Genomic DNA, 41,965 nt, shown 5'->3' on the forward strand with positions numbered 1-41,965 from the left:
CGTGGTGGGGGGTGTTGGCAGGGGGGCGTGGGGCTCTGCCTGGGCTGTCGTTGGCTTTGTGTCGTGTTGGGGGAGGCCGGTGGTGCCGTCTCTGCGGGTGACGGCGTCCCAGCCGGGGCCGGCGGGCGGCTGCTGCGGGGGTTCCTCGCTGGTGCCCGCCCAGCTCAGGACGGCGCCGCACGCGTCGCAGAAGGACTGGCCCGGTTCCGCGACCGTGCCGCACTCCGTGCAGTTCGGGTTGGTCGTCATCGCTGCGGGGTCCTTTCGGCGGACGCGGTCACCTGGACCGTGTAGGGCATGTGAGCGGGGCGGGCGGCGGCCACGAGGTGTTCCAGGCGGACCTCGTCGGCCGGGGTGGGGGACGGGAGCGTGAGGTGGACGTGGAGACCGGGGCGGGGAGCGCCGGGGAAGGCCCCCAGCGGGCGGGCGCTCCAGTCGGCGCCGCCGCTCTCCGTGATCTCCGGTGCCACGCCGAAGGCCAGCCGGACCGTCTCGGACAGGCCCCAGCGGGTGCCCCGGATGCGGTGCAGGTAGGCGGCCGCGGCCACGGCCGCACGGAGCAGGGGCGCCGATTCCGTGCCGTCGGTCTCGGCGCCGACCCAGGTGCCGAGCCACTCCGCGAAGTCCAGCGGGGCCAGCGCCGGGTCGAAGTAACTGGGCAGGCAGTCCAGGACGTTCGGGATCGGGGCGATCACGTCGTCCAGGCCGGCGACGAAGCGCAGCGCCAGGTCGTCGTCGGCGAAGACCGCGGGGAGCATCGCGCCGATCGGGACGGAGGAGCCGAGGCCGTCGATGGACCCTCTCAACGGACGCCTCCGGCCGCGTTCTTGCCGGTCATTCGCCGATCACCCTCACCCGGTGGTCGTAGGAGAAGACCAGGGACGGGGCGTCCAGGTCAATGCGGTCGGTCGGGTCGCCGCGCTTGCCGGTGAGCGGGTCGGCGGGGTGCAGGACGACCTCGTCGACGAGTTCGATGCCGGGGACGCGCTGCAGCACCGCGAAGATCTCACCGGACTGCACCGGGCGCCCGAACGGCCAGCCCTTGCCATCCGCGCCGCCGGTCAGCGGGTCCAGGTGGCGGTAGAGGGCGTCGTGGGCCTGGCGGCGGACCCGGTCGACGTCCACGCCCCGGAAGGCGTGCACGGTGGCGACGACCGTGACGCCCTGGTAGAAGGGCGGGCCGACCGCGAGCCGGGTGCCGATCAGCCGGCGTTCGTCCAGGTAGCGGGTGATGCGGTCCAGCAGCGCGTCACCGGGCACGAGTTGCTCGAAGCGGAGCCGGCCGCCCGGGTCGGAGACCGCCTGGGGCACCACCAGGACCCGTACCGCGTACGAGCCGTGCTCGCTCTCCTCGCCCTCCAGGCAGGTGATCCGGGCCGTCTCGGGCGCGGCGCGGCGGGCCAGTTCCTCGTAGTCGCGCAGGGTCACCGCCCGCTCCTGGGCGCGCAGCGTGATCGGCGCGCGGACCTTCGCCTCGGCGACCGTCTCGCCGTCCACTCCGCCGCGCGCGGCCTCGCGGTTGACGACCTCCGCGACGTACGGGATGGAGGAGCGCAGGATCTGTACGGCGCCCCGGGCCACGTTGCCCTCCCGGCCGCCGCCGGTGCGGTAGCGGCGGGCCCGGATGACCGCGCCCTTCGGGGCCACCGCGCCGTACTGGCGCAGCGAGCCGTCGGGTTCGCGGACCGCGGGGCCGAAGGCGACCTCGCCGGTCGTCGCGTCGAGGGTGATGTGCCGGTCGTCCGGTCCCGAGGCCGCGAAGTGCGGGACGACCTGCCAGTCCACCCAGCCGCCCTCGCCGTCGTGCTCGGCGGTCTGCAGGAGGAGCGGCGGGCTGTCCCCGACGACGGGGGCGTGGGCGAGCCGGAGGCGCTGGCCGGGCAGGCCCGTGGACTCGCCGAGCGCCTCGTCCTCGACGGTCTCCGCGTGCACGGCGGCCGTGGTGCCGCCCACGGTGCAGGCCTCGACGAACCGGACCGTCGGTGAGGTGGTGTAGAACGGCTGGTCGGAGTGGGGTTCGGTGACCCGGCAGCGCAGCCAGCTGGCCTCCAGGCCGCCGTTGCGGGACAGGACGTGGCCGCCGGGGACGTGCAGGACGACCTCGCCGGGGCGGTTCAGGCCGCCGGTGCCGTCCCGGTCGACCTCGCACTCCTTCCAGCCGTCCTCCGTCCACGCCTCCCACACCAGCGGGGGCTGCCGCGGGTCCACGCCGACGCCGTCGACCCGGCTGTCCAGGTCCAGGGCGACCGCGCAGTGCGGGACGGCGGCGGACAGGCCGAGCAGCATGCAGTCACCGGGGTTCGGCGACTCGTTGAAGCACAGCAGGTCCTTGCCCTCGGCGAGTTCGTGGGTAAGGTCGACGACCGCCGAGCCCTCCTGCTGGCGCAGCAGATGCCGCAACTCGCTGGGCACGATGGTCAGTTCGCGCTCGGTCGCGAAGACCACCGCCTCCTGCGTCTCGGTACGGCGGGTCGCCACCTCGGTGCCGACCGGCACCAGAACCGCCTCCTCCTGGGCGGCCGACAGCCACAGCGTCACGTCCGTGCGGGCGGCGGAGGGCGGGAACAGCGTGATGCCGACCAGGTCCAGGAAGGCGAGGTGGTTCTTCTCGGGGACCCGGTTGAGGCGGTACACGATCTGGTCGGCCATGTGCGCGACCGTCTCCACCAGCGTGATGCCGGGGTCGGAGACGTTGTGGTCGGTCCACTCCGGGGCGCGCTGCTGGATATAGCGCTTGGCGTCGTCGACGAACTGCTGGAAGCGGCGGTCGTCGAGGTTCGGGGAGGGCAGGGCCATCGGGATCAGCGGTCGCTTTCGGAGGAGTCCGGGGAGGCGGGCAGGTCCGGCTCGTCGTGGGAGGGGATGACGTAGAAGGGGAAGACCAGGCTGCGCGGGTTGTTGGTGCCGCGGATCGAGTAGCGGACGTCGATCATCAGCACGCTGGGGTCGGCGCCGGTGGTGACCTCGACGTCCTCGACCTCGATGCGCGGCTCCCAGCGGTCGAGGCTGACGTGCACCTCGTGCTGGATGCGGCCGGCGGTCTGCTCGTTGACGGGGGCGAAGACGAGGTCGTGGATGGCGCAGCCGAACTCCGGCCGCATCGGGCGTTCGCCCGGGGCCGTGGAGAGGATGAGCCGGATGGCCTCCTCCACCTCCTTCTCGCCGCTGACCAGCGCGATGCCGCCGGTGGGCCCGATCCGCAACGGGAACGACCAGCCGGAGCCGACGAACTGCTCTGCCATCAGCCCCGCACCCGCCCCTCCGGGAAGACCCGCCGGCCGCTCGTGCCGCGATCACCGTGCCCGCTCCTGCCGGGAGCACCGTCCCCGCTCATGCCGGGATCACCATCACCGTCAGGCCGCCCATCATCAGGTTGCCCAGGACCGGCACCTCGGGGGCCTGGATCCCCACCGTGGTGAAGGAGCTGATGGCGACGGCCGCGTTGCCGCGCAGCGACAGGGCCGCGTTCGCCATCACGTTCACGGCGGCGGCGTTCACGGAGACCGCGCCCGCCGGGGACTTGATGTCGACGAGTTCCCCGCTCTGCAGGGACAGCGGCCCCCCGCTCCTGATGCTGAGCGCGCCCGCCGCCTTCAGGGACAGGTTGGCGCCCGCCTCGACCGACACCGACCTGCTGCCCTTGATGGAGACGCTGCCCTTGCTGTCCACGGTGATCTCGGTCTTCTGCCGGTCCAGGAAGACGGTGAGCTTGTCGTCGCCGCTGGCCAGCCGCACGCCCTGTTTGCGGCCCCGCTGGTCGAGCAGGTCCATGCGGTTGCCGACCCGGTCGGAGACGGTGTGCCGGGTGGCCCGGCCGCGCATGCCGTCGTGCAGCGGCACGTCCTTGACCCGGGTCGGCTTGTCCTTGCCGTTGTAGAGGCCGCCGATGACGTACGCGTGGTCGAGGGCGCCCCGGTCGAAGGCGACCAGCACCTCGTCGCCGACGTCCATCGGGAAGACCCCGCCGCCGCGCACCCCGCCCCACTGCATGGTCCGGGTCCAGTCGCTGACGTAGGTGTCGTCGAGCCACGGGAACTTGAGCTTCACCCTGCCCTGCTGGAGCGGGTCCTGCACGTCGGTGACGAGGGCCTGGGCCACGCTGAGCTGCCGGTCGCCGCCGGCGTCCCCGCCACCGCCGGAGGCGACGCCGTAGAGCGAGCGCCACTGGCGGCCGCTGACGGTGATCCAGGTCTCGTAGTGCTTGGCGTCGCCGAAGACGTGCCGTACCGAGGTGACCGTGTACTTCCCCTCGAAGGGGTCCCCGACGTCGGCGAGCGCCACCGGCACCCCCGGCCGCAGCTTCGGGTTGCCCCGCACGACCACCTCGACCTCGGCGAACGTCGACGTGACGTCGTCGGAGAGGGCGTCGGCCGCGTACTTCACCTCGGTCTGCTTGTCGTACGGCGTACGCGTCTCGACCAGCTTCGACGTCTTGAACTCGCCCGCGGCCGCGCCCGGCGTGGTGCCGATGCTGTAGCCGGTGTTGGAGGCGGGGGTCGCGGTCGCCGTGAGCGTCTTCTTCGTCCGTACGTCCCAGCCGCGCGACTCGACCTTGTTCACCTGGTCGGAGGCGGTGACCGCGGTGCGCAGCCGCAGGATGTCGTGCCGGGCCTCCAGCACGAACGGGCTCTTGTCGCCGTCGGTCTGCGGCGAGGGCGCCCCGGAGGCGCTCTTCTGCTTCACGAACTGGAACTTGCCGTCGGCGTCCACCGACATGACCATCTCGTTCTCGTCGGCGAGCCGGGCCAGGAAGTCCCAGTCGGTGACGTTCGACTGGCTGATGAACTCGTAGACGGTCTTGGTGGCCTGGATCCGCCCGATCGGCACGCCGTCCTGGGCGGCCAGCTTGCGGGCGATGTCGGAGGCGGTCTGGTTCCGGTAGGCGACGACGCGGCGCTGCCGCATCAGCCGGAACCCGTAGTCGTAGCCCCGGACCACCGCGTAGCTGCCGGTGCCGTCGTACTCGGCCTCCATCGCCGTGACCTCGCCGGTGAGCAGCGGGTCGCCGGTGCCCTGCCCGTCGGAGACCGGCGTGATCACCACCGGGGTGCCGAACTGCACGCCCAGCTTGCCCAGCAGCTTGCGGGCCGGGTCGCGGAAGGTCAGCTGGAAGGCGGCCGGCACCCCGACGCCCTGGTCGACGTGGGCGTCGACCAGGTACCGCCCGTACTCCGAGGTCGCGGTCAGCTCCTTGCCGCCGATGACGACCTTGATGACGTTCGAGAAGGCATGCTTCACCATCAGGACCGCACCTCCTCGGCGGCCGGCAGCACCAGTTCCGTCCCCGTGGGCAGCCACCCCGGGTCGTCGATGTCGTTCGCCTCCGCGATCGCCCGCCAGGCGCCCGCGTTGCCGTACTCCCGCCAGGCCAGCGACTGCAGCGAGTCCCCGGCGACGACCCGGTGCACGCGCTGCGCGGTGAGCGCGCCGGACGTCGGGTTCTGTCCGGCGGTCTTGCTCGGGATCTCGTGCAGCTGGAGCCGGCAGCTGGCCCGGATCGGCATCCCGCTCGTCCCGAAGAGGGAGTAGGAGACGTCGGCGGAGGCGACGTACGCGGTGAAGTTCGCCGTCGAGAACGAACCCCACTGGAAGACCACCCAGGGCGGCGACGGCTGCTTGGCGGCGATGCTCTTGCTGGTGACCTCGCAGCAGGCCAGCAGCGACTCCACCTTCTTCATCACGTCGTTGCTGTCCGGGTCGTCGGACCGGTCCAGGAAGATCTCCACGCTCATCTCGCGCGGGTGGGTGCCGAGGAACTCCGGCAGCGCGCCGTCCCGTTCGATCGGCGCCGCCGACGACTTCCAGTCCGCCCGGCGGGCGATCGACAGCTGCGCCGGGTTGAACTCGAACCCGAACGTCTTGATGATGCCGCCCGGACTGGTGCTGGTGCCCACGGGCGGCTCGTGAATCGCGAGGGTGGCCCGCACGAGGCTCTTGCCGGCGCCCCGGCTGCTCCTGGCCATGATCTGGTCTGCCTCTCAGTCCGTGAATCCGTGGTGGGCGATCTCCAGGACCTCCGTGGCCACGGACGGGCTGCCCGCGTCCAGGGAGGGCCCCTGCCAGCTCACCGGCAGCACGTCGAGCAGCCCCCACCGGGCCACCTCCGAGCCGTCCGCGCGCAGCGCCGTGATCTGCCCGGTGGGCCGCTCGATCCCCGTCTGCACGGACGAGATCCACTTCGCGACCTTCGTGGTGTCCGGGGTGAGCGGGCGGGTCAGCCGGATGTGGGAGAAGGTGACCCGGGTCGGCAGCTGCCACACGAACCCGTTGTTCCCGCCCTCCTGCCGCTGCTCGATCTCCACCTGTGACGACAGCCCCTCGCACCCGTTGAAGTAACCGAGGTCCTCACCGTCGATGGAGAGGCTGAACCAGACTGTGGTTCCCGGGTCCTGGCGATCCATCGGCAGGCCTTTCTGTGGGTGGTGCGCGGTCGTCGTGATCAGGGGCGGTCAGGGGCCGGTCAGAGCTGTCAGGGGCTTCAGGGGCGGAAGTCGCGGAGTTTCCCGACCCGTTCGCGGTCGCGGCGGAGTTCGGTGCGGACGTGCCGGGTGATCCGGTCGATGATCCGGTGCACGAGGGCGTCCACCTGGAACTCGGTGAGGGCCCGCGGATCGAATCCGCCGGCCTCGACGGCCGTGTAGCCGGGCGGTGGATCGTCGGCGGCCGAGGCCGAGGCGGAGTACCCGGGCGGCGGCGGGTCGTCGGGGGGCGGGGGCTGCCGGGACGTCTGGGTCCGGGGAGCCACGGCACGGGTGCTGGTGCTGTGGGTGGCCGGCTCCTTCTTCAGGGAGCCCGTGGAGTGGTGGCCGCCGACGGGCCCGGTCGTGAGAGCGTCCCGCTGGACGGTGACGCGGCCGAGGGGGGCGACGGGGAGGGGGGCGGTCGCGGAGATCGGGGCGGTCGGGCGCAGCGGTACGGGCTGGACCGACGTGAGGGTGGGGGCGGCCGGCTTGACCGGCGGGGCGGCAGGCAGGGCAGCGTGCGGAGTCGCGGCCCGCTGCACGAAGAGCGGCACGGCGGCCGGGGTGGTGGTCCCGGGATACGGCGACCGCACCTGACGCTGCACGGCCGGGCGGCTGCTTCCGGGGCCGGGAGGGACGGGGGCGGTGGTGTGCTGGACGAAGGGAGGCCAGGGGGAAGGCGGTGCGGCCGGCGCAGCAGGGGCCGCCGGGGCGGTGCCGGGAAGAGACGGGGGCGGCGGCGTCGCGGGACCGGCGGCGGCCGGCGGGAGCGACTGAGCCGGCCGGGGTCCCTCGGCCGTCGTCGTGGGCAGGCCCGGTACCGCAGCGCGCTGTACCGGGCGGGGCGCTCCGGGCACCGGCGGGGAGAAGGCGGCCGGCCGGTCACCCGACGGAGGGCTCGACGTGCCGGCCACCGGACCGCTCGACGGACCGCTCGGCGCACCAGCCACCGGACCGCTCGACGGACCGCTCGGCGAACCAGCCACCGGACCGCTCGACGCCGCGCTCGGCGAACCAGCCACCGGACCGCTCGCCGGACCGCTCGGCGCCGGTTTCCGCTGCACGGACGGCACGGCCGCCCGGCGGCCTGTGGTCCTCGCGGCAGCCGCACCACTGGCGACGGGGCCCGCAACAGGGGCGCCGAGGCCGAGACGGGGCGCGCGGGAGGTGGACGTACCGGCGCGCGGTACGGAGGCGGAAGCGGGAGCCGGCTCCGTCGCGGGCGCCGGGCCGCCGGACGACGGGGCGGGTCCCGGCTCGCGCGGGCTCGGCGGGATCTGGGCGTCCGGCACGGCGGCGGAGGAGGGCTGCGGACCCTCCGTCGTCCGCCGCTGTACCGACACCTCACGGACACCGCTCCCGGCGGCGGGCGACAGCGGGGCGCCGAGGCCGGGGCGAGGGGCGTCCGGAGTCGTCGCGGCGCGCTGCGCGGAGCCCGCCGCGGAGGCGGGCGGGGCCGCCGACGTTGTCGTCGTGGAGGTGCCGGACGCGGCGTCGCGGCCGGACTCGCCCGGTGGCAGCGGCGCGCCGGCCGGTGAGCTTCGCGCCGGACGGGGCGTTTCCGGTACGGCGTCGGTTGCGCCCGCGCTCTTGCTCGTCGCTCGCTGCACGGACGTCCCGCGGCCACCGCTCGCGGCCGCGTGTGTCGAGGATTGCGCGCGCTGCGGGGCGGCCGAGGCGCGGGGGGCGGGGGGCGTGGCTCCGGCGCTGGGCGGGGCGGCCGTGGCGGATTCGGTGCCGGTGGCGCCGACGGCCGCCGTACCGGTCAGGGGCGTCGGTGCCGCGCCGGCCCCCGTACGACCGCTGTCCGGCGACGGAGGTGTGGCCCGGGCGGCCGGGTCCGTGACGGTGCCGCGCTGGACCGAGGTCGCCTCGGGACTGCCCAGCGACCGCTCCGGGAGCGGGGCAGGCGTGCCGGGCACGGTCGGCGGGACCGGGGTGCGGCCGCCGCTCACCGCCTGCCGTTGCACAGGGGTCCGCGCCCCGGCGCCGGACCTGCCGGAAGGCCCGCCGTTGCCGGTGGGCGCTGCCGGTGTCGAGGGGGGCGCGGCAGCCGTAGCGGGGACAGCGGGGGGTGTCGGTGCGGGCGGCACGGGGGCGGTACGAGCCGTGGCCCCGGGCGGCACGGGTGCCGGGGCCGTACCGCCGCCACCGCCGCCACCGCCGGAGGACGCCCCGGTCTGACGCGGGCCGGGGGCCGTCGTGCCCGGCCGGGCGGTCACCGGTCCGGCACCGGACGCGGACCGCTGGACGACGGCAGGGGCCGGCGCCCGTCCGGGGGCGGCGGCGCGCGGGGCGTCGCCGGAGGGGGAACGGCCGTCACCGCGCGGACGCGGCCAGCCCCCGGTCACCCGCACCGGATCCCCGCCGCCGCCCTCGACCGCCCGCTGTACCGCCGCCGTCTCGCCGCCCGCTCGGTCGCCCTCGCCGGACGCGGGGGCCGCGCTTTCGGCGGCCGTCACCCGCGGTGCCGACGGCAACGTACGCCGCTGGACAGCCGTCACCGACGTGCTCGCCGGTGCCGTGGTCAGCGCGCTGCGGCGCGGCGGGACGGGAGGTGCGGGCGCGACCCGCGGACCGGTGGCCGGAGCTGGTGCGACCGGAGCCGGCTGCGGCGCCCACGCCACCGGCACCGCGCTCGAAGCGGCGGGGGAAGCGGAGGCCGGGGCGGCGGCAGCCGACGTCGCCGACCGCTGGACAGCAGGCACGGCCCGCCGCCCGGCCCCGGGCGCGGTGGGCGCGGATCCCTCGTCCTGGACGGTCGACGGGGCCGCCGGGCCAGGCGCGCCGTTCCCGTTCCGTACGGCTTGCGGTGTCACCCCGGTTCGCTGCTCGGCCGCACCACCACCGCGCCCACCCGCCGACGGCAACCGCTGTACCGCCGGCGCCACCGATCCGGCCGATGCCAAAGGTCCGGAGAGCCCAGAAGATCCGGAGCGGCCGGCCGAACCAGCCGAACCGACAGACCCGGCGGACCCCGTGGTTCCGGCGGCCCCCGCGGGCTCCCGGAGCGCGGCCCGCCGCGGGTCCGTCGTGGCCGGCCGCGCGGTTCCCCGCGCCCCCGACGGAGCGCTTCCGCCCCCGACCGCCCGCAACGGCACCACCGGAACCGAGGCCCGTCGGCCGGCCGTCGGACCCACCTGGCCCGCCTGCCCGGTCGCTGCCGTCGGACCGGCCAACGGCAGTGTCTGCACCGGACGTTCGAGGCCGGACACGGCCCCGGCGCCGGACGTTCCCGGGCGGCCGCCGCCGGCCAGGCGGGCGCTGGACTCGCCGTCCAGGACGGCGTGCGAGCGCGTAACCATGAACGACGGGTTCTGCCAGGTCGGCAACCGGCCGCCGAACCCGGCGTCCGCGACCGGCCCGCCCGCACCCAGCGCACGCTGGATCGGCGGCAGCCCGGACCAGGCAGCCGCCACGACGCGACGAGGCGGCGCCGCAGGAGCCTCAGGCCCGTTCCCGAAGCCTCCCGCCTCCTCGGCCCCGGACGACCCGCGTCCGCGCCCCCGTACCCGATCCCACAGCCCCACCCGTCAGCCCTCCGCTCCTGCGGAGGCCGCCGCCCTGGTCACCAGAGACGCGATCTCCGCCGTGTAACGGCGGCGGTCGGCGTGCTCCAGGTCCAGGATGTCCTCCAGGTTCCAGTGGAAGTGGTAGGCGACGTACGCGATCTCCTCGTGCAGCCGGTCGGTCGCGTACGTCACGATTCCCCCAGGCGGCTCCCGCCGAGTTCCACCTCGAAGGGCTCGGAGCAGTGCGGGCAGTTGACCGCGGCCCGGGTGTGCCCCTCGGCGTTGATCTGGCGGTAGAAGTCCTGCAGGAACGCCAGGTCGGAGGCGAACATGTTCTCCACGATCCCGTCGTGGACGAGCGGGAGCGTGCCGAGGCGGGTGATGACCCGGCCCAGCAGCACCACCGACAGGAACGCGGGGTTCTCCTGGACGCGGACGTCCCGCAGCGGGACCAGTTCGTCGCGCGCCGTGGACAGGCGCATCACGCCGTCGCGGTGGACGGTGCCCTGCTCGTCGACGTACCCGCGCGGGAGCTGGAACGGGAACTCCGTGCGCAGCACCTCGACGGGCGCCTCCGGTTGCTGGGGGGCCTGGGGCGCCGCCGCCTCCGGTGCGAGCGGCGCCCCCACACCCCCGGCCCTGACAGCCGAACGCCTCATTACTCGATGACCAGTTCTTCGAACGTGATGGTCACCGTCTCGGTCAGCGCGGACGCCTCGCCCGCCTTCACCGTGCTGGTGTCGATCTTGCTGCACCAGGCGTTGCGCAGGTTGTAGCGCTTCACCGGGTTGTTCTCGAAGTCCATCATGATGATGGAGGCGTTCTTGCGGGCCGTGGTCATCTGGCCGTTGATCGACTCGTTGATCCACTGGGTGAACGACGAGGACTGGGTCATACCGCGGACGACCGTGCAGGTGCCGTTCTTCTTCACGCCCGGCAGGTTGCGGACGTGGTTCTTCCCGTCCGGCGTGTTCTGCTGGTAGGTGATGACGTCCTGCTCCATCGTCATGCCGCTGACCTCGGCGAGGTACTCGACCATCACGCCGTCGATCTGCAGGCCGAAATTGTGCGATGTGAGGGCGTCACCCGGCTGGAGACTCATGTGTTACTGCCCGTTCTTCTCAAGGTGCCGTGACATCAGGGGGATGGGGGACCGCGGGGTCCGCTACTCCTGCAGCTCGCCGCTGCCGCTGCTGAACTGGGCCAGCCGGAAGATCACGAACTCGGCCGGCTTGACCGGGGCGATGCCGATCTCGCAGATCACGCGGCCGACGTCGACCGACTCCGGCGGGTTGGTCTCCTCGTCGCACTTGACGTAGTACGCCTCCTCGGGCCGCTGCCCGAACAGGGCGCCGCTGCGCCACTCGTTGACCAGGAACGCGGAGATGTTGCGCCGGATGCGGGCCCAGAGGTTGTGGTCGTTGGGCTCGAAGACCACCCACTGGGTGCCGATCAGGATCGACTCCTCCAGGTAGTTGAAGTACCGGCGGATGTTCAGGTAGCGCCAGGCCGGGTCGGAGGAGAGGGTGCGCGCGCCCCAGATGCGGATGCCCCGGCCGGGGAAGGCGCGGATGCAGTTCACGCCGATGGGGTTCAGGAGGTCCTGCTCGCCGCGGGTGATCTGGAGCTCCAGGTCGACCGCGCCGCGGATGACCTCGTTCGCCGGGGCCTTGTGGACGCCGCGCTCGGCGTCGTTGCGGGCCCAGACGCCGGCCACCTGGCCGGACGGCGGGATCAGCCGGGACTGCCCGGAGGACGGGTCGAAGGTCTTGATCCAGGGGTAGTACAGAGCCGCGTACTTGGAGTCGTAGCCGGCCGTCTCCTGGCGCCAGACCCGGATCTGGCGGGCGTTGAGGCCCGGCGGCGGGTCGATGACGGCGACCCGGTCGCCCATCAGCTCGCAGTGCGCGATCAGGCCGAGCTGGACGGCCTTGACGGCCTCCAGGTCGATCGCGCCGCGCTGGTAGGCGGCCATCAGGTCGGGCACGGCCACCATGGACACCTCGTCGACGGCCTCCAGGCCGCCGAAACCGGTGCGGTCCGCCGAGTCGCCGAGGTACTCGGCGGGGCCGGGGTGGGAGCCGGCGCCCGCGACGGGGGACGCGGACGCCGGCGTCTGGGCCGGGGCCACGAGGGCCACCGTCTGGTTGTCCGGCCGGGCCAGCTGCGCGGCGGGCGCGGCCTCGGTCACGGTGATGAGCTTGGAGCGCTCCTTGACCTGGGTGACCACGTAGTTGCGGCCGCCCTTCTTCGCGGTCACGTCGAAGGTCTCGGCGGTCTTGCCGCCGTCCTTGACGAGGAGCCGGAAGCGTTCGGCGGGGCCCTCGCCCTCCGGGTCGGCGACCTCGACGCTCAGGTCGCCGGAGGCGATGGCGCTGACGGTGAAGGTGCCGAGCTGCTTGGCCTCGCCGGGTGGCAGGGCGGCCGGGGCGGCCGCACTCCCGACGGCGGCGGGCGCGCCCGCGGTGCCCTCGGCGTCCTCCCGGCTGCCGCCGACACGGACCACGTAGGCCGCCGTGCCGCCGTTGTTGAAGAAGCCGTAGACGGAGTGCGCGAGGTAGTACCCGTCGGTGAACTCTCCGAAGGACGCGACGTACTGCGTCCAGTTGGTCACCAGCGTCGGCTCGTTCAGCGGACCGGTCGGGGCCAGGCCCACGAAGGCCGCCACCGACGTGCCCACCCCCTCGATGGGGCGCGAGCCGCTGGCCACCTCCTCGACGTAGACGCCGGGCGACAGGTAGGACGGCATGCTCTGCTCTCCTCGGGGTACGAGACAGGAACGCTTCCCACCCTCACGCGCGAAGCGCGTCGGCCGAAACGGCCACCGGTGCCCGGACCAGGGCACATCTGTTGCCCCCAAGGGCAACCCCTGGGGGCAGCCGGCCGCCGCAGGTCACCGGCCAGGGACCCGGAGCATCTCAACTCCGGTTCGTTCACCGGCCCGTTCAGTGAACACACCCTTGCGGACCCTTCCCGTTCACGCGTTACCCTGCACGGCCAGACGGGACGCGTCCCGTCACGGGCGCCCGCACGCGCCACCAGGACGACGCGGACGGGACCCCGGGTCCCGCCGGGACGGGAGTGCGCGGGATGCGGCGGACAGGGAAGCCGGCGCCGGGCGACGGCGGGCCGGGCGCAGCCGTGGTGAAGCGCACCGGCCAGGGCAGGGACGACGGCCCCGCCGGCCGGCAGCCGTCGACGCCGGGCACGCTGGGCGGGCTCCCCCCGGCCGCCCTCGGGATGCGGGACCTGCAGAGCACCGCGGGGAACGCCGCCCTGGCCGGCCTGCTCGACGGCGGCAGGCCGCCCGCCCCGACCCGCACTCCGCCTCCCGTCCCCGCCGCGGCCCGGCAGCAGGCACCGCTCACGCTTCCCCCGTACCTGACGGCGATGACCTCGGCGGGCCTGTCCACCGCCTCCGGGCTGACCGGCCACGCCTTCGTCACCGCCGAGGTGACCCGGGTCACCGGGCAGGACGGCGCCGACGTGGAGGCGATAGGGCAGGAGCTGGCGGGGCGGCCGGAGACCTTCTACGGCGCCGGGCGGGCCTTCGCCGTACGCGGGGCGAACGGGGCGTCGTACGACGTCACGGTCTCCATCGCGCCGCAGGACACGGAGGACGCGGCCGCGCTGTCGTTCGCGGACAGCGCCCGGGGCGAGGACGCCGACACCAAGGTCGACCACCTGCACAACTCGGCGGGCACGGTGGCCGCCGACACGGTCCGCGCCCGCCAGTGGGGCGCCGGCGCCTCCGGTACCGTCCTGGTCCCGACGCCCACGCCCGGTGTCCTGGGCGGCGCGCAGCTCGCCGCCGGAGCCGCCCTGACCTCCACCCACGACACCCACTCCACGCGCACCGTGTCCGAGCCCCGGACCTTCCGCAGCGGCGGCGGCACGGTCACCGCGCGGCGCCGGGTGTGCTTCGTCGTACGGATCAGACAGCACGGCGCGCGCGGCCGGCACCTCGCGAGCGGCGACGGCAGCCTCGTCATGCGCGTCCCGCACGAGCACCTGGTGCCGCACGGCACCGTACGGCCGGTCCCCGGAGCGGAGCTGAGCGAGGAGCAGGCCACCTCCGTACGGCAGGCCGTGTCGATGGCGGCGATGGCCGTGGAGGACCCCGGCGGCCCGCACGGCGGCGGAGGCGGCCTGTTCGACACGGTCGCCTCCGTGCTCGCGCCCTGGGTGACCGCGCCCGGCACGCCCGGCCGGGCCAAGCTGTTCGCGGCCACCTCCGGCACGACCGTGCTGCAGGACCTGCCCCGGCTCCTCGCGGGCTGGGTACCCAGCGAGGACCTGCTCTCCGCGGACGGCAGCGCCGCCAGTGCGTACCGGATGCGCGCCGACGTCGTGTCCCTGACCCCGGGCTGGGGCGCGGGGCAGACCCAGCTGCGCACCCACCAGCAGAGCGCGCACGGTGCGGGCCGTACCGGCGCGAAGGGCAGCAGCGGTATGGCCGGGGCCGGTCCCGCGGTCGCCTTCGGCCCCCCTGGCGCACCGGTCGTCCGGTTCCAGGGCATGGGCTCCGTAGCCCTGAAGAGCGCCCGGTTCTCGTCGTCCGACCAGACCGTGGCCACCCGGAAGGGCGCCGAGATCCGCGGCGACAAGGTGCTCTACCTCGGCCGGGTCCGGCTGACCGTACAGGGCCTGGGGCCCGCGTCCCCCGCACAGCGGCTGCACCCGGCACAGCGCACGGCCGAGCACACCCTGGACAGCTGGGTCACCCTGAGCGCCCAGGAGGCCCAGCACATCGGGCTGCCGCTGCCCAAGGGCGTGCAGGCCGGCCCGCTGCACCGCAGGCCCACCGAGACCGCGCCCGACGGAACCGAGCACGAGAGCGAACGCCACCTGCCGTTCGGCGCCGCCGGCAACAGCGTCTCCCTCACCCACCTGGACGTGCGCCCCCTCGTCGAGGCGCTGGAGGGGCTGTTCGCGTCGCGGCCGGAACTGGCGGGCTACCTGCCGGACTTCGCCACCGGCGACCGGCCGCGGGGGAGCATCCCGGACCGGGACAAGTCCGAGGCGCGCATGCGCAACTACCGCGAGCTGGTCACCGTGCTCTCGGAGACCAACCTGCGGGCGAAGAAGAACCAGCTCCTGGGCGCCGGCATCCCGGTGCGGCTGCGCAGAAAGTCCACCCTGCACTCCCACGACGTGCAGATACGGGTACGCGGGCGGGTCGGCGCGCTCACCTACCTCGGCGACACCGACAACTGGCTGGTGCGCAGCAGTTCGGGCGTCGCCTCCGGCGGGCAGACCGGCCGCGCCACCGCCCGCAGGGCCGGCGTGCAGGGCAGCGGGAACGCCACGCTGCTACCGGGGGCGCTGTCCGTCGGCGTCACCGCCAACGCCGCCGTGGAGAGCGCGCGCCGCGTCCAGGGCGGTCCCGCGGTCCGGGGCGACTCGCTCAACAGCGGTGATGTGAGGACGAGCACGTTCGGCACCCGGCTGATGCTCGACGCCAAGGTCACCATGACCACCCGGGAGCGCACCCTGAAACGCTCCCTCACCCCCGGCGCCCCGGGCCGCGAGCAGCCCGAGGCCCGGACCGTCGCCTCGCTGGGCGACCTCGACGCCGACGTGCCGCAGCACTTCGACGGGAGCGCGGAGGGGCAGGACGTGGAGCTGAGCACGCCGGCCGCGCTCACCGTGGGCGCCGACGAGCACCGCAGGACGGCAGGGCGGCGGTCCCGGGCCGCCAGGTTCCACCTCGCCTCCCGGGCCACCGGCATCCACGACATGCTCACCCGGGCACCCGGCCTGGACACCGGCCGGCAGGTACGCGACTGGGAGTTCGTGGAGACCGTCGGCGACGGCGGGCAACTGCGGCAACTGGCGTTCCAGCTGCTCGCCCTGGCCGCGCGCAAGGGCGACCGGGACCGGCCGGGGGACACCGCGTACCAGGCGGAGGGCCTCGCCCCACGCCTCGCGCTGGAGGAGCGGCTCGGCCCGGAGTCCGTCACCGCGGCCCTGCGGCAGGCCACCCGCACCGGCTGGGTGGTCGGAGACCTGCGCCACGCCCGGCGCGCGGCCGCGCTGAACGGTGCCGTCGGCACCCGGCTGGCCCTCACCGACCCGCGGGTCCTGCGCCGCAGGCCGGAGCAGGACGGGGTGGGCGGGGCCGGCGTCGAGAACATGGTGCTGGGCGGCCATCAGGCGTCGGGGCAGCACGCGTCGACGAAGAGCAGGGCGGTGACCTTCAACGGCACCGGGTCGGAGCGCGGCGCGGGCTGGACGCTGGCCCAGAGCGTGTCACCCGCCTTCGGGCAGGCGACGACCACGACCGACACGTCGACGACCGGCGGCACGATCGAACGCAACTCCGTCCATCCGCGCTCCAGGCCGCTCTACCTCGTCCAGTGCGACCTGTCCGCATGGATGGTGGCCGAGGTCGCGGTGAACGGCCGCGGCCCGTACGCGATGTCGCAGCGGCTGACGGTGCCGGGCGCCGTCGGACTCTGGCTCACCGAGCCGCAGTTGCGCAGGGCGGGCCTGCGCACGCCGGAGGAACGGGCCCGGGAGCAGGAGCGGGCGCTGGCGGAGACCGCGGCCGCGTGGGGGCCCGCCCCGAGGGACGGGAAGGCCGCGAAGGACCCGAAGGGCAAGCTCCCCGAGCGGGCGGCGGAGGGGTCCGGCAGCCGGGAACCGCGGGCCGCTCCACCCGCACCGCCGCGGGACGTGTCCGGCGTACCGGCGCTCCCCGCGCACCTCCCGCTGGGGGCCGGTCTGGTCGACGGCATGCCCGACTTCGTGCCACTGCTCGGACGGCTGCGCGCTGCGGTGCGGGACCGGGCGCTGGCGGACGACCTCCTGCCGGCCCGGGTGCTGGACGACCGGTTCGAGAACGTGCAGCGGCTGCTGCGGGTGCTGGACCAGGACGGCGCGGTGGGCCTGCTCGCCGGGGCCATGGACGGCGGCGTTCCCGTCGAGCTGCTGCGCAACAGTTCCGTCCCCGGCCGCCGGGCCACCTCGTACTGGGCCGTCTTCCACATCCGCCGCACCGGGCCCGGCACGGTGGCCGGGCCGTCCGGCAACGACCGGGAGATGGAGTTCGCGACCGTCGCGTACTCACAGCGTGCGACCAGCAGCCAGGAGAGCCTCACCAGCGGTGTCGACGCCTCGCTGACCGGTGCGGGCAAGCCGCACGACGACGTCGTCGGCAGCGCGGGCGCCGTCGCGGGCCCCGGCGCGGGGAAGACCGCGTCGAGCCGGCGGACCGCGGCCATCCGGACCCAGACCGGCCTGCGCACCATCGTGGACACCGAGGCCGGCTCGGTGAACGTGACGGTCCCCTTCCAGGCGGAACTCGAACTGCGTTCGGCCGACGGCCGGTTGGCGTCCGTGACCCTCGACGGGTCCTTCCTCCACCGCGTGCTGGACAACGACCTGAAGGCCGTCGCCCGCGCCCGGCCGGAGCGCCGTGCGGAACCCGCCAGGGGCAGCACCGCCCCGGTACGCGACGCCGCTCCGGCCGCCCTGGCCGCATGGCGCGCCGACGGCGCAGAACTGCCCCTGGAGGCGCAGGTCAACGGCTTCCGGGGCGCCCCGCAGGTACGGGAACTGATCGGCCGGGCCATGGCGCAGGCGCAGGCGGGCAGCGGCTTGCGGAAGGCAGGTGACGCGGCGCACTACGCCCAGCGGGAGGCGGTGTCCACCGAGTGGCTCACGGCGGCGCTGCCGCTGCTGGTGTCGGCCGGTGCGCAGCTGCCGCCGGTGCACGTGTCCGGCGCCGAGGGCCAGGACATCGCCTGTTCCCTGCACGCGCGCCTGCGCGACGGGGAGATCCTCGGCAAGGGCGACAAGATGACGTTCGAGACGGTCGCACAGAGCGGTACCGAGGGGCGTCCGGCGGCCGGCGAGACACAGCACGCCGCCCACCACGGCCGTTCCGCGCGGTTCATGGGCGGCGAGGGCCCGGTCCGCGCCGACTACTCGGGCATGAACAACGTCCCCGGCACGTACGGCCGCGACGGCGGTCCCACCGACGCCGCGGGCAACGCATCCGGCACGGTGCCGCTGCAGAAGCCGAAGGCCGCTTCACTGCTGGTGCAGTTCACTCTGCAGGTCAGGGCCGTGGCCCAGGTGCGGCACCGGCACACCGGGGCGCTGCGCGATCCGGCACGGGCGGTCGGCGTACAGGACCACACCCTCACGTACCCGGTGGTGATCCGGATGCCCGAACCGGCGGTACGGCACATGGCGGCCGCCGCGCATGGCGGCCACGCGCCGGCCGACCCGCACCGCGTGCTGGCGGCGGCGGACGGGGAGTCCTGAGGACGCTGCCCCCGAGACTGCCCGAACGCCCCTTGCGCACCCGGCCACGGTGCTCGTAGTTGTGGTCAAGGGTCCGTCGCCGAAAGGTAGTTCATGCACACGCAGGAGGAACACAACCAGACCGGCCGACCGCAGGCGACCCGCCGCCCGGCGGCCCGGGACGCGTCCGCCGACGCGGGCCGCGCGGCCGTGACCGGGACCGGGAACGCCGCCGGGCTGCTCGCCCTCCAGCGGACGGCGGGCAACGCCGCGGTGGCCCGCACCGTCGAGGCGTCGCGCCACCGGCACGACGCGAGCTGCCGCCACCCGCCGGCGGTGCAGCGGCAGGCGGCGGGCGCGGAACTCCACGAACACGACGCGGCCTGTGGCCACGTGCCCGCGGTGCAGCGCCAGGCCCTGGTCCACCGGGTGATCCAGTCCCCCGGCCAGGGCATGGACCAGGCGCTGCAGTCGGAGATGGAGACCCGTTTCGACGGCGCGGACTTCAGCGGCGTACGGGTGCACACGGGCCCCCTCGCCCGGGAGTCGGCGCGGGAACTCGGCGCCAAGGCCTACACCACGGGCCCCAACATCGTGGTCGGCGACACCATGACGAAGGAGGACTGGGCCCACGAACTGACCCACTACGAGGACCAGTTGAAGGGCCCCGTCCCCGGTACGGACACCGGCGGCGGAGTCAGCGTGTCCGACGTGAACGACTCGGGTGAACGCCACGCGGTGGACAACGCCCGCAGGGTGATGAACGGTCCGGTGCCTCCGGTGCAGCGGACACCGGCGCACACCGGGCCGGACACCGCCCCGGCCCCGGTGCCGGGAGGAACGGCCCCGGTGGCGGTGCAGCGCGTGCTCAGTGCCGAGTTCGTCGAGTCCGTGTCCGAGAAGCTGGGCGTCGAGAAGGGCACCGTCAAGCTCGTCAAGGTGCCGAACGGCATACCCGCCGACCGGAAGTTCCGGGACTACCCGGAGGGGCACGTCATCGGCCTGACCGGCGCCGAACTGGACATGAGCGTGCAGTCACTGAACCAGTACCCGGACGGGAACACCGCTGCCAGTGCGGTGGTCGAGCAGGCCGGCGGCGGCGGTTACCTGCGGGAGTCCGGCATCATCCTGGTCAACGCCGACCCGCCCGCCAAGTTCACCTTCGACCAGGTCGTCCAGCACGAGATGGGCCATCTGCGGCAGGCCCAGGCCGGTTTCGACATCGACATGGCCGGGGCCAAACGGGCGCTGGTGGAGTACCACAACATCCTGGTGAACGAGAACCTGTTCGCGGACGAGATGCGCCTCGAGTACACGGACGCCGACAACACCCTCTCGAGCAGGGCCAGGGAGCAGGCCGAGGCCAACGAGGAGACGAAGCCCTTCACGCCGCTGAGCAACCCGTGGCGGTCGATGTCCCGTTACGTCGCGGCGCACGGTGGCGCGTCACAGCAGAATCTACTGCGTGCGATCGAGGCCGAGCTGACGGACTCGAAGTACGACCAGAAGTCCGGAAAGAGCAAGTTCGCCCCGCCCTTGCGCGACAAGATCCAGCGACGCGTCGGGACGATGTACTGGAACCACATGTTCCCCGCGTAGGAGGCCATGAAGGGGCCGGAAGGCGTCCCGGCCCTGCCTCTTGGGGCACCGGAGCTGCCCGGACGCCTCCTGTGCCGTCCCGGCCGCGGCGCTAGCGTCCGAACAGTGAGCCTGTGGACCTCTCTGGAACCCTCGTCCGCGACCGTGGACCCGGGTGCCTCGACCCGTGTACGCCTGCGGCTGCGCAACACCGGTGACGTCGTCGACGAGTACCGCTTCGAACCGGTGGGTCCCGTCGCGCCCTGGACGACGATCGAGCCCGCCACACTCCGCCTCTACCCCGGGACCACGGGCACGGTCGAGCTCACCTTCGCCCCGCCCCGCACCCCGGACGCGACCGCAGGACCGAACCCCTACGCCGTCCGCGTCACCCCCACCGAGCACCCCGAGGCCGTCACCGTCCCCGAGGGCAACCTCACCATCACGCCCTTCACCGAGCTGCGCGCGGAGCTGGTCCCGCCGACCGTCAAGGGCCGGTTCCGGGGCCGTCCGAAGCTGGCCATCGACAACCTGGGCAACACGAAACTGACCGCCTCCGTGAGCGGCAACGACAACGGCGACCAGCTCGCCTACGATCTGCACCCCAGCAACGTGCAGATCGAACCGGGCCGCGCCGCCTTCGTGAACGCCACGCTGAAGCCCCGGCGGATCATCTGGTTCGGGCCGAAGCAGCAGCGGCCCTACCGGCTCGTCGTGCAGCGGTCGGGCGTGCAGCCGGAGCCCGTCGACGGGACCTACATCCAGCGCGGCTTCCTGCCCCGCTGGCTGGCCACCCTCTTCGGCACCCTGCTGGCGCTCGCCGTCACCTTCGCCCTGATCTGGTTCAACTACAAGCCCCACGTCCAGAGCCTCGCCCAGGAACAACCCGTGGAAGCCGCGGTGAGCAGCATCGCCCCGAGCCCGACCGTCACCCCGACCCCGCCCCCGGCGCCCAGCGAGACGGCCGCCGCCGCGCCCGCCGCCCCGACCACCGAAGCCGCGGCCGACAACGGCGGAGGGGGCGGAGGCGGAGGGGGCGCGACGGCAACGGTCACGGCGAAGCCCAAGCAGGACACGGCGGCGACCGCCGTGAACCGGTTGGCCGCCGCCGACCCGGGCGGCCGCCACATCTGCTATCGCGCCTACATCCAGGGCACCGGCTGGTCGAAGCCCGTCTGCGACGGCACCATCGCCGGTACCGTCGGCAAGAACGCCCCGATCAAGGACATCAACGTCGCGGTGTACGGCGTCGACGGCTCGGCCGGCAACTCCTTCGTCTACGACTCCCAGTCCACCAGCGGGCAGGGCAAGTGGCAGACCTGGACCAAGATCGTCGCCGACGGCAAGGACAACTACATCGGCAGCACGAAGCCGGCCGACCCCTACCTGGAGACCTTCACCCTGAACGTCGGCAGCGGCCAGGTCTGCGGTCTCGCCCACGTACGCGGCGCCGGCTGGGGCAATCAGGTGTGCAGCGACGCCCGTCCGGCCCTGCTCACCCTGGGCACCTGGGACAACACGCTCTGGCTCGAAGCCTTCAAACTGACGGTGTGAACCCATGACTCTCTGGACCTCCCTCGAACCGGCCTCCGCGACCGTGGACCCGGGTGCCTCGACCCGGGTACGCCTGCGGCTGCGCAACACCGGTGACGTCGTCGACGAGTACCGCTTCGAACCGGTGGGTCCCGTCGCGCCCTGGACGACGATCGAGCCCGCCACGCTCCGCCTCTACCCCGGGACCACGGGCACGGTCGAGCTCACCTTCGCCCCGCCCCGCACCCCGGACGCGACCGCAGGACCGAACCCCTACGCCGTCCGCGTCACCCCCACCGAGCACCCCGAGGCCGTCACCGTCCCCGAGGGCAACCTCACCATCACGCCCTTCACGGAGATCCGCGCCGAACTCGTGCCGCCGACCGTCAAGGGCCGGTTCCGGGGCCGCCCCCAGCTGGCCATCGACAACCTCGGCAACACCAAGCTGACCGCCTCCGTCAGCGGCAGTGACAACGGCGACCAGCTCGTCTACGACCTGCACCCCAGCAACGTCCAGATCGAGCCGGGCCGCGCCGCCTTCGTCAAGGCCACCCTCAAACCCCGGCGGATCATCTGGTTCGGGCCCAAGGAACAGCGGCCGTACGCCCTGATGGTCCAGCGGTCGGGCGTCAATCCACAGCCTGTGGACGGCACCTACGTCCAGCGCGGTTTCCTGCCCCGCTGGCTGGCCACCCTCTTCGGCACCCTGCTCGCCCTCGCCGTCACCTTCGCCCTGATCTGGTTCAACTACAAGCCCCACGTCCAGAGCCTCGCCCAGGAACAGCCCGTGGAAGCCGCGGTGAGCAGCATCGCTCCCAGTCCCACCGCCAGCGCCCCTCTGGTGGCCGCGCCGGCGCCCTCGCCGACGCCGGTGGAGCAGCAGCCGGCGAACGACGGCAACGGCTCGTCCGGCACCCAGGGCGGCGGCCAGTCCCAGCCGGCCCCGCGGGCGACGAAGAAGAAGACCGCGAAGCCGGTCGTGCCGGCGACGAACGTCCTGCTCCTCAACACGACCACCAGGAAGTGCGCCGACATCCCCGGCTACGACAACGGCACCAGCAACGGCCCGGTGCGCGAGTACACCTGCGACGAGACCACCCACGACAACCAGCTGTGGAACCTCGAGGTGCGGTACCCGAAGGGCGGCCCCGGCTCGGCCGCGCTCTTCCAGATCCGCAACGCCAAGGACCAGCTCTGCATGGACCTGCCGGACCGCGGCTCGGCCCGGCTGTCCGCACCGATCACCGAGTACAAGTGCGACGGCACCAAGGCCGACAACCAGCTGTGGTGGATCGACAAGCAGCCCAGCGGCGCCTACTGGATCCGCAACTTCGCCAGCGACAACCTCTGCCTGGACGTCGCGGGCTACAGCACCGGCGGCAACGACACCAACCTCACCCTGTACCACTGCTCCAACACCGACGACCAGGAGTGGCGGATCGTCCGGCCGTCCGGCGACTGACCGCCCCGTCGGGGGCGCGGGGCTGTGTTTGATCTGCGGCTACCGCCGCGTGGGCGCGACCAGCCACGACGGCGCGCACCCTCCTCCGGCGCTCACCCCCACGCGCCCGGTACCAGCCGCCCCGCCTTGCGGTACTCGCGTCGCGCCCCTTCGAGCAGGTCCGCCGCGCCCACGGATTCGCCCCGGCCCGCCGCGAGGTACGCCGCAGTCACCACCGCGCTCCGGATGGAACCACCGGCGAGCTCGAACTCGGCTGCCAGCGGACGCAGTTCGACGCCCTCCTCGCTCGGCACGTGGGCCAGGCCGTGCCGCCACAGGGCCAGGCGCTGTTCCTCGTCCGGGAACGGGAAGTCGATCACCAGGTCCAGGCGGCGGGTGAAGGCCTCGTCGATGTTGGCGCGCAGGTTGGTGGTGAGCAGCGCGATGCCGTCGAAGGCCTCCAGGCGCTGCAGGAGGTAGGCCGACTCCAGGTTGGCGTACCGGTCGTGGGCGTCCTTGACCTCGGAGCGCTTGCCGAAGACGGCGTCGGCCTCGTCGAAGAGGAGCACGGCGTCGGTGCGGTCGGCCTCGGTGAAGATGCGTTCGAGGTTCTTCTCGGTCTCGCCGACGTACTTGTCGACGACGGAGGAGAGCTGGACGACGTAGAGGTCCAGGCCGAGTTCGGCGGCCACCACCTCCGCCGACAGGGTCTTGCCGGTGCCAGACTCGCCCGCGAAGAGGCCGAGCACGCCGCGTCCCCGGCCGCCGCCCGCGCTCAGCCGCCAGTCGCCGAGCACCCGGTCGCGGTGGCGGGCGCGCAGGGCGAGTTCCCGCAGTTCGGCCAGCGGCCGCTCAGGCAGCACCAGGTCGCGCCAGTCGACGGCGGGCCGGATCCGGCGGGCGTGCTGCTCCAGGCCGGAGGCGGACTGCTGGCGGGCGCCGAGCCGCAGGTGGGCGGCGGTCAGCGGGGTACCGTCGAAGGCGGCGAGGTCCTGCGCGGCCCGGGCCGCCCGGGTGAGGCGCTCGCCGCCGAGGTGGTACGGGGCGACGGTGGCGGCGAGGTCGAAGCCTGGGTCGCCGGGCAGGGCGGCCGCCCAGGCGTCCAGGGCGGCGGCGCGCCGGGAGGGCACCTCCAGGACGAGCGGGTCGCGGTGGTCGCACCACTGGGGGTCGTAGGGGCGGGCGGACGTCACCAGCACGGTGACGTCCGCGGCGCTGTCGGCGCTCAACGCGCCCAGGACGGGGCCCGGTTGGTCGCTTTCGACCAGGATCGCCCGGCCGCTCAGGCGGGCCTCCCGCAGCAGCTCCGGGATCCGATCCTCGGGCCCGGTGCAGTGCAGCACCGCCCGCCCCGCGAGCCGCAGCGCGGCCGTCGCGCAGCCGAGGCCCTCGCCCTCCCGCCGTTCCCGCAGGTAGGCGAAGAGCGGCCCGGCGGCGATCCGCGCGGCCACCCGGCCGGTGAACTCCGCGTCCGCGGGCGCACTGCCGTACGACGGCTCCCGCAGGTGTCCGGTCAGCGCCGCGTCCGGGGTGTCGTCGCCGAGGAGGTGCGCCAGGACCCGGTCGGGGACGCGCAACGAGCGGCTGAGGAAGGGGCGTTCGGGCTCCTCGACGGTGAGCAGGCCGAGCGCGGTGAGCGGGGCGGTGGGGTGGAAGCGGGCGCGGGCCGCCGCGAGGTGCGCGGGGGCGCCGTACAGGTCGAGGGCGAGGCCGACGGTGGCGCGGCGGCGGCCCACGTCGTCGTTGAGGTAGCCGTACAGCTGCTCGAAGGTGCGGTCGAGGTCGGGGGCGAGGGCGATGAGGAGCAGGGTGGTGTCGAGCGGGGCGAGGCGCAGGCGGGCCGCGAGGGCGGCGAGCGGGTCGGCGAAACCGTCGGCCAGGGAGGGGAGTTCGGCCGGTTCCGGCCGGGGTTGCAGGAGGTGCCGTACCGCTTCCTCGGAGAGGTAGAGGCCGCGCAGCGGGTCGTCGGCCGTCGGGTCGTCGGCCGAACGGTGGGCGACGAGGGCGGCGACCCGGTCGCGCAGCGCGGACAGCCGGGTCAGGAGCGCGGCGGCCGGCTCCAGGGAGACGTCCAGGGTCACGCCCGGCCCCTCCGGGCGGCCGCGGCCTCGGCGACCTGGCCGGGCCGGTGGGCCCGCTCCTCGAGGACCAGTGCGGTGTCGTCCGTCCCGCCGCGGACCCGCACCGCGGCGCCCTCGGTGACCGGCGGTCCGGCGTCGTACTCGGGGTAGGCCGGGAAGGGGGCCGTGATCACGACGTCCAGGGACGGCTTGAGCTCGCCGCCGAGCGCCGACCAGATCTCGGCGAGGGAGCGGGCCTCGGTCTGGATGCCGGCGCAGGACAGCGGGATCGTCAGGCCCAGCGCGCCCAGGGAGCCCGGCAGTTCGGAGGGGTGGATCAGCTCCCGCGGGATCAGCGTCGCGAGCACCGCGCTGATCAGCCGGTGCTCGTCCTCGGGCCGCTTGGTCCACGCCGTCACCAGGTACGACAGCCGGAACCAGCGGGGCGGCTGGCGGCGCTTGACCACGACGTCCCGGTCGTCACGGATGTCGACGTGCCCGCGCTGACGCCGGTGCACGTCCTCCCGGATGTCGTACAGGTAGCTGTTGATCACGGGGCCGTTGCGGCGGGCCGACCAGTCGCGGGTCGGCGCGTCGAAGGAGACCTCGATGCCGGAACCCTCCAGCGCACCGCCGGTCAGCAGGTTCCGCAGCACCTGGTCCACCTCGTGGATCACGCCGTACTCACCACCCCATGGACCCGCGCGGCCCGCTCGGCATACACACCCCATCCTGCCCTTCGTCCCGGCCTGGCCCGCAGGCGCGGCCGGGCAGACCGGCCTGCCCCGGAACCGGTGTCGGCTGCCCGATCGGTCAGATGTAGCCTTCCCGGAGGGCATGGGCGACGGCGTGGGCCCGGTTGCGCAGGTGCAGTCGGGTGGTCAGCCCGTGCATCACGTTCTTGACGGTGCGCTCGGAGTAGGACAGCTTGCTGGCGATCTCACCGGTGTCGAGGCCCTCGGCGACCAGCCGCAGGACGTCCACCTCGCGGGCGGACAGCCCGGCCGCCGGGGCACCCGGACGGCCCGCGGCGCTGCGGTGCAGGGTGCCGACCTGGTTGATGAGCCGGCCGAGCAGGTCGGCCGGCAGGTCCCCGTCACCCCGTGCCGCCGCCAACACGGCCTGCACAAGTCGGAGTTCGGTGGCCTCGTGGCGCCATACGATGGCCCCGACCCCGCACTCGATCACATCGAGCAGTTCGGTCTCGCGCAGCGCGCCGACCACCAGTACGGCCCGAGCGCCCTCGCTGCGCACCACCCGGCGCAGCCGGGTCAGTTCGGGCTCGTCGAGGCCGTCGCTGATGAGCAGCGCCACGGTGCCGGGCCCGGTCTCGGACTCCTCGCGTATCTCGACCTCCGGGTGGCGCCGCAGCTGGCTGAGCGCGCCCTCACGGGAGATCGGGTCCGGCGCGTACACCGCCACGGGCGTGCGGCCGACCGGCGCGAATGAGCTGTTGCTGACCAACCGCTTCCCCCATGTTCACGTGCCCGTCGTCTCCGAGGGAACTGTGACGGGCGGTAGTACTCAGCCTGCTGTGGCCAAAGGGGCAACGACAATCGTGGAGGACCACGAGAAGGACCACGAGATGTTTGGGGGCCGGGTGGGGGGTGCTTGTGGTCGTGGGTGCGCTGCGGCTGTGTTGTGGCTGGTCGCGCAGTTCCCCGCGCCCCCAAGAAGGTGGGTCCACTGGTCCCACCTGAAAAGGGGCGCGGGGAACTGCGCGACCAACCCCCACCGGCCCGCAGCGCACCCACGACCGCAAGCCCCCCACCCAGATCCACAGCCCCGTATCAAATGTGCGGCCCCTGCAACAAACCCGCCGTCCACCCCCGGCACCTCACAACCACTCCCGCCGCCACCACCTCTAACCCCCCGAACCCACCAGCGCACCGCGAGGAGCCAGGCATGACCCAGCCGTCCCCTGAACTCGCCGCCGCCATGCACCTGCTGGCCGAGGAAGCCGAGCGCACGCTGGCCGGCAGCGGCCGCCTCGTGCTTCTCCGGGGCGCCACCGGAACCGGCCGCACCACCGTCCTGGAGGCCGCCGCCGAGCAGGCGAGCACCCTCGGCCTGAAGGTGCTCCGCGCCCGCTGCTCACCCGGCGACACCTCCATCTCCTTCTCGACCGTCCTCCAACTTCTCGGCCCTGTCCCGGAGTTCGCCGATCTCGCGGTGGACGGGGACGAGCGGTCCACCGCCGCAGGCCTGTGGCGGGTGCTGCGCGCCTACGCCGACGACTCGCCGCTCCTCGTCGCCGTGGACGACGTCCACCTCGCCGACGCCCCCTCGCACCGCTGGCTCGTGGAGTCGGCCCGGCACATAGACCGTTTACCGATCCTCCTCGTCGTCAGCGAACGCAGCCAGTACGACCTCGACCCGCCCGCCCCCGGCTTCACCCACACCCTGCCGCCGGCGCTGGTCCGCACCCACACCCTCGCGCCCCTCGCCCCGGCGGCCGCCGCCGACCGGGTGCGCGCCGAGTTCCCCGACGCGTCGCCGTTCTGGGTCGACGCCTGTGTCCGGGCGGCGGCCGGCAGCCCCCTGCTGCTGGGCGCCCTCCTCGACGACCTGGACGAGAGCCGGCACCGGGACGTGCCCGAGACGACGGCCGCGCTCTACCCGGGCGCGTACCCGGCCGCCGTCCAGTGGTGGCTGGACAGTGCGGGACCGGCCACCACCGAGGTCGCCCGCGCCCTCGCGGTCCTGGAGGAGGACCCCGGCACCGGCCTGCCGGAGAGCGAGATCACCCCGCTCCTCGCCGAACTGGCCGACGCCGACCCCGTCCGGGTGGCCGGCTGGCTCACCGCCATGACCAACCTCGGCCTGCTCACCCTGGGCCCCGACGGCCGCCCGCACTTCCCGCACCCGCTGCTGCGCGACGCGGTCCTCGCCGGTGTCCCCGCCGCCCGCCGCCGCACCGCCCACCGGGCGATCGCCGAGGCGATGCTGCACCAGGACGCCCCCGCCGAGGCCGTGGCCCGCCAACTGCTCGCCACCGGACCCGTGGACGCCCCCTGGGCACCGGCCCTGCTCCGGGACGCGGCCGCCGTCGCCCTCCACGAGGACCGCGTCGAGGACGCCGTCGCCTACCTGCGGCGCGCCCTGGAGGAACCCCTCCCCGACGACCGCCGGCAGCGGCTGCTGACCGAGCTGGGCTCACTGGAGTACGCGGCGCCCCGCTCCTCCGCCGCGATACCCCGCCTGGCCGAGGCGGTCCGGCTGCCCGCGGCCCCGCAGGACCGGGTGCGCGCGGCCGTCGCCCTCGGCACCGCGCTCACCGGCCGGGGCCGCACCCGCAAGGCCGTCGAGCTGCTGTGCTCCGTGCACGGCGAACTGGACGGCCACCCCGACCTGGTCCGCACCCTGCACACCGCCTCCGTCCTCCTGTCCGACCAGGACCAGGAGGTACGGCAGGAGGTCTACCGGCGGCTGTCCGAGACCGCCGACCGCTCCCCGGAGCTGGTCGGCACGGCCGGCCAGGCCCTGCTGGTGCGGCACGCGGCCTCCGCGGGCCTCACCTCGGCCCGGGAGGCCATGCGGCAGTTACGCACCCTGCTCGCCGAACCCACCGACCCGCTCACCGAACCGTTCCTGGTCGGCACCGCGGCCACCGTCGCCCAGTGGGCCGACGAACTCGACGAGGCCGACCGGCTGGTGGACCGCGGTCTGGCCGGGCAGCGCCCCGACCTGCTGCACCCCATGCACCAGGCGCTGCTGAACAACCGCGCGGACATCGCGGCGGCCCGCGCCGACCACACCCGCCCGGCCGCCGTCCCCGACGCGGTCACGCCGTCCAACGCCGACGCGCACGCACTGATCGCGCTCGTGGAGACCGGCCGCGGCGCACAGGCTGCGGACCTGGTCGCCGGGATCGACCTGCGGGAGGCGCCGGACTCCTGGGAGCTGAACCGGTTCCTCTACGCGCGGGGCGTGGTGCGGGCGGCGGCCGGCGACCCGGCCGCCGCGCTGCACGACTTCCTGGAGTGCGGGCGCCGCCAGACGGCCCGTGACGTGCTCAGCCCGGTGGTCACCCCGTGGCGGACCGCCGCCGCCGAGTGCCGGCTGGCCCTGGACCGCCCGCTGGAGGCCATCGCGCTGGCCGAGGAGGAGCTGCGGCTGGCCCGGGTCTGGGGCACCGCGCGCACGGTGGGCCGGGCGCTGCGCGTCCTCGGTACGGCGACCGGGGGCCGCCGCGGTCTGGAGCTCACCGAGGAGGCGGTGCGGCTGCTGCGGGACGGCGGCCCGGCCGGTACCGAGCCGGCGCTCGCCCTGATCGCGCTGGGCCGCCAGCTGGCCGCCGCCGGTGAGGGGGCCCGCGCCCGCGACTGCCTGCGGGAGGCCGCCGAGCACGCCGAACGGCAGGGCGCGGTACGGCTGTCGGAGCTGACCGAGGAGATCCTGCGCAAGGGCGGCGCCCGCTCCCCGAGGCGCCGTACCGGCGCCGCCTCCCTCACCGGCAGCGAGCGGCGGATCGCCGAACTCGCCGCCGACGGGCGCACGAACGTGGAGATCGCGGCCGCCCTCCATCTGGCCCGCCGCACCGTGGAGACCCATCTCACGCACACCTACCGCAAGCTGGGCATCCGCCGCCGGGCGGACCTGCGCCCGGCCCTGGACCAGGCCGCGCCCCGTCCGTAGCGGACCGGACGGGTCGTCAGGGGGCGAGCCAGTGGGCCGCCGCCGCGAGCAGGGCGCGGACGCCCGTCCCGATCGTCGGGTCGGGGACGGGCGCGAAGTGCGGGGAGTGGTTGGAGGGGATCTGCGGGGGGATGCCGTCGCGGACCAGGGCCTCCAGGTCGACGCCCTCGTAGAGTTTGTGGTCGGCGCCGCCGACGAACCAGAAGACCGAGGGCACCCCGAGGGCCGTACCGAAGGCCCCGAAGTCCTCGCTGTTGGGGACCGGTGAGGTCAGCTCGAAGGTGAGGCCCGGGAACTCGCCGGCCAGCGCGGCCTGCACGGACGCGGTCGCGGCGGGGTCGTTGTGGGTGACCGGGAAGGAGTCGATGGGGACGATCTCCGGCTCCCTGGACACCTCGGAGGCGGCGGCCTCGGCCCGTATGATCCGCTCGACCGCGGCCAGGACCCGCTCCCGGACGGCCGCCGTGGTGGTCCGTACGTTGATCTTCAGCTCGACGCTGTCCGGGATGATGTTCTCCTTGGTCCCGCCGTGGATCGAGCCGACCGTGACGACGGCCTGCTGGTTCGCGCCCACCTCGCGGGAGACGACGGTCTGCAGCCGCATCACGACCGCGGCGGCCAGCACCACCGGGTCGACGGTTGCCTCCGGCGTGGACCCGTGCCCGCCCCGCCCGAACAGCGTGACCCGCATACTGTCCGCGCCCGCCATCAGCGCTCCCGCCCGGGTCCCGACCAGCCCGGCGGGCGCCGCGGCCACGTGCTGGGCGAGGCACACGTCGGGCCGCGGGAACCGCTCGGCGAACCCGTCCGCGAGCATCTTCGGCGCCCCGCCGACCTCCTCGGCCGGCTGGAAGACGGCGACCACCGTCCCGCGCCAGCCGTCCCGTCCGGCGGCCAGCTGCCCAGTGGCCCCGAGCAGGCAGGCGACGTGCAGGTCGTGCCCGCACGCGTGCATCACCCCGGCGGTCTTCGAGGCGTACGGCAGCCCGGTCTCCTCCTGCACCGGCAGCGCGTCCATGTCGGCCCGCAGCAGCACCACCGGCCCGTCCCCGTTGGCCAGCACCCCGACCACCCCGGTGCCGCCGACCCCCTCGGTGACCTCCCAGCCCTGCTCCCGCAGCCGCCCCGCGACGACGGCCGCGGTCCGTTCCTCGGCGAACGACAGCTCCGGGTGCGCGTGCAGGTCCTCGTAGAGCGCCCGCAGCTCGGGGAGCCGGTCACTCAGGCCGGTCAGGAGGGGGCTGGTGCTCATGTGTCGTCTCCCGGGGTGTGTGCGTGGCTTGGCTGCCGAGTCAAGGATGCAGGATCGGTCCTGTGACCGGACTCCGCGCGGAAATACGGGGAGACGAGGTCAACGGCGTGGGTGTGCCGGGTTACGGCACCGGCGCCGCCTACTGATGTGCCGTCGTTCGTCTGCGGCGCCGTCGTGGCTGGTCGCGCAGTTCCCCGCGCCCCTTCGGGGCGCTCCTGCGGGGGGGGCGCTCCTGCGGGGGGGGGGCTCCTGCGGGGCGCTTCTTCTGCGCCCCGGCCAGTGCCTCAGGCGCCGTCTTGTGGGCGTCCGTTGCCGCGCGGGACGATCGACGCATGTGGGATGGAATCGGTGGGATCGACGGGCTCAAGAACCTGGCGGACAAGGCGAAGGACGTCGCCGAGGAACACGGTGACGCGATCGGGGCAGGTCTGGAGAAGGCGGGCGACCTGGTCGACGAGCGGACCGACGGCACGTACACCGAGCAGATCGACACCGGGGTCGCCAAGGCGCGGCAGCTGGTGGAGCGCCTGGGCGAGCAGGGCTCCGGGAAGTAGCGCCTACGTGTCGGTGGTCGGGCGGGTCCGGCCCGGCTCCGGCAACTCGCCCAGCTTCAGCCGGGTGTGCAGGACGTCGCCGATGAACAGGTCGTAGACCAGCACGCCGATCACGCCGCCGACCAGCGGGCCGACGATCGGGATCCACCAGTACCCGCTGAACGTCGCCCCGTTCCCCGGGAACGCGAGGCTCTTCCACCCGGCCAGCCAGGTGAGCACCCGCGGACCGAAGTCACGGGCCGGGTTGATGGCGTAGCCGGCGTTCGCGCCGTAGGACATGCCGATGGCGGCGACGGCCAGGCCGATGACGAACGGGCCGAGGTTGGACCCGACGGCCGTGTTGCGCAGGTCGATGACCGCGACGACGAACATGACGAGGAAGGCCGTACCGACGATCTGGTCGATCAGCGGGCCCCAGATCCCGCCGTGGAAGTAGGGCGCCGGGAAGGTGGCGAAGATGGAGAAGGTGGCCTCGGTGTGCCCACCCACCTTCGGCGGCTTCGACGCGGCGTCGAACGCGTTGATCGCGTCGTGGTACACGAGGAAGACCAGCGCGGCCCCGGCGAAGGCGCCCAGTACCTGCGACGCCCAGTAGGGCACCACCTTCACCCACGGGAACCTGCGGCGCACGGCGAACGCGAGCGTCACCGCCGGATTGAGATGGGCCCCGCTGACCCCGCCCGCCACGTAGATGGCGAAGGTCACGGCCAGGCCCCAGCCCCAGGCGATCAGGAGCCAGTCACCGGCGGCCAGGAAGATCGTCGTGGGGGTCTCCGCCCGCCCCGATCCGGGCAGCGCGGCCACCGCCATCGCGACGCTACCGGCTCCGAACGCGAGGATGACGAAGGTCCCGAGGAACTCTGCCAGGCACTCACCGAGCAGGCCTCCACGGCTTCTGAGCCGGGAGGGCTTGAGGAGCGGAGGTATTTCCACAGCCATCGCTGGCCCCCTTTAGCCATCGCTGACTCCCTGAGAGGAGCAATCGGGCCGAACACCATATTGGCCCACAAATGATGTTCGCGCAGATCGGCCCGTCCCGCCCGACGGGGCCTCTCCTCCCAGGACCCTCCCCGGTCTATCCGGCGAGGTCGTCGGCGTAGTGCCGGAACCCGTGCCGGTCGCGGTGCATCCCCCACAGCAGGTCGGCGAGCACGGCGGGGTCCTTGCGCGGATGCCCGGCGACGATGGCCCCCGGGATGATGAGCTGCCCCACGTGGATGCCCTCGCCCGCGAGCCGGTCGTGCAGCAGGTGCCCGTAGGCGCTCTCGGCGGCGAAGGCGATGGAGGTCCCGGCCCGGTCGGGGTGCGGGATGACGGCCGTACCGCCGTTGACGAGCAGGATCGTCCCCCGCCCCAGCTCCCGCATGCCCGGCAGCACCTGCTGGACGGCGGCGACCGGCCCGTACACCGAGAACTCGACGGGGCCGGTCAGGTCCGCGTGGGTGGTCTCCAGGACCGGCAGCATGAAGTCCCGCTGCGGTACCGGGCTGTACTGCAGGACCTCGACGGTCCCCAGTTCCTCGGCGGCCCGCGCCAGCGCCCCCGCGAGGGCGAGCGGGTCCCTGACGTCGGCGGCGAACCCGCCGGCGCGGACGCCCTCCCGGGCCAGCTCGCCGGCCAGCGCCCCGAGCCGCTCCCCGTCCCGGGCCAGCAGCGCCACCGCGAACCCCTCCCGCCCGAACCGCCTGGCGACGGCGGCCCCCAGGCCGGGTCCGGCCCCCACGATGGCAACACTGCTCACGACGACTCCCGACGGGCGACACGGCTGACACGGCACGCTTGCACCTACGTCCGTACCGCACGCCCCCCGACTTCACACGTGCGTGCCGTCCGCGTCCTTGGCAGGATGGCGGGATGGAACGTGTGCTTGGAATCGGCGGGTACTTCCTGCGGTCCGCCTCCCCGGCGGCCCAGAAGGCGTGGTACCGCGACTGCCTGGGCCTGGCCATCGACGACCACGGCCTGTGGGAGCAGCCGGCCGGGCCGACGGTGTTCGCGGCCTTCGAGTCGGGGACCGACTACTTCGGCTCCCCCGCCCAGCAGACCATGCTCAACTTCCGGGTCCGCGACCTGGACGCGATGCTCGCCCAGCTGCGTGCCAAGGGCGCGGACGTCGACGCGGAGACCCAGGAGATGGACGGCGTGGGCCGCTTCGGCTGGGTCACCGACCCGGAGGGCAACCGCATCGAACTGTGGCAGCCGGCCTGACGGCGGAGCCCAGGTCCGGGGAGAGGCGGGCCGGGATCCGGCCCGCTCCTCCCCGTCGGCAGTTCCTCAGCGCACGGCGTACGCGTTGTACACCGTGGTCGTCGAGCTGTCGCCGTGGGTGTCGGTGACCGTCGAGCGCAGGCCGACCCGGCCGCCGGAGCCCGGGTTGTGGACGGCGGTGGTCCACTTGCCGCCGGACAGCTTCGCGGTGGTCGCCTTCCAGTGGGCGCCGTTGTCGGTGGTGTACCAGGCACGCACGGACTTCACACCGTCCGAGAGCTGACGGATCGTGCCGTCGCCCGTGCCGTTGCGCTGCATGCCCAGGTCGACGGTGGTGGTCGAGCCCGCGGCCGCCTGGTTCCTGCTGTCCAGCGCCTCGGGCCAGAACCGGGTGATGTAGTTCCGGATCTGCTGGTTCTTGCCGGCGTCCGCGTAGAAGTGCAGGGAGAGGCTGGCGGAGGTCGACAGCGAGCCGGCCGGCAGGCCCCCGCGGTGGGCGGTCTCCGTGAGCGTGTACCAGCCCGAGCCGGGAATCCGCGGATGCGGGTCGAGTTGCGTCGAGGGGCTGTACGTGTGCGAGTAGAGCGTCTTGCCAGCATGGGTCAGCTTCACGCTGCCGGAGGCGAGGACGCCGCCGCCCGTGAGCCTGGGGTCCATGAACAGGTTGTCGTCGCCGAAGTACAGCTGGTGGTACCAGGTGTACGGCAGCCGCCCGCCCGGGCCCCAGACCGCGTGGCCCAGGGACAGCGAGGTCGTCTTGCCGGCCGCGTACGCGCGGGACCCGCTGTAGATGTAGTCGTGGCTCTGCTGGCTCACCTCCCACTGGCCGGCCGGGACGTGCACGCCGAAGGAGTCGGGCAGCTGACGCTGGAAGTCCAGGATGTTCGAGGACCACGAGCAGCTGCCGGCGCCCGTCGGCTCGCCGTGGAACGAGAAGTCCGCGTCTCCGCTGTCGGGGCCGGAATGCGCGGACACCTTGAGGGTGGTCAGCCCGGACCTCGTGAGCTTCGCGGACACCCCGGACGGCACGCCGCGGCGGTGCGTGGCGGACGCCAGCCAGAAGTCGCCGCCGCTCGTCGACCGCGGCTGGTACGTGGTGCCGTACGAGAATTCGTACGCCGTGCTGGTGTTCGGGATGGCGTAGAGGTCGCCCGCCGATGCCGAGATGCTCATCTCGGCAGGGCTGTCGTCGGTGGCGCAGACGGCCGCGCTGACCGAGTGGTCGTATCCGCCGCCCGGGCTGGGACTGAGCGAGACGTTGACCGCCCGCCCCTTCCGGCCGTCGAACGTGGTCGTCGTGGCCCCGGAGACCCGCACGCTGTGGCCGCCGACGACGGCGTCCTCGTTGTTGCCGCCGACGAAAGACGTGGCGAGCTCGTAACTGCCGTTGGGCAGGGACGTCTTCTTGTTGCCTTCGATGTAACGGAAGTCGTTCGTCTTCGTGTTGTAGACCGCCACCTGCGCGTAGACCGGCTTGCCGCTCCGGTCCAGCGTCTTGACGGTGAGCGACCCCTTGGTCGCGGCCGACGCGGTCGAAGCGCCTGCCAGAACGAGCGGCACGAGGACGGTGACGACACTCGCGGCCGTGGTGATTCGCCGCATCAGACCCCCCATAGGTACGCGACAAAAGCGAGTCACCTTAGCTCACCGGGAACACCGGCCCCGACACCGCCCCTCACTGTCATGTTCACCACGTAACAACGGGGCACGGCACACTGCGGGCATGCGGATCGCGGTGGGGTGACGGTGCTGATGCTCGCCGGTGACCCCGTGGAGGTCAGTCCTCCGGCGGCCGTCCCTCGATCAGGCGTTCCGCGATGTCGTCGGCCCAGGTCTGGGCCCAGTGGCGGAGGGCGGTGATCTCCTCGGCGTCGGCTCCGTGTTTCACGAACTCCCGGTCGTCGATCCAGTCCGTGCCGGTCAGGCGGGACTGGAGGTCGGCGAGGTCGAAGGTGTCACGGGCGTGCCGGCGGCCGAGGTCCTCCAGGTCGGGGAGGGTCCAGCGGTCCGCGGCGGCGTGCACGACCAGGAGGTCGCGGGGCAGGCCGCGGTCGGTCAGCGCCCAGACCCGCATGCCGACCACGTCTTCGAGGGCGAGGGTCAGGCCGAGTTCCGTCCGGACCGGCGGGTGCCAGAGGGCCTCCTTGAGGAGGTCGATCTCGCCCTCCTCCTCCGCGACCGCGTCGGCGACGACGAGCTGTGCGGAGAGGGGGTCCGTCTCGCGGGCCTCGACACGCCAGCCGCGCTCGCGGAGGCCGGCCACGACCGTTTCGGCGATCGCCGGCATGGGAGCCGGGCTCTGCGTGGCCGCGTCCACCGTCCGCCCGGGCCGGTCGAACAGACCATGGGCCTGGGCCGCGTAGTCACCGGTCAGCGCCAGGGGGTACCCGGCGCCGACCGACAGCAGGTCGGGCAGCAGACGGCGGTGCAGATGGGTGACGTTCACGCGGCGACGGCCGAAGAGGGTGCCATGGGGCGATTATCGCTGGCCGGAGCGGGCGCCGCGACGATTCCGCGCCCGGTGCCTGCCGATTCGGCCGACCGGTGGCCCCGTCGCCGGCGCGGGATCTTCCCGGCCCGGAACACCGCCGCCGACGGGTACCGCGGGACGGCGCCCGTCGACGCCTTCGCGCCCCACGGGTACGGCCTCCACAACGCCTCGGGCAACGTGTGGGAGTGGTGTGCCGACCGGTGGACGCCCGAGCGCGGCCGCCCCGCGGAGACCGGCACCGCCAACGCCCCCGACAGCTCCACCGGCCACACCGGCTTCCGCTGCGCCCGGGACGCGGGACGAGCCGAGGGACCCGTGGTCACTCGCCGACCGGGCCGATGAACGAGCCCGGGTGGGTGGCGCCGTCCTGGAGCACCACGGCACCGCCGTGCCAGGGCAGATCGAACGACGCGCGCTGGTTCGGCGCGGTGACGACGACCGTGGTCGGCGTGAAGTCGCTGGAGTCGCCCTGCCCCGGCACCAGGAAGGTGATCGCGAAGTTGGTGGAGGCACCGTTCGCCAGGGTGACGCGCTTCGGGGTGGCGTTCGTGCGCGGGAGCGACCACTTCTGACCGCTGTTGACCAGGTCGACGCCCGGGAAGCCGTACATCGTGCAGGAGTGGCCGCTCTTGTTGGTGAACGCCACGACCGCGTGCTTCTGCTGGCCGGTGCCACTGCCCGGGTCGGCCCAGGAGTAGCCGAGCTGGGAGGCCTGGCAGGCGGGCACCGAGCCGGTGGACGAGGAGCCGCCGGAGGACGACGTACCGCCGCCGGACGTCGACGAGCCCGAGGTGCTGCCGCTGCCGCCCGTGCCGGAGGAGGCGCTGCCGGAGGAACCACTGCCCGAGGAACCGCTGCCGGAGCCGCCCGTCGAGCCGGTGGCCGTCGAGTTGTCGCCGGCCGCCGGGGCCGCCGAACCGCCGTCGGCGCTGACGGAGCCGGTCGCGGTGCCGTTGCACGCGGTCAGCAGGGCCAGCAGCGCGGCGGCGCCGGCCGCGGCGACGGCGGTCTTGCGGGCGTTCGTACGGCGGTTGCGAAGCTTCGACATGGGATCCCCCAGCGGCGGTGTCCTTCCCGGCTCTCTGCCGGACACCCCTTTCGATGCGGGCCCGGCAGGGGAAGTTCGGGGATCACCGTCACGGGCCCGTCCTGGTCGTGTCACGCCCGCTGTTACAGACGTGGCCGCTCACGCCATCCAGAAGAAGACCGCCGTCATCCGCTTCTCCTCCAGCGTCTTCCCGGCGTAACCGGTCGCGCTGTGCACGAGGTTGGCGTTGTAGAGGAGCAGCCGGTTGTACTTGTGCGGGACGCGGACGTCCTCCTCGAAGTGGTCGCCGGGCACGAACCGGGTGCCGAGCGCCTCGACGAGGTTGTTGTGCGGGGCCTGCACGATGTTGCCGCCGAGCCGGCCGCCGGGCAGCGACTGACGGTAGAAGGCGGTGCCGCAGTCCTTGGCCACCCCGGGGTTGAGGTACAGCACCGCCGCGTACCGGCACAGCGCCCGCGAGTCGGTGTGCGGGCGCGGCTCGCTCTCGCCCTCGCCGACCACCTGGACGCAGTTGTGGTTGAGGGTGCCGCCACCGGGCGCCTGCTGCACCCACAGCTTCCCGGCGCCGGTCGCCTTGCGCACCAGCCCTTCCACGACGGCGAGTTCGGCGGGCTCCAGGCCGGGCATGGTGCGCAGCCCGGGCCAGGTCTCCGAGGTGTACGGGTATCCCTGGACCCAGTCGTCCTTGGCCAGGCACCGCTCCCGTACGGCGTCCACGTCCGGGAGGACGTCGTCGAAGACCCAGTAGTCGCGGCCCTTGGTGGGCTTGCGGTAGGGCAGCACGGGCAGGGCGGGACGCGCGGCGGGGCCCCGGCCGGCCGAACCGTTGGGCAGGCGGGGGACGCGGGGGGATGAGTGTGGGGGCATGCGGCGAAGCCTGCCCGCGACTTTGTCATGACCACTCACACCTGGAGAAACCATCACCTTCTCGTGGTGAGGACATGGCGGACGGCACCCCGGGCAGGGCCGGTCCTCACAAGTTCTTTACCAAACCAAAAGGTTCCCGGTGCTTCGGCATCCGTATTCATCGACGACCGACCCCCCGCCCCTGCGCGGGAACCCTGACCGGCAGGAGGCACCAGTGCGCTTTTCGCGGAACGCGACGGGAACTCTCTTCGTGGGCGGAGCCCTCAGCTTGACCCTCGCCGCGCTCGCCTACCCGAGCATGCTGGGCCTCAACACCGTGTCCAGCGACACCACCCGGGTGATCGCCAACACCCAGTGGGGGCCGCTGACCGAGGGCGACCGCGACTTCGTGGTGAAGGTGCGCGCGGCCGGGCTGTGGGAGTACCCCGTGGGCCAGCTCGGCCTGAAGAAGGGCCAGTCCCAGGCGGTCCTCACCGCGAGCAAGCACCTGATCGACGGCCACGCGGCGCTGGACGCCAGCTGTCGCAAGATCGCGCCCATGCTCAACATCACCATCCCGAACCTGCCCTCCCCCCAGCAGCAGGGCTTCGTCAACACCCTGACCGCGGACACCGGCAAGAAGTTCGACACGGACTTCGCCAACATCCTGCGCGTGACGCACGGTTCGATCTTCAACACGATCGCGAAGATCCGCTCGACCACCCGGAACACCCTGGTGCGGATCCTGGCCGACCAGGCCAACGCCACGGTCCTCGACCACATCACGGTGATGGAGCAGACCGGCCTGGTCGACTTCCCGTCGGTGCTCTTCCAGGAGACGACCCCGCCGAAGCTGCCCGCGGTCGACCTGACCCCGCCCCCGCCGGACGCGGGTCAGCCGCAGGTCGTCCTCACCCCGCCGGTCAACAGCACGACCAGCCCGCCGGCCCTCCCGGGCGAGAAGGGCTTCACGGGCAGCGGTGCGGGTGTCGGCACCGGCAACGCCGACGGCAACGCGGTGAACGTGACCCCGGGCGCCACGCCCACCGCCGGCTGAGTCACCTCAGGCGCCCAGCCACACCGTGGTGTCGGGCGGCAGCGTGCCGTCATGCGGCAACGGCACGCTCGCCAGCAGCACTTCGCCCGGCGGCAGCGGTACCGGCGCGTCCGACACGTTCGTGACGCACCGCCAGCTCTCCGTCCGGGCGAAGTGCAGCACCCCCGCGGGCGCCTCCACCCAGGTCAGCGTCTCGCCGTCAAGGAGCTTGCGGCGCAGCCGCAGCGCGGTGCGGTAGAGCTCCAGGGTGGAACCCGCCGTACCGGCCTGCGCCTCGACGGCGTACGACCCGAACCACTCCGGCTGCGGCAGCCAGGCGCCGCCGGACCCGAAGCCGTACGACGGGCCGTCCGCCGTCCACGGCAGCGGCACCCGGCAGCCGTCGCGGCCCTTGCGGGTGTGGCCGGTCTGCTCCCAGATGGGGTCCTGGAGGACGGTCAGGGGCAGGTCGGCGGCCTCGGGCAGGCCGAGTTCCTCGCCCTGGTAGACGTACGACGAGCCCGGCAGCGCGAACATGAGGAGGGTGGCGGCGCGGGCGCGCCTGAGGCCATGGGAGACATCGACGTGCGGCGTACGGCCGCCGGACAGCAGCCAGGCGTTCTCGTCCGTGCCGGGCGGCAGCGCCAGCCGGGAGGCGTGCCGCACCACGTCGTGGTTGGAGAGCACCCAGGTGGCCGAGGCGCCGGCCGCGCGGGCGGTGGCGAGCGAGCCGGTGATGACCTCGCGGAGCGCCTCGGCGTTCCACGAGGTCTGCAGGTACTCGAAGTTGAAGGCCTGGCCGAGTTCGTCCGGCCGGGCGTACAGCGCCCGCCGCGCGTCCGGCACCCAGGCCTCGGCGACGGCCGTGCGGGGCGGGTTGTAGGTGTCGAAGATCTTGCGCCAGTCACGGTAGATCTCGTGCACCTCGTCGCGGTCCCAGTAGGGGTGCGTGCCCGGCGCCACGCGCGCCAGCGCCTCCTCGCCGGTCGGGCCGAACTCGGCGACGTCCCGCAGCGGTTCGGCGAGGTCCTTCACCAGCGCGTGGGCCACGTCGACGCGGAAGCCGTCCACGCCCCGGTCGGACCAGAAGCGCAGGGTGGTGCGGAAGTCGGCGCGGACCTCGTCGTGCGCCCAGTTCAGGTCGGGCTGCTCGGGGGCGAACAGGTGCAGGTACCACTCGCCGTCCGGGACCCGGCGCCAGGCGCTGCCGCCGAACACCGACTGCCAGTCGGAGGGCGGGAGTTCGCCGTGCGCGCCGCGGCCGGGCCGGAAGACGTAGCGGTCCCGGGCCGCGGAGCCGGGGCCGGACAGCAGGGCCTCGCGGAACCAGGGGTGCAGGTGCGAGGTGTGGTTCGGGACGAGGTCGACGATCACCTTCAGGCCCAGCCGGTGCGCCTCGGCGGTCATCGCGTCGAAGTCGTCGAGGGTGCCGAGGCGCGGGTCGACGTCCCGGTAGTCGGCCACGTCGTAGCCGCCGTCGGCGAGTTCGGACGGGTAGAACGGGCTCAGCCACAGGGCGTCCACACCGAGCGCGCCCAGGTGGGAGAGCCGCTCGGTGACGCCCCTGAGGTCGCCGAGCCCGTCGCCGTCCGCGTCGGCGAAGCTGCGCGGATACACCTGGTAGATCACGGCCTGACGCCACCAGTCGGGGTTCCTGGAGGAGAGGTCGACCACGCGCGTTCCTTTCGGACGGAGAAACACCGATCGGGCGGAGAGACACCGAGAAGAAGTCTGTCCAGATTGCCGAGAAAGCGAAACTTCACACCGGGCGGAGCGGATCGTTCCCTGTGTGAGGGAGTTGTGAGGGTGCCCGAACGGCCCTTGATTCAAGGCAGGTTGACAGCGTTCGGCAGGGCCAACCACCATGGGCCGCACACTGTGGCGCATGTGACCACTGGGCCCGGTGTTTCCTCGCCTCCCGCTGCCCCTCCGCCGCCCGCCCGGCGAGAGATGAGCACCCCACGGATGGGATATTCATGTCCATAGCCAGACATGTCACCGCGCGTCGCCTGCTGGGGACGGGCTTCGCGTCGTTCGCCCTGTGTGCCGCCTCCGTCGCCGGCGCGTCCGGCGCCTGGGCGCACGGCACCCCCGGCGGTGACGGCTGGAGGTCCGGCGGCCACTACAGCCCCGGCACCGGCGCCGGCACGGAGACCGGCACGGACAAGTGCCAGTTCTCGATCGACGGCTCGAACTTCTTCGACTCGGTGAAGGTCGACGACCAGAACCTGAAGGTCACCGACGACGGCAAGGTCCACCTCAAGGTCCGCGCCGCCGCCGACGCCGCCTCCTGCACCGCCTCGCTCGCCTCCTACATCGCCCACGGCCCCTCCTTCGCCACCTCGGGGCAGCAGATCTTCGTCGACTTCGACTCGGTGACGGTCAAGCAGGGCCAGACCGACTCCCTCGACATCGCGGTCCCGGACGCCGGCTGCTTCGCGCAGATCGACCTCTACCGGGGCGCGACCAAGTTCGACGGGAACAAGGACGCGCACGACGGCTTCGAGCACGGCGACCTGCCGGCCGGCCCGGACCACGCGGTGATCAAGGACAAGCTGATCGCGTCCTGGAACGGCGGCACGAAGGACTGCTCGACGACCCAGTCGTCCTCGCCGTCGCCGTCCGCGCCGTCCTCCCCGTCGTCGTCCCCCTCCGAGTCCGCCCCGGCCACCCCGCCGCCCGCGGAGACCCCCACCGCGACCCCCTCGGAGAGCTCGGCGACCGGCACCGCCCCCGCGTCCCCCGCCCCGTCCGAGTCGACGACCACCCCGGCACCGGCCCCGAGCACCAACTCCGGCGGTGGCGGCGACCTGGCCCACACCGGCGCCGGCTCCAGCACCGGGTACATCGCCGGCGGCGCGGCCCTCCTGCTGGCCGGCGGCGGCGCGATCGTCGTCGCGACCCGACGCCGCAGGGCGACCCGCGCCTGATCCCTTCCGTACGCCAGGTGGGGGGGGGGGGGGGGGGAGGGAGGGGGGGGGGGGGGGGGGGGGGGGGGGGGGGGGGGGGGGGGGGGGGGGGGGGGGGGGGGGGGGGGGGGAGGGGAGAAAAAGG

The 41,965-nt window shown here is 73.6% G+C and carries 32 protein-coding genes and 2 pseudogenes; 11 read left to right on the forward strand and 23 right to left on the reverse strand.

Annotated elements, in window-relative coordinates; genetic code table 11:
* The 8 genes and pseudogenes from ACZ63F_RS27250 to ACZ63F_RS27285 form a co-directional block, all read right to left on the reverse strand.
* Nucleotides 1-249, reverse strand: a pseudogene (locus ACZ63F_RS27250) (zinc ribbon domain-containing protein); the annotation flags it as partial.
* The gene (locus ACZ63F_RS27255) at nt 246-806 is read right to left on the reverse strand and encodes a phage tail protein (protein ID WP_469714464.1); all 561 of its coding nucleotides are present in this window, start codon (nt 804-806) and stop codon (nt 246-248) included. The pseudogene ACZ63F_RS27250 and the gene ACZ63F_RS27255, both read right to left, overlap by 4 nt.
* A gap of 28 nt (nt 807-834) precedes the next feature.
* Complete coding sequence (locus tag ACZ63F_RS27260) at nt 835-2,796, reverse strand: putative baseplate assembly protein (RefSeq protein ID WP_469714466.1); 1,962 nt, start codon at nt 2,794-2,796, stop codon at nt 835-837.
* 5 nt (nt 2,797-2,801) lie between these two features.
* The gene (locus tag ACZ63F_RS27265; RefSeq protein WP_352356709.1) at nt 2,802-3,242 is read right to left on the reverse strand and encodes a GPW/gp25 family protein; all 441 of its coding nucleotides are present in this window, start codon (nt 3,240-3,242) and stop codon (nt 2,802-2,804) included.
* A gap of 88 nt (nt 3,243-3,330) precedes the next feature.
* Complete coding sequence (locus tag ACZ63F_RS27270) at nt 3,331-5,241, reverse strand: VgrG-related protein (protein ID WP_469714468.1); 1,911 nt, start codon at nt 5,239-5,241, stop codon at nt 3,331-3,333.
* Nucleotides 5,241-5,963, reverse strand: coding sequence for a CIS tube protein (locus tag ACZ63F_RS27275; protein ID WP_469714471.1), 723 nt, complete (start codon nt 5,961-5,963; stop codon nt 5,241-5,243). Before ACZ63F_RS27275 ends, ACZ63F_RS27270 begins: the two co-directional genes overlap by 1 nt.
* A gap of 15 nt (nt 5,964-5,978) precedes the next feature.
* Complete coding sequence (locus ACZ63F_RS27280) at nt 5,979-6,401, reverse strand: phage tail protein (protein ID WP_181806069.1); 423 nt, start codon at nt 6,399-6,401, stop codon at nt 5,979-5,981.
* A gap of 77 nt (nt 6,402-6,478) precedes the next feature.
* Nucleotides 6,479-7,066, reverse strand: a complete 588-nt coding sequence (locus ACZ63F_RS27285; RefSeq protein ID WP_469714475.1) for a hypothetical protein — start codon at nt 7,064-7,066, stop codon at nt 6,479-6,481.
* Between the two features lie 298 nt (nt 7,067-7,364).
* On the opposite strand from ACZ63F_RS27285, the gene ACZ63F_RS27290 reads away from it, so the two are divergent.
* A complete protein-coding gene (locus tag ACZ63F_RS27290) occupies nt 7,365-8,645 on the forward strand; it encodes a hypothetical protein (protein ID WP_469714477.1) in 1,281 nt (426 codons plus the stop codon).
* A gap of 1,349 nt (nt 8,646-9,994) precedes the next feature.
* Here ACZ63F_RS27290 and ACZ63F_RS27295 read toward each other — a convergent pair.
* The 4 genes from ACZ63F_RS27295 to ACZ63F_RS27310 all read right to left on the reverse strand — a co-directional run bounded on the left by ACZ63F_RS27295 (nt 9,995) and on the right by ACZ63F_RS27310 (nt 12,722).
* A complete protein-coding gene (locus tag ACZ63F_RS27295; protein ID WP_089100305.1) occupies nt 9,995-10,165 on the reverse strand; it encodes a DUF6760 family protein in 171 nt (56 codons plus the stop codon).
* Entirely contained in the window at nt 10,162-10,632 is a 471-nt protein-coding gene (locus ACZ63F_RS27300; protein ID WP_469714480.1) for a hypothetical protein, read from the reverse strand. The genes ACZ63F_RS27295 and ACZ63F_RS27300 overlap by 4 nt, the downstream gene beginning before the upstream one ends.
* Nucleotides 10,632-11,075, reverse strand: a complete 444-nt coding sequence (locus tag ACZ63F_RS27305) for a phage tail protein (RefSeq protein WP_093500609.1) — start codon at nt 11,073-11,075, stop codon at nt 10,632-10,634. The genes ACZ63F_RS27300 and ACZ63F_RS27305 overlap by 1 nt, the downstream gene beginning before the upstream one ends.
* A 63-nt stretch (nt 11,076-11,138) precedes the next feature.
* The gene (locus ACZ63F_RS27310) at nt 11,139-12,722 is read right to left on the reverse strand and encodes a phage tail sheath family protein (protein ID WP_469714484.1); all 1,584 of its coding nucleotides are present in this window, start codon (nt 12,720-12,722) and stop codon (nt 11,139-11,141) included.
* A 341-nt stretch (nt 12,723-13,063) separates the two neighbouring features.
* Between ACZ63F_RS27310 and ACZ63F_RS27315 the strand changes: the two genes are divergently transcribed.
* From ACZ63F_RS27315 to ACZ63F_RS27330, 4 genes are all read left to right on the forward strand, one after another.
* Nucleotides 13,064-18,247 (forward strand): hypothetical protein, encoded by a 5,184-nt coding sequence (locus tag ACZ63F_RS27315; protein ID WP_469714487.1) that lies wholly within the window; start codon nt 13,064-13,066, stop codon nt 18,245-18,247.
* Nucleotides 18,248-18,340: 93 nt separating this feature from the next.
* Entirely contained in the window at nt 18,341-19,825 is a 1,485-nt protein-coding gene (locus ACZ63F_RS27320; RefSeq protein ID WP_469714489.1) for an eCIS core domain-containing protein, read from the forward strand.
* A 105-nt stretch (nt 19,826-19,930) separates the two neighbouring features.
* Nucleotides 19,931-21,358 (forward strand): hydrolase, encoded by a 1,428-nt coding sequence (locus ACZ63F_RS27325; protein ID WP_469714491.1) that lies wholly within the window; start codon nt 19,931-19,933, stop codon nt 21,356-21,358.
* A 4-nt stretch (nt 21,359-21,362) separates the two neighbouring features.
* Entirely contained in the window at nt 21,363-22,799 is a 1,437-nt protein-coding gene (locus ACZ63F_RS27330; protein WP_469714495.1) for an RICIN domain-containing protein, read from the forward strand.
* Nucleotides 22,800-22,891: 92 nt separating this feature from the next.
* Here the strand turns inward: ACZ63F_RS27330 and ACZ63F_RS27335 are convergent, their stop codons facing one another.
* From ACZ63F_RS27335 to ACZ63F_RS27345, 3 genes are all read right to left on the reverse strand, one after another.
* A complete protein-coding gene (locus ACZ63F_RS27335; RefSeq protein WP_469714497.1) occupies nt 22,892-24,859 on the reverse strand; it encodes an ATP-binding protein in 1,968 nt (655 codons plus the stop codon).
* Nucleotides 24,856-25,515 carry a Pvc16 family protein gene (locus tag ACZ63F_RS27340; protein WP_469714501.1) on the reverse strand — a complete coding sequence of 220 codons (660 nt, stop codon included), beginning with the start codon at nt 25,513-25,515 and terminating at the stop codon, nt 24,856-24,858. The genes ACZ63F_RS27335 and ACZ63F_RS27340 overlap by 4 nt, the downstream gene beginning before the upstream one ends.
* Before the next feature lie 136 nt (nt 25,516-25,651).
* On the reverse strand, nt 25,652-26,302 hold the full coding sequence (locus ACZ63F_RS27345) for a helix-turn-helix transcriptional regulator (RefSeq protein WP_351956686.1): 651 nt from the start codon (nt 26,300-26,302) through the stop codon (nt 25,652-25,654).
* A 441-nt stretch (nt 26,303-26,743) separates the two neighbouring features.
* On the opposite strand from ACZ63F_RS27345, the gene ACZ63F_RS27350 reads away from it, so the two are divergent.
* The gene (locus ACZ63F_RS27350; protein WP_469714505.1) at nt 26,744-29,476 is read left to right on the forward strand and encodes a helix-turn-helix transcriptional regulator; all 2,733 of its coding nucleotides are present in this window, start codon (nt 26,744-26,746) and stop codon (nt 29,474-29,476) included.
* A gap of 16 nt (nt 29,477-29,492) precedes the next feature.
* On the opposite strand, the gene ACZ63F_RS27355 is transcribed toward ACZ63F_RS27350, so the two are convergent.
* On the reverse strand, nt 29,493-30,728 hold the full coding sequence (locus tag ACZ63F_RS27355) for an amidohydrolase (protein WP_469714507.1): 1,236 nt from the start codon (nt 30,726-30,728) through the stop codon (nt 29,493-29,495).
* A gap of 332 nt (nt 30,729-31,060) precedes the next feature.
* On the opposite strand from ACZ63F_RS27355, the gene ACZ63F_RS27360 reads away from it, so the two are divergent.
* Entirely contained in the window at nt 31,061-31,282 is a 222-nt protein-coding gene (locus ACZ63F_RS27360) for an antitoxin (RefSeq protein ID WP_469714510.1), read from the forward strand.
* Between the two features lie 3 nt (nt 31,283-31,285).
* On the opposite strand, the gene ACZ63F_RS27365 is transcribed toward ACZ63F_RS27360, so the two are convergent.
* Both ACZ63F_RS27365 and ACZ63F_RS27370 read right to left on the reverse strand, forming a co-directional pair.
* Nucleotides 31,286-32,221 carry an MIP/aquaporin family protein gene (locus ACZ63F_RS27365; RefSeq protein WP_469714513.1) on the reverse strand — a complete coding sequence of 312 codons (936 nt, stop codon included), beginning with the start codon at nt 32,219-32,221 and terminating at the stop codon, nt 31,286-31,288.
* Between the two features lie 136 nt (nt 32,222-32,357).
* Nucleotides 32,358-33,023: an SDR family NAD(P)-dependent oxidoreductase gene (locus ACZ63F_RS27370; protein WP_469714516.1), complete on the reverse strand. Its 666-nt coding sequence runs from the start codon at nt 33,021-33,023 to the stop codon at nt 32,358-32,360.
* 113 nt (nt 33,024-33,136) lie between these two features.
* Here ACZ63F_RS27370 and ACZ63F_RS27375 point away from each other — a divergent pair, with 113 nt between their 5' ends.
* Nucleotides 33,137-33,490: a VOC family protein gene (locus tag ACZ63F_RS27375; RefSeq protein ID WP_469714520.1), complete on the forward strand. Its 354-nt coding sequence runs from the start codon at nt 33,137-33,139 to the stop codon at nt 33,488-33,490.
* Between the two features lie 66 nt (nt 33,491-33,556).
* On the opposite strand, the gene ACZ63F_RS27380 is transcribed toward ACZ63F_RS27375, so the two are convergent.
* Nucleotides 33,557-35,092 carry a hypothetical protein gene (locus ACZ63F_RS27380; protein WP_469714524.1) on the reverse strand — a complete coding sequence of 512 codons (1,536 nt, stop codon included), beginning with the start codon at nt 35,090-35,092 and terminating at the stop codon, nt 33,557-33,559.
* A 175-nt stretch (nt 35,093-35,267) separates the two neighbouring features.
* Nucleotides 35,268-35,936 (reverse strand): hypothetical protein, encoded by a 669-nt coding sequence (locus ACZ63F_RS27385; RefSeq protein ID WP_469714527.1) that lies wholly within the window; start codon nt 35,934-35,936, stop codon nt 35,268-35,270.
* 114 nt (nt 35,937-36,050) lie between these two features.
* On the opposite strand from ACZ63F_RS27385, the pseudogene ACZ63F_RS27390 reads away from it, so the two are divergent.
* Nucleotides 36,051-36,323 (forward strand): annotated as a pseudogene (locus ACZ63F_RS27390) (formylglycine-generating enzyme family protein); the annotation flags it as partial.
* Here ACZ63F_RS27390 and ACZ63F_RS27395 read toward each other — a convergent pair.
* Entirely contained in the window at nt 36,301-37,029 is a 729-nt protein-coding gene (locus ACZ63F_RS27395; protein ID WP_469714529.1) for a DUF4232 domain-containing protein, read from the reverse strand. The pseudogene ACZ63F_RS27390 and the gene ACZ63F_RS27395 overlap by 23 nt on opposite strands.
* A gap of 138 nt (nt 37,030-37,167) precedes the next feature.
* Nucleotides 37,168-37,812: a DUF6445 family protein gene (locus ACZ63F_RS27400; protein ID WP_093508175.1), complete on the reverse strand. Its 645-nt coding sequence runs from the start codon at nt 37,810-37,812 to the stop codon at nt 37,168-37,170.
* A gap of 334 nt (nt 37,813-38,146) precedes the next feature.
* On the opposite strand from ACZ63F_RS27400, the gene ACZ63F_RS27405 reads away from it, so the two are divergent.
* Nucleotides 38,147-38,932, forward strand: a complete 786-nt coding sequence (locus ACZ63F_RS27405; protein WP_351956910.1) for a DUF4142 domain-containing protein — start codon at nt 38,147-38,149, stop codon at nt 38,930-38,932.
* Nucleotides 38,933-38,938: 6 nt separating this feature from the next.
* On the opposite strand, the gene ACZ63F_RS27410 is transcribed toward ACZ63F_RS27405, so the two are convergent.
* Nucleotides 38,939-40,585 carry a glycoside hydrolase family 13 protein gene (locus tag ACZ63F_RS27410; RefSeq protein ID WP_469714532.1) on the reverse strand — a complete coding sequence of 549 codons (1,647 nt, stop codon included), beginning with the start codon at nt 40,583-40,585 and terminating at the stop codon, nt 38,939-38,941.
* Nucleotides 40,586-40,887: 302 nt separating this feature from the next.
* Between ACZ63F_RS27410 and ACZ63F_RS27415 the strand changes: the two genes are divergently transcribed.
* Complete coding sequence (locus ACZ63F_RS27415; protein ID WP_469714534.1) at nt 40,888-41,841, forward strand: LAETG motif-containing sortase-dependent surface protein; 954 nt, start codon at nt 40,888-40,890, stop codon at nt 41,839-41,841.
* Nucleotides 41,842-41,965 lie beyond the last annotated feature (124 nt).

Source organism: Streptomyces sp. NPDC104761 (genome assembly GCF_055583445.1).

Coding starts and splice junctions, on each gene's coding strand:
- ACZ63F_RS27320 (WP_469714489.1), top strand. CDS start 18,341: ATGCACACGCAGGAGGAACACAACCAGACCGGCCGACCGCAGGCGACC.
- ACZ63F_RS27315 (WP_469714487.1), top strand. CDS start 13,064: ATGCGGCGGACAGGGAAGCCGGCGCCGGGCGACGGCGGGCCGGGCGCA.
- ACZ63F_RS27270 (WP_469714468.1), bottom strand. CDS start 5,241: ATGGTGAAGCATGCCTTCTCGAACGTCATCAAGGTCGTCATCGGCGGC.
- ACZ63F_RS27415 (WP_469714534.1), top strand. CDS start 40,888: ATGTCCATAGCCAGACATGTCACCGCGCGTCGCCTGCTGGGGACGGGC.
- ACZ63F_RS27310 (WP_469714484.1), bottom strand. CDS start 12,722: ATGCCGTCCTACCTGTCGCCCGGCGTCTACGTCGAGGAGGTGGCCAGC.
- ACZ63F_RS27375 (WP_469714520.1), top strand. CDS start 33,137: ATGGAACGTGTGCTTGGAATCGGCGGGTACTTCCTGCGGTCCGCCTCC.
- ACZ63F_RS27360 (WP_469714510.1), top strand. CDS start 31,061: ATGTGGGATGGAATCGGTGGGATCGACGGGCTCAAGAACCTGGCGGAC.
- ACZ63F_RS27280 (WP_181806069.1), bottom strand. CDS start 6,401: ATGGATCGCCAGGACCCGGGAACCACAGTCTGGTTCAGCCTCTCCATC.
- ACZ63F_RS27350 (WP_469714505.1), top strand. CDS start 26,744: ATGACCCAGCCGTCCCCTGAACTCGCCGCCGCCATGCACCTGCTGGCC.
- ACZ63F_RS27300 (WP_469714480.1), bottom strand. CDS start 10,632: ATGAGGCGTTCGGCTGTCAGGGCCGGGGGTGTGGGGGCGCCGCTCGCA.
- ACZ63F_RS27260 (WP_469714466.1), bottom strand. CDS start 2,796: ATGGCCCTGCCCTCCCCGAACCTCGACGACCGCCGCTTCCAGCAGTTC.
- ACZ63F_RS27275 (WP_469714471.1), bottom strand. CDS start 5,963: ATGGCCAGGAGCAGCCGGGGCGCCGGCAAGAGCCTCGTGCGGGCCACC.
- ACZ63F_RS27365 (WP_469714513.1), bottom strand. CDS start 32,221: ATGGCTGTGGAAATACCTCCGCTCCTCAAGCCCTCCCGGCTCAGAAGC.
- ACZ63F_RS27380 (WP_469714524.1), bottom strand. CDS start 35,092: ATGCGGCGAATCACCACGGCCGCGAGTGTCGTCACCGTCCTCGTGCCG.
- ACZ63F_RS27395 (WP_469714529.1), bottom strand. CDS start 37,029: ATGTCGAAGCTTCGCAACCGCCGTACGAACGCCCGCAAGACCGCCGTC.
- ACZ63F_RS27355 (WP_469714507.1), bottom strand. CDS start 30,728: ATGAGCACCAGCCCCCTCCTGACCGGCCTGAGTGACCGGCTCCCCGAG.
- ACZ63F_RS27330 (WP_469714495.1), top strand. CDS start 21,363: ATGACTCTCTGGACCTCCCTCGAACCGGCCTCCGCGACCGTGGACCCG.
- ACZ63F_RS27305 (WP_093500609.1), bottom strand. CDS start 11,075: ATGAGTCTCCAGCCGGGTGACGCCCTCACATCGCACAATTTCGGCCTG.
- ACZ63F_RS27265 (WP_352356709.1), bottom strand. CDS start 3,242: ATGGCAGAGCAGTTCGTCGGCTCCGGCTGGTCGTTCCCGTTGCGGATC.